Origin of the sequence: uncultured Sphingomonas sp. (genome assembly GCF_913777625.1) — a bacterium.
Taxonomy (GTDB): domain Bacteria; phylum Pseudomonadota; class Alphaproteobacteria; order Sphingomonadales; family Sphingomonadaceae; genus Sphingomonas.
In genome coordinates this window covers 53,283-109,827 of record NZ_CAJYTI010000005.1, presented here as the reverse complement: position 1 = coordinate 109,827, position 56,545 = coordinate 53,283, and the positions used below count along the sequence as shown (strand labels likewise).

The window sequence follows — 56,545 nt, the reverse complement described above, 5'->3', positions numbered from 1 at the left end:
TTCGGCATCGGTGGGCGCTATCTCTACGACCGGCTGGTCGCGCGCGAGACGTGGGAGCGCGGCATCGACGTCGCGCTCAACCAGGCTTTGGTCAATCTCGACTCGGTCGCAGCCCCTGCGGGCGAGATGACCGTGCTGCTGGGGCCGGGCTGGCCCGGCGTGTTGTTGCATGAGGCGATCGGCCACGGGCTGGAGGGTGACTTCAACCGCAAGGGCACCTCGGCCTTTTCGGGGCGAATCGGCGAGCGGGTCGCGGCACCCGGCGTCACGGTGGTCGATGACGGCAGCCTCGCCGACCGACGCGGTTCGCTGTCGATCGACGACGAAGGCACGCCGACGCGAGAGGTCGTGCTGATCGAGGACGGCATCCTCAAGGGCTATATGCAGGACCGCCTCAACGCCCGGCTGATGGGCGTCGAGCCCACCGGCAACGGCCGTCGCGAATCGTTCCAGCACGCGCCGATGCCGCGGATGACCAACACCTTCATGAAGGGCGGCAAGGACGATCCCGCCGAGCTGCTCTCGCGCGTGAAGAAGGGCATCTACGCCAAGAGCTTCGGCGGCGGCCAGGTCGACATCGTCTCGGGCAAGTTCGTCTTCTCCTGCACCGAGGCGTATCTGATCGAGAATGGCAAGCTCGGCGCCCCGATCAAGGGCGCGATGCTGATCGGCGACGGGCCGACCGTGCTCCACCGCGTGACCGGCATCGGCAACGACTTCGCGCTCGACGAAGGCGTGGGCATGTGCGGCAAGGGCGGCCAGTCGGTCCCCGCCGGCGTGGGGCAGCCGACGCTGCTGGTGGAAGGGCTGACGGTGGGCGGTACGGCGGCGTGAGCCGTCAGTTGCCGGTCAGCAGCATGTCGAACGCGGCGATGATGTCGAGCCGATAGGTTTCGAGCGAGGCGACTGCCGGACCGAGATCCTTGGCCCGGACGGTGGCGGCGTACTGGGTCACCATCGCGCAGCGCTCCCCGGCGATGTCGAACACCGGATTCAGGCGTGCGCGTAGTGCCGGCGCCCGATCGAGCGGCACCAGCGGGGCGACCATGCGGGTGGAGAGGTGCCCCAGCACCTCGGCCTGGCAATTGAGCAACAACGCACCGTCTGCGGCGCGGTGCACGTCGTACTGCGGCATCAGAACATGCGATAGCGTTCGAGCGGAAGGCCGTTCTCTTCCACCCATTTGTTGCAGGCTTCGGCCCAGGCGCGATTCTCTTCCTGCCAGCGCCGGTCCTGCTCGGCCTTGGTCGCGTGGCGAATCGCGGCTTCGCAGACCTGCGACAGGTTGAGCCCCACCTCGCGCGCCGCCGCGACGACGCCGGTATCGATCGAGACGTTCACCGCCTTGCGCTTGCCGGACGCGATGGGATCGTGCTTCATGCGGACAAATTATGCGCATGCCCCATGCGCGTCAATCATCGGAGGCCAGTATGGCGCTCGTCGAACTCGGCCGGTTCAACCGGCAGGAAGCCTTCATCGTCCAGGGCCGGCTGGAGGATGACGACATCCCCAGCTTCGTGTTCGACGCAGGCGCCAGCATCGCCGACGGCAGCTACCTGCTGATCCCGGTACGGGTGATGGTCGACGACGAGGACCTCGCCGCCGCCCGCACCATCCTCGACGCGGCGGGTGGCCCTACGCCGTAATCCCCTGGAGCAGCTTGGGCACGTCGCCGCTTTCGCCGCGCGCCTCGCCCATGAACCAGTTCTTGAGCGGCGGGAGCTTGTCCACGGCCGCGAGGCCGAAGCGCCGCGCCGCATGGGGCAGCGCGCCGGGGATGCCGAACAGCCGGGTGAGCCCGTCGGTCGCCAGCGCCACCATGAAGGTGTCGAGCCCGCGCCAGCGCTGGTAACGGGCGAGCAGTTCGGGATCGCCCATGTCGAGCCCCAGCCGCTTGCCGTCGACCAGCACCTCGACCAGCGTCGCCACGTCGCGGAAGCCGACATTGACGCCCTGCCCGGCGATCGGATGGATACCGTGCGCCGCGTCGCCGACCAGCGCCAGCCGCTCGGCGGTGATCCAGGCGGCATGGTGGAAGCCGAGCGGATAGGAGGAGCGCGACGACAGCGGCCCCAGCTTCCCCAGAAACCCGCACATCTTCTTCTCGGCCTCGGCCAGATAGGCGCGGTCGGAGATCTTGTGCATCGCCGCCGCGTCGCGGGCGTGGACCGTCCACACCACCGCCGAGCGATGGCCGTTTTCGTCGTCGAGCAGCGGCAGGATCGCGAACGGGCCCTGCGGGTAGAAGATCTCGTAGGCGATGTTCTCGTGGGACCGCTCGTGATTGAGCGTCGCAATCATCGCGGCATGGTCATAGGTCCAGCGCGCGACCTTGAAGCCGGCCGAATCGCGCGTGGGCGAATTGCGCCCCTCCGCCGCGATCAGCAGCTGCGCGCGCACCGTCGCGCCCGAATCGAGCGTCGCGACCACGCCGTGCGGCCCGCGCTCCACCGAGACGGCGCGGGTCTGCATCCGCACGTCGGCCAAGGGCGCGGCCTGCGCCGCCTCGAACAGCGCGGTCCGCAGCACGCGGTTCTCGAACATGTGCCCGAGCGCCCCGTCATCGTCCTGCGGCGCGAAATCGAGTTTGCCGAGTGCCAGCCCGTCGGAGACCCGGATACCCTCGATCGGGCACCCCTTCCCCGCCAGCCGCCCGGCGACGCCGATCGCCTCGAACATCCGCATCGGCGCGCTCGCGATCGCGGAGGCGCGGCCGTCGAAGCTCGCGCCGAGGATGGTTTCCGGGTCTGCCGGATCGATCACGATCGAGCTGATGCCATGCGCGTCGAGCGCAACCGCCAGCGCGCTGCCGACCAGCCCGCCGCCGAGGATGAGAATGTCCGCCTGGTCCATGGCCCTGCCCTAGCAGGTTCGCACGCGCCTGCCAGCCGTCAACAGGTGCAGGGCGGCGAAGCGAGTGGGCCTGCCTTGACGGCGGACTCCGCAGGCGCGATGATTCCGCTACCTTTTCCTTGCAGATCCGGAGGCTGGACGATGGCGTCCCGCGCAGAGGCGCCGCACTGGCGCGACACGATGAAGGCGGGTGTCCGTCGCGGCGGGTTCGTCCTGGCAGGCACGGCGCTGTTCGTGCTGACCGTCGCGCTGGTACTGGCACTGGTGAGCTACCATGCCTCGGATCCGGCGCTGAACACTGCCGCGGGCGGACCGGTGCGCAACTGGCTGGGCCCGGTCGGCGCCTGGATCGCCGACATCCTCTACACGCTGATCGGCCTACCGGTTCTGCTGCTCGCGCCCGTCGGACTGCTGAGCGCGCACCGGATGATGATCGACCGCCCGATCGAGCGTCCGCGCCGGATGATCGGCAGCGCGGCCGTCGCCGCCGCACTTGCCGCGGTCGGGCTCGGGCTGCTCCATTTCGACTGGTCGCTGCCGCTCGACTGGCGGTTGCCCGCCGGCATGGGGGGGCTGGTCGGTCTGTCGATCGCCGGCGGTGTCGACTGGCTGATCGGGCTGGCGGGGGATCCGGCGGTGTCCTTCTGGGTCGGCCGCGGCATCGGCCTGCTGCTGGTGCTGGGCGGGCTGTGGCTGTGGTGGATGCGGCTGGAGTTCACCTCCCCCACCCGCCTGTTCCAGATGCCGCGCTTCACCCGCACTTCCGGCGACGCGGAAATCGCGACGGCCGGCGAGGGTCCGCGCTTCCGTGCGAAATCACCGCCGGCGCCGGCATTCGACGATTCGGATGAGGACGACCTGCCCTTCGACCGAGACACGCCGCTCGTTTCGGAACCGCGTCGCGTCGTCGTGCCGGACAATCGCCCCGGCCCGGTGATCGCCGATCGCACCGTTTCGACCGCGCCGGCGCGCACCAAGCCGCCGGTGCAGGCCGCGCTCGACTTCAAGGACAGCTACCAGCTCCCCCCGCTCGACCTGCTGACCCCGCCCCCGGCCAACCGCACCTCCACGGTCGACAAGGCCGCGCTGGAGCGCAATGCCCGGCTGCTCGAGAGCGTGCTCGAGGACTTCCATGTGAAGGGCGAGATCGTCGAGGTCCGCCCCGGCCCAGTCGTCACCATGTACGAGCTGGAGCCGGCGAGCGGCATCAAGGCCAGCCGGGTGATTCAGCTGGCCGACGACATCGCCCGCAACATGAGCGCGATCTCGGCCCGCGTCGCCACCATCCCCGGCCGAACGGTGATGGGCATCGAGCTGCCCAACGCCACCCGGGAGAGCGTGAGCCTGCACGAGCTGATCGGCAGCCAGCAGTTCGAGGAACAGGGCGCGACGCTGCCGGTGGTGCTCGGCAAGAACATCGCCGGCGAGCCGGTGATCGCCGACCTCGCCCCGATGCCGCATTTGCTCGTCGCCGGTACCACCGGCTCAGGCAAGTCGGTGGGGCTGAACTGCATGATCCTGTCGCTGCTGTACCGGCTCACGCCCGAGCAGTGCCGGCTGATCATGATCGATCCGAAGATGCTGGAACTCAGCATGTACAAGGATATCCCCCACCTTCTCGCCGATGTGGTGACCGAACCGCCCAAGGCGGTGCGCGCGCTCAAATGGGCGGTCGAGCAGATGGAGGATCGCTACCGGATGATGGCCTCTGTCAACGTCCGCAGCCTGGCGAGCTACAACGACAAGGTCCGCACCGCGAAGGCCAAGGGCCAGACGCTCGGCCGCAAGGTGCAGGTCGGCTATGATCCGGAAACCGGCAAACCGATCTACGAGGAAGAGACGCTCGACCTGCAGGTGCTGCCGCTGATCGTCGTCATCGTCGACGAGCTGGCCGACCTGATGATGACCGCGGGCAAGGAAGTCGAATTCCTGATCCAGCGGCTCGCCCAGAAGGCGCGCGCGGCGGGCATCCACCTGATCATGGCGACGCAGCGCCCCTCGGTCGACGTCATCACCGGCGTGATCAAGGCGAACCTGCCGACCCGGATCAGCTTCCACGTCACCTCGAAGATCGATTCGCGCACCATCCTCGGCGAACAGGGCGCCGAGCAGCTGCTGGGCAAGGGCGACATGCTCTACATGTCCGGCGGCAAGGGCATTACGCGCGTCCACGGGCCCTTCGTCAGCGACGAGGAGGTCCAGGCGATCACCGATTTCTGGCGCGCGCAGGGCGCGCCGGACTATATCTCCGCGGTCACCGAGGAGCCCGAGGACGGCGGATTCACCCTGGAAGGGGCGCCCGATGGCGAGGACAGCCCCGAGGAGCAGACCTATCGCCGCGCGGTGCAGCTGGTCGCGGAAAGCCAGAAGGCCTCGACCTCGTGGCTGCAGCGCCAGCTGCGCGTCGGCTACAACTCCGCCGCCCGCCTGATCGAGCGGATGGAGCGCGAGAATCTCGTCTCCAAGCCCGACCATGTCGGCCGCCGCGAGGTGCTGATGGATACCGAAGGGCGGCCGTTGTAACGGGATCGAATCGGGCTGGGTACGGGTTCACAGCCCGTTCAAGCCCCGCCCGCTATCCGGGCGACCAGTAATTCGGAGACAATCCCCGTGTTTTCCCGTTCTCTCGCCCTGTCGGCGCTCGCCGCCCCGCTGCTCGTTGCTGCCGCCCCCGCACCGGCCCCGGAGCTCGCGCAGGTGGAGGCGCATCTGCGGGCGGTCAGCACCATGGTCGCGGATTTCAGCCAGGAGGACCGCAACGGCCGGGTCCTCACCGGCACGATGACCCTCAAGAAGCCCGGCAAGATCCGTTTCCAGTACGAAAAGGGCGTGCCGCAGCTGATCGTCGCGGACGGCAGCAGCCTGTATTTCATCGACTATCAGGTTCGGCAGGTGCAGCGCTGGCCGGTGGGCAACTCGCCGCTCCGCGTCCTGTTCGATCCGAGCAAGATGGAAAGCTATGCGAGCGTGAAGCCCACGGCCGACCCGCGGGTAATCTCGGTCGAGGTGCATGATCCCAAGAAGCCGGAGTACGGCCGTATCACCATGGTCTTCCAGAAGGATTCCGCAGCGCCTGGCGGCCTGAAGCTCCAGGGCTGGGTAGCGCTCGACGCGCAGAGCAACCGCACGACGATTCGCCTTACCAACCAGCGGTTTAACGGCGCGGTGGCCGATTCCGCCTTCCGCTGGACCGACCCACGCCCCCAAGGTCGCACACATTAATTGTTGTTGAGTGCAATCGTTCATCCAAGCGACAGGTTCGTTCAGCTATCACGCGATGGCGGATGGGGTTTTGCCCGGGATTTTTCCCCCTGTTGCCCGGGCCTGTATCCCCTTCCCGCCTGCGTGACGAACGCTAGGTCGGCCCTCGCTCCATTGCCCCCGGAGCGGGGGCCTTTCCTTTTCCGCCCGTCGTCGATGATACACTGGCACTTCGCCGCGGAGTTGCTACATCGGCGCGCGTGAAGATCGCCTCCTGGAACATAAACTCCGTCCGCTTCCGCCTGCCTATCGTCGAGCAGTTCCTGCGCGAGGAAGCCCCCGACATCCTGTGTCTTCAGGAGACCAAGGTGATCGACGGGGATTTCCCCGAGGCGCCGTTCCGCGCGATGGGCTACACCCACATCATCAAGCACGGCCAGCGGATGCACCACGGGGTCGCGATCCTGAGCCGTGTGCCGGTTACCGAGGACGATCGACTCGACTGGCAGGCCAACCAGGAAGCGCGACACGTCGGCGTGCGACTGCCGAACGGGGTGCGGCTCGAGAATGTCTATGTTCCCGCCGGCGGCGACGTGCCCGACCGGGAGGTGAACCCCAAGTTCGGACAGAAGCTCGATTTCGTGGCCCGGATGACCGAATGGTCGGAAGCGCTCGACGTGTCGACCATCCTCACCGGCGACTTCAACATCGCCCCGCTCGAATCGGACGTGTGGAGCCACAAGCAGCTGCTCGACGTGGTCAGCCATACGCCGATCGAGGTCGAGGCGCTGGGTCGGCTGCAGGCGGCACATGGCTGGGTCGATCTGGGCCGCACGTTCATCCCGGCGCCGGCGCGCTGCTTCACCTGGTGGAGCTACCGCGCGAAGGACTGGGCCGCCTCCGATCGCGGGCGGCGGCTCGACCATATGTGGGCAAGCCCCGAGGTTGCGGCAAAGGCGACAGCGCACAAGGTGTGCGAGCCGTGCCGTTCCTGGCTCAAGCCCTCGGACCATGTGCCGATCGTGACGGAGTTCGACTTTTGACGCGTGCCCGCGCCGCCGCCGAAGCCGTGGACGCGCTGCGTCGCGGCTGGCCGATCTCCATTCGCGGGGCGGAAGGCACGCTGAAGCTGCTCGCGGTCGAGACGGGCGACGGGGAGCGGCTCGCGGCGTTCGATCCTGCGGCTACGGCACCAGTCCTGCTTTCGGCCGGGCGGGCCGCGACGTTGAAGCTTGCCAACCAGCGCGATGCGGCGACGCCCGACTCGCCGGTACTGGTCGAGCGCGTCGACTGGCTCGACTTCGATGCGGCGACCGCGCTCGCCGATCCGCAGTTCGATCTCGCGACCCCGCTGAAAGGTCCCTTCCGCGCCATTCCCGTGGTTCAAGCGGATGCCGCCGCGGCAGCGCTGCGCCTGGCCCGGATTGCCGGGCTGCTGCCGGCCTTCTTCGTTCTGGAGGGCGATGCGGCGGATGCGATCACCCTTGCCGACATCGATGCGCATGAGGATGCCGATCGCCTGCGCATCGTCGGCCGCGCGCGGCTGCCGGTCGAGGCGGCCGAGGATGCCGAGATCGTCGCCTTCCGCACCGACGAGATGCCGGGCGAGCATATCGCGCTGCTGATCGGCCAGCCGAACGGCGAGGCGCCGCTGGTGCGGCTCCACAGCGAATGCCTGACCGGCGACATGCTGGGCAGCCTCAAATGCGATTGCGGGCCGCAGCTCAAGGCGGCGATCGCGGAGATTTCCAAGAGCGGCTGGGGCATCCTGCTCTATCTGCGCCAGGAAGGCCGCGGCATCGGCCTGATCAACAAACTGCGCGCCTATGCGCTGCAGGATCAGGGCTTCGACACCGTCGATGCCAACACCCGGCTCGGCTTCGCGATCGACGCGCGCAACTTCCGCGTGGCAGCGCGGATGCTGACCCTGCTCGGCCAGCCGCGCATCCGGCTGCTCACCAACAACCCGCAAAAGGTGGAGACGCTGCGCGCCGCCGGGGTGGACGTGCTGGAGCGCGTGCCGCACGTGCTGCCGGCGAACCCGCACAATGCACGGTACCTCGCGACCAAGCGCGACCGGACCGGGCACGAGTTCTGATCTCCCTCGTGCTCCTGCGAAAGCAGGAGCCTAGGATAGCGTAGTACCGAACAACCCTGGGCTCCTGCTTTCGCAGGAGCACGGCTACGCAATCAGCCGGGCGACCTCGTCGAAATCGTGCGCGATGTACTGTACGCCGAGTGCCTTGAGCCGCTCGCCATGATCTGCCGCGCAATGCGCGCCCGCGCATAGTCCGATCACCGTCGCGCCCGAAGCCACCGCGCCCTTCACACCCACCGGCGAATCCTCGAGGATCACGCACCGCTCGATCGGTACCCCGATCGCCGCAGCCGCGTGGAGATACAGGTCCGGCGCGGGCTTGCCGTTCGCCACATGCTCGCGGCCGCTGAACAGCTTGTCGCCGAACATCTCGCGCACCCCCAGATGGCGGAGATGGGTATCGAGCCAATGGGTGGGACTCGACGACGCGATCGCCTTGGGCAGATCGGCGGGCAGGCGTTCGAGGAAGCGGAGCGCCCCCGCCACCGCGGGCAGGCCTTCTTCCAGCACCCGCGCATCTTCCTCGGCACGGGCGGCGTGGAAATCCTCGGGCACCGGGCGGCCGATCCAGCGCTCGATCGCGGCGAGGAAGTCGTGCCCCGCCAGCCCCATGAAATGCGCCATCGAATGTTCGGGCGTGGTCGGGTGGCCGATGGCGGTCAGATAGTCGGCGACATGCTTGTTGCCGGCATATTCGCTTTCCAGCAGGACGCCGTCGAAATCGAAGATAATCGCGTCGAAGCGGACCGACAGCGTCTTCGGCATGCGCGCCATCTCGTTCATGCCCGCTCTCCGAACAGCGCCGTGCCGACGCGGACATGCGTGGCGCCGAGCGTCACCGCCGTCTCATAGTCGCTCGACATGCCCATGCTGAGCCCGGCGAGGTCGTGCTCGCGCGCCAGCTTGGCGAGCAGCGCGAAATAGGGCGCGGCTTCAAGCCCCGCCGGCGGTACGCACATCAGGCCCGCGACGGGCAGCGCGGCAGCCTTCGCCTCGGCCAGCAGCGCGGGCAGCTCGGCCACCGGGCAACCGCCCTTCTGCGCCTCGTCGCCGATATTGACCTGGAGGAAGCAGGCCGGGCGGCGGTCTGCCTTGTCCATCGCCTTGGCGAGCGCCGTCACCAGCGAGGGGCGGTCGACACCATGGATCGCATCGAACAGCGCGACGGCCTCGTCCGCCTTGTTCGATTGCAGCTGGCCGACCAGGTGAAGCGCGATGCCGGAAGTTGTCTCGCGCAACTGCGGCCATTTGCCCTGGGCTTCCTGCACGCGATTTTCGCCGAACACGCGCTGGCCGGCGTCGATCAGCGGCTGGATCGTTGCGGCGTCGTGCGTCTTGGAAACGGCGATCAGGGTGATGTCGGCGATCTTGGCGGCGCGGGCGATCGCGGTCTGCACCGCGGCGAGCCGCTGGCTGGCATCGTCTTGAAGCATGGGCCGGGCTATAGGCGTGGCGATGTCGACCCGCCACCCCCCAATCCCGCGCCTGTGGCTGATGACCGACCCGCGGCTGGGCGAGCGGCTGTGGGACGCACTGGAGCGGCTGCCGCGCGGCAGCGGCGTGATCTTCCGCCATTACCAGCTGCCGCTGCCCGAGCGCCGGGCGCTGTTCGCGCGAATCGCCAGAGTCGCCCGGCGGCGCGGCCTCCTCCTGCTCCGCGCAGGCGCCGAGCCGATGCGCGGCGAGATGGGGACGCACGGCCGGCGCGGCAGGGGACCTACCACATGGCCGGTGCACTCCCGCCGCGAGGCGATAGCGGCGATCCGCGCGGGCGCGGACGCGCTGCTGGTATCGCCCGTTTTCCCCACCCGCTCGCATCCGGGAGCGCCGGTGCTGGGCCCGGTGCGATTGGGACTGCTCGTTCGCGGCCTCGACCTACCGGTGATCGCGCTGGGCGGAATGACCCCGCACACCGCCCGACGCTTACGACCTATGGGAATTCATGGCTGGGCGGCGATCGACGCCTGGGCCCGCTGACTCAGAAGCGGAAGGCGGTGCCGATATAGATCGACTGGCTGTCGCGACGACCTTCGTCGTTGAACTGGATCAGTCGATCCCGCTCGCTCTTGTAGCGCACGCCCGCGGTCACATCGAGGCGGCGCGAGATCGCGTAGGAGCCGCCGATATCGAGCGAATAGCTCGGCTTGTCGCCGATCAGCACCGGCGTGCCGGCCAGCGGCTTGTCCTCGCTGGCGGCGATGCGGCCGCTCACGCGCTTGCCGGCATAGCTGACGGCGACCTCGGAGCGATCGCGGCTGCCCGGCTGGAGGCCCGCCATGTCGATATGGGTCACATCGCCCGAGACGGCGAAGCGACGCCAGCCCACTGCGACGCCCAGATTATAGGCGATCGGCGCGAGGCTGACCGAGGCCGGCTTGGCCGCAGGCAGACGCGACGCGGTTTCCACCGCACGGTTCGAGGCAGCGCGGACCGCAATGGTCACGCTGCGATTCGATCCGGTCCGCGATTCGGCGGGGGTGAAGCGGAAACCCGCCCCGTTCATCCCGCTGCGCGCCAGCACGGCGGCGAGCTTGGGATCGGCTGCGGCGGGGGTGAAGCCCCCGGCTGCGTGGAGCGTCATCGGTGCGGGGCGAACGGCCGCCTTGAGCGTGCGGTCTCGTTCCTGGGCCTGGAGCGTGGGCGCGACGAAGAGGCCGGCGACGCACAGCGCCCCCACCCCAAGTCCCGACATCCAACGTACCAAGCGCATTTGCATACCTCTCTAATGATGGCCCCTACCATGGAATCAAAGCGACGTTCCACCGGTGACAGCAATTTTCCCGGAGTGTTGCACGCAACCCACAGAATCGTACCAGCCGCAACCAATCAGGGACCAGCGCGTCGCGCCTTGCTCCCGCCACATCCCGCCCTATAGATGCGAGCACTCATCCCTTGCCCGCTAGGAAGTACGACGTCCATGAACCGCCTGTTGCGCTTTGCGATCCTGGGGTCGCTCGCTGTCTCCGCCGCCGCCTGCAGCCATCACAAGAAGGGTGTCGACGCGGACCTGGCGGCGTCGAAGGTGACGACGATCGGCGTCAACGCCTATCTGTGGCGCGCCACGCTGGACACGCTGAGCTTCATGCCGCTGCTCCAGACCGATTCGAACGGCGGCGTGATCGTCACCGACTGGTATGTGAACCCCAACGTCCCCACCGAGCGGATGAAGGTGACCGTCACCGTGCTCGACCAGGATCTGCGCGCCGATGCGCTGCGGGTCGCGGCGCTGCGCGAAGTGAACCGCAACGGCGCCTGGGTCTCGGCCCCCGTGCAGGCCGCCACCGTCCAGAAGCTCGAGGACATCATCCTGACCCGTGCACGCGACCTGCGCCGCGCGGCCGTCGCGACCAACTAATCGGAATCCCAATATGGCGTCTCGCTTCAATCCCTTGAAGGCGGACGCGGCGTGGCAGAAGGCGTGGGAGGAAAACCGCACCTTCGCCGCCCGCGACGATTCGCCCAAGCCCAAGTCCTATGTGCTCGAGATGTTCCCCTATCCCTCGGGGCGCATCCATATGGGCCATGTGCGCAACTACACGATGGGCGACGTGCTGGCGCGCTTCCGCCGGATGAAGGGCATGGAAGTGCTCCATCCGATGGGCTGGGACGCCTTCGGCATGCCCGCCGAAAATGCCGCGATGGAAAAGAAGGTCCATCCCGGCGCCTGGACCCGCCAGAACATCGCGACGATGAAGGCGCAGCTCAAGCGCCTCGGCTTCGCGCTCGACTGGACGCGCGAGATCGCCACCTGCGAGCCGGACTATTACGGCCAGGAACAGGCGCTGTTCCTCGACCTGTATGAAGCAGGTCTCGTCTACCGCAAGGAAAGCGCAGTCAACTGGGATCCCGTCGACATGACCGTGCTCGCCAACGAGCAGGTCATCGACGGGCGCGGCTGGCGCTCGGGCGCGCTGGTCGAGCGGCGCAAGCTCAACCAGTGGTTCCTCAAGATCACCGATTTCGCCGACGACCTGCTCGAAGGGCTGAAGGGCCTCGAGCACTGGCCGGACAAGGTGAAGCTGATGCAGGAAAACTGGATCGGCAAGTCACAGGGGCTGACGTTCCGCTTCGCACCGCTGGTGCCGCTCATGGAGTCGATCGAAGTATATTCGACGCGTCCAGACACCATTTTCGGCGCGAGCTTCCTTGCCATTTCCGCGGATCATCCGATTGCGCGTGAAGTCGCTTCGCGTGATGCTGAAGCCGCCGCATTCATCGAGCGCTGCAAGCAGGGCGGCACGACCGCCGCGGAATTGGATACGCAGGAAAAGCTCGGCTACGACACCGGCTACGAAGTCCTGCATCCCTTCGACAGCGGCTGGACCCTGCCCGTCTTCATCGCGAACTTCGTCCTGATGGATTACGGGACGGGCGCCGTCATGGGCGTGCCGGCGCATGACCAGCGCGACTTCGAGTTTGCGACCAAATACGGTCTCGAAATTCGTCGGGTTGTGTCGGATGGCGACAAGACCGACGCCAAGTTCCAAGAGAGTGAGGCCTATACCGGGCCCGGCACGCTGGTGAACTCGCACTTCCTCGACGGCCTCGACGTCGTCGACGCCAAGCGCGAAGTCATCCGCCGCGCCGAAGAGGGCGGCTGGGGTACCGGCAGCACCGTCTGGCGCCTGCGCGACTGGGGCGTGAGCCGCCAGCGCTATTGGGGCACCCCGATCCCGATCATCCATTGCGAGAATTGCGGCTCCGTCGGCGTGCCCAAGGAGCAGCTGCCGGTCTCGCTGCCCGAGGACGTCTCGTTCGACGTCCCCGGCAACCCGCTGGACCGCCACCCGACGTGGAAGCATGTCGACTGCCCGAAATGCGGCAAGCCCGCGCGGCGCGAGACCGACACGCTCGACACCTTCGTCGATTCGAGTTGGTATTTCCTCCGCTTCGCCAGCCAGCCCTCGGACAAGCCGTTCGACAAGGCGGTGGCCGAGCAGTGGCTGCCGGTCGGCCAGTATATCGGCGGCGTCGAGCATGCGATCCTGCACCTGCTCTATGCGCGCTTCTTCACCCGGGCACTCCGCCATATCGGCCGCATCGACGTGGCCGAGCCGTTCGCCGGGCTGTTCACGCAAGGGATGGTCACCCACGCCAGCTATTATCAGCTGGAGGAGCATGAGGGGCTGGAGCGGAAGGTGTATTTCGAGCCGACCCAGGTCTCGTTCCGCGCCGATGGCTCCGCCTATCTGACCGACACCGGCGCCGAGGTTACCGTCGGCCGCGTCGAGAAGATGTCGAAGTCGAAGAAGAACACCGTCGACCCGACCGAGATCGTCGACCAGTACGGCGCCGACGCGACCCGCTGGTTCGTGCTCTCCGACAGCCCGCCCGAGCGCGACCTGGAATGGAGCGAGAGCGGCATCGAAGGCGCCTGGCGCTTCGTCAACCGGCTGTGGCGCCTGTTCGACGGGCTCGAAGCAGCAGAGGGCGAGGACAAGGATCTCGACCGCAAGCTTCACCGCACCATCGCGGGCGTCGCCGAGGACATCGAGGCGCTGACCTTCAACAAGGCCGTTGCCAAGCTCTACGAGCTGACCGCGGCGATCGAGAAGGCCAGGCCCTCCGCCTCGCGCACCGCCGCGATCCGCGCGCTGGTCCGCGTCGTGGCGCCGATGGTGCCGCATATCGCCGAAGAGGCCTGGGCCGCGATGGGCGAGAGCGGCATGATCGCCGATGCCGAATGGCCCGCTGTCGATCCGGCGCTGCTGGTCGACGACGAAGTGACGATCGCGGTGCAGGTCAACGGCAAGCTGCGCGATACGCTGGTGATGCCGAAGGGCGCGGCCAAGGATATCGTCGAAGCCGCGGCACTTGCATCGGACAAGATCGTTCGGTCGCTCGAAGGCAAGGCGCCGCGCAAGATCATCGTGGTGCCCGATCGATTGGTGAACATCGTCGCATGAACAAGTCCGTCGCCCTGCTCGCCCCCCTTGCCCTCGCGCTGTCCGCGTGCGGGCTGCATCCGATGTACCAGGGGGGCAGCGGCGGTGCGGTCGCGACGACGCTCTCGGCGGTCGAGGTCGCGCCGATTCAGGGCCAGTCGGGCTGGCTCGTCTCGAACGCGCTCAAGGACCGGCTGGCGAACAATGGCGGCGCAGCGGCCTATCGGCTCGAAGTGAAGCTCGACGACCAGATCATCGGTCTGGGCGTGCGGCGCGACGACTCGGTCTCGCGCGAGCGGCGGACGCTGCGCGCGCGCTACCAGCTGATCGACCTGCGCAACGGCCAGGTGGTGCTCGATGCCACTGCCGGTTCGGATGCGGGCATCGACGTGGTCGGCTCCGAATATGCCACGATCGCGGCCGAGAAGTCGGCGCTGGAGCGGCTTTCGGGCATCGTCGCCGACCAGATCGTCGCGCGGCTGGCGCGGACGGTGCGCGAAGGCGGCGCGCGGCCCAAGTGAAGGCCAATGCGGGCCAGATCCGCGCGGCGGTAGACGCGCCCAGGCCCGATACCCGCCTCTATCTGCTCCACGGCCCCGATGAAGCGGGCGCCGCCGATCTCGCCCAGCGGCTCGGCAAGGCGCTGGGGCCGGACGTCGAGCGGATCGATATCGACATGAAGATGCTGCGCGACCAGCCCGGGCTGCTGGCCGACGAGGCGGCGTCGCTGTCGCTGTTCGGCGGCGCGCGGTACATTCGGGTTTCCAACATCGAGGAAGGCGCGGCAGAGGCGATCGCGCTGTTGCTCGGTGCCGAGCGCGCGGGCAACCCGGTGGTGGCGATCGGCCCCAACCTCAAGGCGAGCGGCAAGCTGGTAAAGGCGGCGATCGCCGCGCCGAGCGCGATGGCCTTCGCCTGCTACGTGCCCGAAGGCGCGGGCGCGGCGCAGCTGGCGGGCACGATCGCCCGCGAGCATGGCCTGCGCCTCACCGGCGACGTCCCGCACCGGCTGGCGCTCGCCTCGGCGGGGGACCGCGCGGTGCTGACCCGCGAGATCGAGAAGCTGGCGCTGTTCCTCGACGCCGATCCGGAGCATCCGCGCGATGCCGATGGCGCGGCGCTGGACGCGATCGGCGCGGACCTGGGCGAAGGCGAGTTGTTCGGGGCGATCGAGGCGGTGCTCGACGGGCGCGTGGCCGAAGTCGGCGAGGAGCTGGCCAAGCTCGGCGAAGGCGGCGGCTCGGCGATTCCTTTGATGCGCCAGCTGGTCCGCCGGCTGATGACGCTGGCCGAGCTGCGCGCCGAGATGGACCAGGGCGCCAGCGTCGACGACGCGATGGAGCGCCACCGTGTCTTCTTCAAGGAACGCCCGGCGACCGGCCGCACGCTCCGCCGCTGGGGAGCTCCGCAGATCGCCCGGGCGATCGAGCGGGTGCGGACGGCCGAACGGGCGATGATGTCCTCGGGCAGCGCGGGGGAATTGCTCGCCGAAGTGGAGTGCGTCGCAATCGCCCGGGCGGCGGCACGGGCCAAGGGCTGACAAGATCCTGCCTGGCACGGGGAAGGGGACCGCCGCCGCAGGCGGTGGTGGAGGGGGACCTCCACACAGGACGTCCCTCGCTGCAATCCCCCTCCACCAAGCCGCTACGCGCCTTGGTCCCCCTCCCCGTTCCGGGGAGGATCTGGGGATTCCCTTCCGCCGCTGCCCATGCTTCAAGCGCGGCATGCGCTATTTTGCCCTCCCCGTCCTGCTCGTCCTGCTCGCCCTCCCCCTCGCCGCACATGCCCAGCAGGCGGTGCTGTTCGACGGCCGCACCACCGCCGCGATTCTCCATGACGACGCCACCTCGGCAAGGCTGGCCGGCGAACTGCTCGCCCGCGACATCGGCAAGCGCGCCGGCAAGACCCCGCTGGTAGCGAGCGATCTCGCCGCCTGCGGCAAACTCTGCGTCGTCATCGGCCAGAAGGACTCCGCCCTCGTCCGCGCCGTGGCCGACGATGCGAAGGTCGATCTCGCCGCGCTGAACGGCGAGTGGGAACGCTATGTCCGCGTCCTCGCGCCGTCGAAGCAGCATCCCGGCCGGTCCTACCTGCTGATCGCCGGCTCGGACCCGCGCGGCGCGATCTGGGGCACGGTGGACCTCAGCCGCGCGATCGGCATCTCGGCCTGGGAATGGTGGGCGGACGTGCCCCCGCGCCATGCCGACCGGCTGGTGGTCGACGGCCGCCGGCTGCTTTCCGACGTACCTTCGGTCCAGTATCGCGGCATCTTCCTCAACGACGAGGATTGGGGCCTGCAGCCCTGGGCGGCCAAGACCTACGAGCCCGAAACCGGCGATATCGGGCCCAAGACCTATGCCCGCGTGTTCGAGCTGATGTGGCGCCTGAAGGCCAACCTGATTTGGCCGGCGATGCACGAGAGCACCAAGCCCTTCTACCAGATCCCCGGCAATGCCGAGATGGCCAAGGCCTATGGAATCGTCGTCGGCACCTCCCATGCCGAGCCGATGATGCGCAACAATGTGCGCGAGTGGAGCGAGAAGACCGAGGGGCCGTTCAACTTCTTCACCAATCGCGACCGCATGGTCGACTATTGGCGGCGCCGCGTGGACGAGGTGAAAGGCTTCGAGAACGTCTACACGATCGGCCTGCGCGGCAAGCACGACTCGGCGCTGGAAGGCGCGAAGAGCCCCGAACAGGCGCTCGCCGCCACCACCCAGGCGATCGACCTGCAGCGCGGCTTGCTCGCAACTGCGCAGGGCAAGCCAGCCGATCAAATCCCGCAGGTGCTCACCCTCTACAAGGAAGTGCTCGACGTCTATCGCAGCGGGCTCAAGGTGCCCGAGGACGTGACGCTCGTCTGGCCCGAGGACAATTACGGCTATCTCGGCCAGCTGCCCACCGCCGCCGAGCGGACGCGCAAGGGCGGCTCGGGCCTCTATTACCACATCAGCTATTGGGGCCGGCCGCACGACTATCTGTGGCTGGCGACCACCCACCCCGCGCTGATCCGCGAACAGCTCGACCGGGCGTGGCAGACCGGCACGCGGAAGCTGTGGGTGGTCAATGTCGGCGACATCAAGCCGGGCGAAGTGCTGGCCAGCTACTTCCTGGATGTCGCCTTCGACACGAAACTGCTGAACAAGCCGGTGCGCGCGCAGCTGTACGACTGGGCCACGACGCAATTCGGCGCGCAGGGCCCGGCCGTCGGCGACGTGCTGATGGACTATTACGACCTCGCCTGGGAACGGAAGCCCGAGTTCATGGGCTTCAGCACCGTCGAGCCAGAGACGCCGATCCGCATCGGCGACTATGTCCGCACCGGCGGCGACGAGGCGGAAGCGCGGATCGCACGCTATCAGGCACTGCTCGACAAGACCGAGGCGCTGGCCGCAGCCATGCCCGCCGATCGCCGCGACGCCTTCTTCCAGCTGGTGCTCTATCCCGTCCGCGGCGCGGCCAAGCTCAACGCGCGCAACCTCAAGCTCGATCTCGCCGCGCTCTATGCCCGTCAGGGTCGCGCGAGCGCCAATGCCCTCGCCGACCAAGCCCGCGCCGCGCACCAGACCATCGTCGCCGACACCGCCGCCTACAATGCTCAGAACGGCGGCAAATGGCGCGGCATCATGGACATGGCGCCGCGCCAGCTGGCCGTGTTCGCCGAGCCGACCTACCCCAGGATCGACCTCGCACCGGTCGCCCCCTGCGGCGCCGATGCCCGAGCGCTCGCCTTTGCGCCCGGCAAGCCGGAGACCCGGTTCATGACGGTGTACGGCAAGGGTGCGGTGAGCAACTGGAAGGTCGAGGGGCTGGAAGGCGTCGACCTCTCCGCCCGTTCCGGCCGGCTCGATGCGAGCAACGGCTACGAGATGCGCGTCGCCGTGAAATATGACGGCAAGGGCGCCATCGCTGCGGGCAAGATCCGCTGCAACGGCGCGATGGTCTATCTGGAGCCGGTGCTCCAGCCCTTCCCCGCCGGCGACGCCACGCCCGAGGTGAACCACATCCTTTCGCTCACCCCGGCGGACCTGGCGCTGGCGGACACGCCCTGGGAGCGGATCGACGAACTAGGCTCGCGCGGCGCGGTATTGCGCAGCAAGCTCGACCTGCCCTCCAGCGATCGTGCCGACGCTACCGCCCCGCTCGTCCTGCCCTTCGTGCTCGGCAACAAGGGCGATGCCGAGCTCAAGATCGTCGCCCTGCCGGTCCATGCCCTCACCTCGGCCAACAAGCTTCGGATCGGCGTGCGGGTGGACGGCGGCGCGATCACCGTGCTCGATTACGAAACCCATGGCCGTAGCGACGAGTGGAAGGCCAATGTGCTCTCCAACACTGCAGTGCGCAGCCTCAAGCTCGGCCTGCTGGCCGCAGGCGCACACAAGATCGAGGTCTTCGCGATGGACCCGGGTTTCCTGCTCGACCGGATCGACGTGCGCCTCGACGGCGCGCCCGACTATTACGGTGCGCCGCCGACCCGCTGAGCCGCCAGCTCGGCGGCGGCGACGTCGCGCAGCTTTCGGGCGACATCGGGGTTGATCCCCAGATCCTCGGCAGCGCGTTCGCGCGGGCCGAGGCTGCGCGGGTCGCGGCCGGTGATCGCCCCGAACTCGACCAGCGCTTCCAGATAATAGCCCTCGGCGCTGGCATGGTACTGGTCCCAGGTCCACAGGCTGAACTGGCCCCAGGCGAGGCCGTCATAGGGATTGGCATCGGCAAAGCCGTCGCGGATCGCGCGGTTCCAGGCGGTGCCGACCGGCAGCACGCCGTGGATGCCAGTGCCGGGGGCGAGGCCCAGGCGGTTCGCCGCCAGCAGATCCTCGGCCATGCGGTAGATCGACGATCCGTGCCAGTGACCGCCCGGCCGATAGGTTTGGTCGGCGCGCGACCAGGTCGCGACCAGTTCCACCTGCGCCGCCGGATTGCGCGCGTGCACTAGCGCGGCGATCGCGCGGGCAGCGGCGAGGTGGCGGGTGGGATCGCCGGGATGCTCTGCGTCCAGCGTGCTGAAGCCCTGCAGCACCACCACATCCCAGCGCCGGTCGATCAGCGCGCGGCGATTGGCGAGGTGCCAGGCCAGATCCTTGCCGGGCGAGGTCTCCAGGCTCACCTGCCAGTCGAGCCCGGACTGGATCGCGAAGGTCTTGAACAGCGCGGGTACGCCGCCGATGCGCTCGCGGTTCAGGTCGGCCACCCGATCCGGGCGATAGCGCATCACCGGCGAATTGGCGCCGAAGGTGAAGCTGTTGCCGATGAACAGGATGGTCTTCGCCGCCGCAGGCTGCGTCCAGACAAGGCAGGCGAGGAGCAGGGCGAGGCAGCGGGCAAGGATCGGCATGGTATCCCTTCTAGCCGTCGAACCGACCGCTTCACAACGACTTGGCGGCGGAATTACCGTTCCCTATTCGTTCATGTCCCGATATAGCCGGGCCATGGCCCCCCAGCCCGTCCGCAAGATCCTGCATATCGACATGGACGCGTTCTACGCCTCGGTCGAGCAGCGCGACGATCCGAGCCTGCGTGGCAAGCCGGTGGCGGTGGGATCGGCGGCGGCGCGCGGCGTGGTGGCGGCGGCGAGCTACGAAGCCCGCGCCTTCGGGGTGCGCTCCGCCCTCCCCTCGGTAACCGCACTCCGACGGTGCCCGGACCTGATCTTCGTGCGACCGCGCTTCGACGTGTACAAGGCGGTCTCGCAAGCGATCCACGCGATCTTTGCCGACTATACGGACCTGATCCAGCCGCTGTCGCTCGACGAGGCCTATCTCGACGTCACCGAGGATCGCCGCGGGCTCGGCACCGCCTGGGCGACGGCGAAGGAGATCCGCGCGCGGATCCTGGCCGAGACCGGCCTCACCGCGTCGGCCGGCATTTCGTACAACAAGTTCCTCGCCAAGCTCGCCTCGGACCATCGCAAGCCCAACGGCCAGTTCGCGGTGACGCCGGACATGGGCGCCGCCTGGGTCGAGACTCTGCCGGTCTCGCGCTTTCACGGCGTCGGGCCGGTGACAGCGACCAAGATGCAGCGGCTGGGGATCGAGACCGGTGCCGACCTGCGCGCCAAGTCGCTCGACTTCCTCGTCCAGCATTTCGGCAGCAGCGCCGACTGGTACTACCAGATCGTCCGCGGCGTGGACGAGCGGCCGGTGAATCCGAACCGCGAGCGCAAGTCCTCCGGCTCGGAGACCACCTTCAGTCGCGACCTGACCGAGGATGCCGAGATCGAGGCGGCCGTACTCGGTCAGGCCGACGACGTATGGGAATGGTGCGAACGCACCCAGGGCTTTGGCCGCACCGCGACTGTGAAGATCAAATATGCCGATTTCCAGATCATCACGCGCAGCCGCAGCCACCCCGCCCCCATCACCAGCCGCGAACAGCTTCACGCGGCGAGCATCGCCCTGCTGCGGTCGGTGCTGCCCACCCCCAAGGGCATACGGCTGGTGGGAGTGACGGTGTCGAACTTCGATCGCGGCGAGGCCGCACCGTTGCCGTTGTTCGGTGCGGCCGAGACCCCCTAGATTCCGTCGCGGAAATGGCCCACCGGCCGCGGCGGCCCGGGCATATTCTTGCTCGCGCAGTGGCGCTCGGCGCCACCAAGGCAGATCTGGCAGCCGCGGCTGGCCGCAACGCCATGGGACAGCTGCGCGAAGATCCGCAGCGCCTGCGGGCTGGTCAGCGCCGCATGGAGATTGTCGAAGTCCGAGAGCGCGCCGAACGTCGCGGTGCTGTTGAGATCCATACAGCAGAGCCCCAGCCGCCCCGTCGCGAAGATCGCCAGCGAGGGCGTGTCGGTGAAGCCGCAGACATAGTTGCTGAGCAGCTTGTGATCGACGGACCAGCGCGGATCATATTCGAGGAGCAGGTTGGCATAGGTGCTGACCGGCCGTGCCGACATGAACGCATATTGGACCACGCCATTGCCATCCACCCAGCTGAGGATCGGCAGGTGATTGCGGTCGCCCTGGCTGGCTTGCAGGAAGGCGGCATAGATCGCGTCCTGGCTGTTGGCATGGGCGCGAACCTGCGTCTCGTCGCCGACTTCCTCCGCAATGCGGGCGGCGACCGCTTCCCATTTGCGGACGTGGCGCAGCATCCGCTCCGGCGTCTCCGGAAAGGCGCTGCGGGTCAGCTCGTCGACGCGCAGGTCGACGGCACCGTTCGACACCATCTGGTAGAGCCGCAGATGCGCCGGCGCCCGTTCCCGGGCCATCTGGCGCATCAGCGCCGTGACGCGCGCGACCAGCGTTTCATAGTCGCCGATCTTGTGGCTGCGCGTCGCCTCGTAGGATTCCTGGCTGTCGTTGTGCAGCGAGATCGCGATGCCCGACGGATAGTTGCCCGAAAGCTGCTTCAGCTTCTTTTCGACCAGCGTCATGCCGTGCGAGGTGAAGAAGGTCGGGAACGGCAGCTCACGCTCGCGGATATAAGCTAGGATCTCGGCGATGTTCGGGTGCAGCAGCGGCTCGCCATAGGCGTTGAGCTGCATCGAGCCGACGCTGATCGTATCGGCCAACTGGTCGATCAGATCCTTCACCTGCTGGAGCGGCAGCCAGGTACGGGCATCCTCGCGGAACATGTCCGGGCAGAAGGTGCATTTCTGGTTGCAGTGGTTCGTGATCTCCAGCCAGACGATGTCGACATGCGGCCTGCCGCCGCGCATCGGATAGGCGGTGACGGCCGGCAGCCTGGCGGGCGTGATGATGCCCCGCAGCTGGGTAAGCGCAGCGTCCGCTTCGGCCGGATCGAGGAACGCGATTCGCTCCTCCGCAACCAGGCGCGCGAGCAGGTCGGCGGCGGCGGTGGTGACGCCGGGTGCGGCGGCAAGGGCCCAACGCAATCGATGGGCGTCCAGTGCCGACAGCTCCCCCGTGGCCGCCAGCAACGCCGCGAACAGCGCAATCTCCGGCACCAGGTCCATCTTCTCGCCGTCAGCGAGCGGCAGGGAGAGCGCCACCCCCATCGCCTTTGCGGCGGCGCCGATATCGGTTGCAAGGAGAGCAAACCGCACGCGCGCGCGGTGCGCGGCGATGTCCAGCGCGGCCGAATCGATGCGCGCCAGCACGTCTGCGAGGTCGGCGAAGCCCAGATTCGCGGGTGCCAGGTGGGCGCCAACCTCATAGGGGCAGCCGGCCCAGCGGCACCGCGCCACCCATGTGGCGCGCGCCAGACCCGGGCTCGAACCATGTTCGCGTGCCTGGACCAGCAGCGCCGCCGCCTGTTCATGCGCGCCGGCGGACGACAGCAACCCGACCAGGGTGAGCAGCCCCACCTCGTTGAGGGCGGTGATATCGCGCGGCCCTTCCCCGAAGATCCCTTCCAGCGTGAGGTCGAACATCAGCGCGGCCAGCGCCGGCGGCACCGAGGCGATGGCCGCATAGGTTTCGGGCGAGCGCGTGTCGCCGCGAAACCCCTCGGTCACCAATCCCACGACGCAGGCGAGCAGGCGTGTCAGGCCCGGCACCTCGGCGGCGGTCAGTCCTTCGAACGGCGCCAGCGCCGCTTCGATGCCGGCCAGCCCTTCGCGCTCCAGCCGGGCGTGGGCCTGATCCACCGCATCGGCAGCGGGAACGGACGTAAGGATCGACGTTTCGAACATGCTGGGTTTCTCCCCTGTCCGCGTGGCGCTTTCGCCGACCACGCCCCGCGCAGGCGGGCTTTTCCCCATTATAGACCTGTCCCAAGGGAGGACGGTTCGCTGCCGGCGATTCAAGCCCTTTCGGCGCCGGTTTTCCGCGGAACCGCCCTTCCCGCCGCGCGCTTGTCCGTCACAAGCACGGGGATGACGATGGATGCGAAGGGGCGCGATGCGCACAGCCCGTGGGCGATGCCCTGGGCCGGCTGGAAGGCGGTGCTGTGGCGCTGCTGGAATGAGGCCAGCGACGACAATATCGGGCTGATTGCGGCCGGCGTCGCGTTTTACGGCTTCCTCGCGCTGGTGCCGCTGCTCGGCGCGATTGTGCTCTGCTATGGGCTGATCGCCGATACCGCGACCGTGCTGCACGACGTCCGCGCGCTCTCCGCCATCCTGCCGCGCGACGTGGCGGGGGTGATCGGCACCCAACTGCTCGGCCTGGTCCACAGCCCGGATGGCGAAAAGGGCCTCGGCATCCTGATCGCGCTCGCCATCGCGCTGTTCGGCGCGCGCAACGGCGCCGGCGCGATCATCGCCGCGCTCAACATCGCCTATGAGGAAAAGGAGAAGCGCAGCTTCCTCTGGGTGAATCTGACCGCGCTGGCGATTACCCTCGGCGCGGTACTCGCGGCGATCCTTGCAGCCTTGGCGATGACGGCGCTGGGCGCGCTCGACCGGCTGCTGCCCTTTGCCCCCGACGCGCTGCTCGTGGTGGGTACGGTGGTCAGCCATGTGCTGCTGACGCTGGCCGGCGCGGCCGGTGCGGCGGCGCTCTATCGCTTCGGCCCGTCGCGGGCACGGCCGCGCTGGACATGGATCACGCCCGGATCGCTGTTCTCCGCGCTGCTCTGGCTGGCGCTGACGCTCGGCTTCGGCGCCTATGTCCGTTATGTCGGGCGCTTCGATGCGACCTATGGCGCGTTGGGCACCATCGTCGCGCTGCTCACCTGGCTGTATCTCTCCGCCTACATCCTGCTGTTCGGCGCCGAACTGAACTCCGAGCTGGAGCACCAGACCGAGCACGACACCACCACCGGCACGCCGCAGCCGCTCGGCAAGCGCCGCGCCTGGGTGGCCGACAACGTCGCCGATTGAGCACGTACACGGTTCGTCGCGCGAGCGGTGGCACTGCCGGGCTCGCTTCCCGTATAGCGGCGTCATGGTTCGCGTCCCCCTGATCCCGATGCTGCTGGCGTTGCTGTTCGCCGCCGCCCCCGCCCTGGCCCAGCAGAACGCCTTCGACCTGGTCGGCCCGGATCTGAAGCTGCGCGTCACCCGCGCCGGTACGACGCTGCCGATCGGCGCTGTCCCGTCGCTGCAGCCCGGCGACACGGTAACGGCGGAGGCGGCGCTGCCACCCGACCAGTCGGCGCATTATCTGCTGGTCGTCGCCTTTCTGCGCGGCGCCACCAACCCGCCGCCCAAGGACTGGTTCTTCGTCGCCGAAACCTGGCGCAAGAAGAAGAACCGGCTGGAGATCGAGGTCCCCAAGGGCGCCGAACAGGCGGTTCTGCTGCTCGCGCCCGACACCGGCGGCGGCTTCGATGCCGTGCGCGATGCCGTGCGGGGCCGCCCGGGCGTGTTCGTCCGCGCCGCGCAGGACATGTTCCAGGCCTCGCTCGATCGTGCACGACTCGATGCCTTCGTGGCCGCGATCGCACGGATCGGCGAGAGCGCGCCCGAGCGGCTGGCGACCGACGCGCCGGTGCTCGCCAACGCGCTGCGCATCAAGCTCAATGCCGAATGCCTGACCCGGCCGCGCGGCCTGCAGGCGGCGTGCCTCACCCAGAATCGCGACTCGCTGGTACTCCAGGCGCAGCGCGGCACGACGCTGGCCGAGACTCTGACGGGCGCACCGGTGGACCTCGCCTACAGCCTCGCCGCGACGCCCCAGGCGGGCGGCGGCTTCTACAGCCCCTATATCGGGCTGGCACGCGACGTGGCCAAGCTGTTCGGCGCCTTCCGCAGCCCGCAATATCAGTACCTCCCGGCGATCGCGATCGGCCGCGGGGACACGCTGAAGCTGCTGCTCAACAGCGCGCCGTCGTTCCAGAATCCGCGCTCGGTGCTGGTTGCCGCCCTGCCGCCGCTCGGGGCCGCCCTGCCCCCGGTCTGGCAGGCGGGCGGGCCGACGCCCGTGTGCCTGGCGAAGCCCGGGCTCACCCTGCCACTGGAAGACGCGCCCCTCCTCTACGCCACCGATTTCGGCCGTAGCCTGTCCGTGCGGATCACCGGCACCGACGGCAAGAGCCGCGACCTGCCCGTGACGCCGGACGTCGAGAAGGGCGGCGTGCGGCTGGACGGCGCGCTGCCGGCGGATCTCGGCACCGTCGCCAACACGACACTCCAGGGCCGCTGGGGGTTTGACGGCTTTTCGGGCCCGCGCTTGCCGGTGCAGCTCGATGCGATGGGCGCGTGGCACGCGACGCCCGACAGCAAGGTGGTGGTCGGCCGCGACCATCCGCTGGTGCTCCGCGGCGGCGCCGCCTTTTGCGTGAGCCAGATCGCGCTGAGCGACGCAAGCGGCACCCGCACGCCGGTGCCGTTCAAGGTCACCGGCCAGGACGAACTGACCATCACCCTGCCACTCAAGGACGTGAAGCCGGGATCCCTCACCCTCAACATCGCCCGCTTCGGCACCGCCCCGCCCGACACGATTCCGCTCACCGCCCGGCTGGAGGCGAGCCGGCTGGATCGCTTCCTCGCCTTTGAAGGCGATCGCGACGGCGTGCTGGAGGGCGCTCGGCTGGACCAGGTGACGGGACTCGACTGGAAGGGCCTGCACTTCACCGCGGGTACGCTCTCGCGCGGCAGCGAGGGCGACCGGCTGGCGATGACCGCAGAGTCCGCCGTCCCCGCCGGCGATGGCGAGGCGATGATTCGGCTCCGCGACGGGCGAAGCGCCAAGCTTGCGGTGCGCGCGGCGCCCCCCCGCCCCGTCGCCACGGTGTTGAGCCGGGCTGCCGTGTCCCAGCCGGCGAAGGACGGCCTCGCGATCTCGCTGCCGGAGGGCGTATTGCCCGCCGACGCTGCCATCGACTTCTCCTTCCGCGTGACGCGCGGGTCGCTGGGCGACCAGGGCCTGGTAGAGATCACCGGCAGCGACGGACCTGTCGCCAAGCTCCACTTCGCCGATGGCGGCCTGCAGCGCATCGGCAAGGACGTGGTGGTGGCCCATTTCGCGCCGCGTGCGCTGCTCGGGCCCGGGATTGCGGGGCCGCTGCGCTTCCGGCTGGTGCAGGATGGCGCGATCGGCGACTGGCAGCCGCTGGTCGCCGTGGCACGGCTGCCGGTGCTGAACGGGCTGACCTGCCCGGCCGAGGGCACTAGCTGCACGCTGGGCGGGCGCGATCTGTTCGTCGTCTCGGCGTTCAGCGGGAGCGCGGACTTCGCGCAGCCGACACCGGTGCCGCTCGGCTTCGTCGGCACCAGCCTCGCGCTGCCGAAACCGGCGAGCAAGACGCTCTACCTGCGTCTCCACGACGCGCCGGACAGCATCGCGAGCGTGTCGCTACCCGGCTGATCGCCCATCGGCCCGGAACCACCGCCGCGCGCGGATCGTTTTCGAACACAACAGGAACAAATGCGAGGCGATCATGGCAGACACGCTGCACAACCCGAAGCTCGACGCGCACCCCGGCTCGAACACCGAAAAGGATCCCGATGACTGGGTGTCCGGCGACGATCCGATGACCGGCGCTCAGGCCTCCTACTTGACCACCTTGCTCGAAGAAGCGGGCGAGCCGCCGATCGAGGGCACGCTGAACAAGGCGGAGGCCTCGAAGCGGATCGATGCGCTGAAGGAACAGCTCGGCCGCTGAACCCGCAGGCTCAGCCCGCCTTGGCGAGCGTGTCGAACGCCTTCAGCCGGGCGAGCAGCGCCGGCATCTGGTCGAGCGGCACCATGTTCGGGCCGTCGCTGGGCGCGGTGTCGGGATCCTGATGGGTCTCGATGAACACCGCCGCCACGCCTACCGCGATCGCGGCGCGGGCCAGCGCCGGCACGAATTCGCGCTGGCCGCCCGAGCTGGCGCCCTGCCCGCCCGGCTGCTGCACCGAGTGGGTGGCATCGAACATCACCGGGTATCCGGTCTCCGCCATGATCGGCAGCGCGCGCATGTCGCTCACCAGCGTGTTGTAGCCGAAGCTGGCGCCGCGCTCGCACAGGATCACATTCTCGTTGCCCGAAGAGGCAATCTTCCTGGCGACGTTCTTCATGTCCCAGGGGGCCAGGAACTGCCCCTTCTTCACGTTGATCGCGCGACCGGTATGCGCGGCGGCGACCAGCAGGTCGGTCTGGCGGCAGAGGAAGGCCGGAATCTGCAGCACGTCGACCACTTCGGCGACCGGCGCACACTGGCCGGCGTCGTGCACGTCGGTCAGCACCGGGCAGCCGAACGTCGCCTTGAGGTCGGCGAACACCTGCAGCGCCGCGTCCATGCCAATGCCGCGCGGTGCGTCGATCGAGGTGCGGTTGCCCTTGTCGAACGAGCTCTTGTAGATGAAGCCGATGCCTAGCGTGGCGCACAAGGTGGTCAGCGCCTCGGCCATTTCGAAGGCATGGTCGCGGCTCTCCATCGCACAGGGGCCGGCGACGAGCACGAACGGCTTGTCATTGGCGATCTCGACGCTACCAACCTTGACCGTCTTCATTGTCAAATCCTTCAAAACGCACCGCATTCGGCGAGGATCGCCTCGACGTCGCGGCCACGTGCCGCCGCCATGCGGATTCGCGCCTCGTTCGAGAGCACGTTCCACGCGGCGTCCTCGATCTCGGGCCACAGCGCCCGCGGCACCGCCACTATCCCATCCGCATCGGCAAATACCACATCGCCGTTCGCGATCGTGACGTCGCCCATCGTGATCGGGCGGTTCATCGCCTTGAGCGTGCCTTCGTACTTGATGTCGTCACAGGTCTGGCCGCGGGCATAGACCGGCAGGCCGAGCGCGCGGACATCGGCGGTATCCCGCGTAGCCCCGTCGATCACCGCCCCCACCGCGCCCGAACGGATCGCGAGATTGGCGTTGAGATCGCCGAAATAGGCATATTCGGGGACATCGGTGGCGACCATGATCACGTCGCCGGGCCGCACGAAGCGATAGGATTGCAGCGCACCGTAGATGCCGTGCCAGGGCCCGTCGGGCGAGCGGTCGGGCCGCTCGGCCAGCGCGGCGAGCTCGATCGTCTTGGCGCGGCCGAGGAACTTGCCCCCGCTGGTCGGGCGCAGCGCCTTGGGCAGCACCGCGCGGTGGCCGCGTTCCTTGAGGATATCGGACAGGACCGGCGAGGAGAGGTGCGGCAGCATCGCCCGGAAGCGGGTCACCTCGGCCTGGCGGAAGCCGGCGGCCACGGTTTCCGCGATGACGAGATCGTGGTGATGATTGATGTCGATCTGCTCGATCGGATCGAGGTCGAACAGGATCGGCCGGGTGCCGAAGCGGCGGGTGGCCGGCTCCTCGCCCGTGCGGCGGACCATGTAGAGACTCATCGCCTCGACGATCGTCTCGGGCAATTCCACGCTGTTGGGGATGCGGCCGCTGCCATAGGCCGGCACCTGCCCGTCCCAGCAATATTGCTTGGCGCGGGTGACGGCGACGAGGCTGTCCGCTTCCGGCTCCGCCAGCAGCCGCGCGATCGCACGGCCGATCGTCTCAGCAGTCACGAAGGGCGCGGTGCAGAGCAGCTGGATCCAGATGTCCGCGTCGGGGCGCTGCGCGCATTCCCAGGCGAACATGCCGTGGCCATCGGTGGCGTTGGTCGCCAGCGCGGCCGGGCGCTGCAGCCACGTCACCGGCAGGTCGCTGGCCATGTCGGCCATCGCCTTGCTCTCGGTGTCGAGGCACACCTCGGTGATCGCCGGGCAGTCCAGCGCCTGAAGCAGCTTGCGCTTGAACAGGTGTTCGCCGTCCAGGATGCGCGTGTTCTTGTCGGAAACGCGTTCACTATTGCCCTTGGCAGGCACGAAGGCGACGATCTTCAGAGGCTTAGCCATTCATCATGTCCTTGGCATGCAGCATGCCGTGCAAACGTCCCTCGCCGTCGACCACGGGCAGAACCAGCAACCCGCCGTCATGCTCGCGCACGCGGAGCAGGGCGTCGCCCAAGGTGGCGGCGACGTCGATCACTTGCGGATGCGGCTGCATCAGCAAGGCGGCGGGGGTGTCGTAGACCTCGCGGCGCGACTGGAAGTGTCGGCGGACATCGCCGTCGACCACCAGCCCGAGCAGGCGCTGATCGGCATCGACGACGCAGGCCGCGCCCATCCGCCCCGCCGACATCGTCGCGAGCAGGTCGACGACGGGAGTCTCGGGTCCGACCATCGGCAGTTCGTCGCCGGTGCGCATCAGCGTACGCAGCGGAATCGAATGGCGCCCCAACAGCCCGGCGGGGTGATGGCGCAGAAAGTCGGCCCGGCTGAAACCGCGGCTACGGCTGACCGCCACCGCCAGCGCATCGCCGATCGCGAGCTGGAGCGTCGTGCTGCAGGTCGGCGCCATGCCGATATGATCGGCCTCGCCCGCCGTGATCGCGGGGATGACGATATCGACCGCGCGCCCGAGCGGCGAATCGATCCGCCCGACCACGCCGATCAGCAGGCAGGCGCGCGCCTTGAGCAGCGGCAGGATGCGCAGGATCTCGTCGGTGGTGCCGCTGTTCGAGAAGAGCAGCACGATCTTGCCGTCCTGCACCGCGCCCAGATCGCCATGGGCGGCTTCACCCGCGTTTAGCGTGAAGGCGGGCATCCCCAGGCTCGAAAAGGTCGCCGCGACCTTGGCGGCGATCAGGCCGGACTTGCCCATGCCCAGGCAGACCAACGGCCCCGGCTGGCCCGCGATCGCGGCGATGGCGTCGGCGAGCGACGGCGGCAGCACCGCTTCGAACGCCTGCAGCGCACGACGCTCTGCGGCAATCACCTCACCGGCCCAGGCGAGCGCACTACCGGGCGCAGAATCGAGGACGCGGGCGATGGCTCCCATCTTCATGCTGCCAGCTCCTCGGGCGCAGCGTAGCGTTCCAGCAGTCGGAGGCTTTCCGGCCACCGCGCAGGGTCGAGCGGCGACGTTGCGCGCGCAATGATGCCGGCACCGTCCAGCGCCGGATCGGTGGGGTGCAGTGCCTGCTCGGCATAATGATAGCCGAACCAGCGGCGCGCAGCGCTGGTGTCGGGCCGCGCGGCGGTGCCGGCCGCGACCGCGGCGAAGAATCGGGGCAGGTCCTGTTCCATATGCAGCCAGGGTGCGCTTTCGAACCGCGACAGCCGCGCCATCGGGGTACCGAAGGCGGCGGCAATCCCGAACGTCTTCGAATCTCCCAGCAGCGCGCCGTCGGCGTGGCGCAGCAATGCCAGGGTGGGCGGAAGGGCGAGCGTCGTCGGATCGGCTAGGATCGGTGTGCCGAGCGCCGCGACCGCCGCGTGCAGTGCCACGCGGTCGGCATGCAGCGCGTTGAGCGGGTGATCGGTCACCACCAGCGTCACCCCCGCGGCGTCTGCAAGCGCGGCGGCGTGCGCGACCAGCGCCTCGTCGCTCAGACTGGCGGGGCGATGTTGGCGGTAGAAATTCTCCGCATGGGCATATTCGAGCGGCAGCAGCACCACCGGACGATCAAGCGGTACCCCATAGGCGCGATACACGGCGGCCCGGTCGGGCACCACCGTGGCCCAATGTGCCTGCATGTCCTCCCAGAAGGGTGCGATCATCGCCTCCAGCCGAACTGCATCGGCGGGGGACAGCGTCGGCATGCGGCCCTGGACGAACGGCGCATCGGTGAAATGGACCATGTTCGTCCGTGCGCCCAGATCAAAGGGGGCGATCACCGCCTCCATCACATGGCGGACGATTCCGGGAAACTGGCGCGGCGTATCAAGGTCGGCGCTGCGGCACAGCACCAGATCGGGCGCCAGCGTGCGGACGAACGCGATCACCGCGCCCGGCTCGGTCGGGGCACTGCGCAGGCTGGGGTGATCGGAATCGTCGACGATCGACCATTGCACGCGATCGAGATCGGCGCAGCGCTGCAGCTGGTCGGGGCCGATGCCGGTATTCTGCCAGGGTGCCGGCGCCAGTACATGCACGTCGGCCACGGGTGCGACACGGCGGATCAGCGGCTCGATAACCTGATCGAACCACCACGGCGTCACCGCCGGAAGATAGAAGAGGATCCTCACCGGAATCTGCCCAGGACCAGCATCGGCCCGGCGCCGCTCCGACGAATGATGCGTTCTGCCAAGGCCTGCTCCGCTGCGCGCAGGGGACTCCAAACACGTCCCCGTCCGTCTCTTATAGAAACAGCGGGGCCGCCATCGGCGCGGGCGCTAGGAAAAACTTGCCTAGTACCCCCTCGCTTCGGAACCCCGGCGCGGCCGACAGGTTTGGCGGGCATTCCCCCGATACCGGTTCCGGAGCACGCCATGGCCGACCCGCAACGATCCTCGCGCATGCTCACCATCCTGGCAGTGGTCCTCGCGCTGGTGGGGCTGGCGATCGGCGGCGGCGGCTTGTGGCTCGCCCTGCTGGGGGGCTCGCTCTATTATCTGCTCGCCGGCGTCGCGCTGATCGTGAGCGGCTGGCTACTCCATCGCCGCAACCCTGCCGCGCTGCTGCTCTACGCGGCGCTGCTGGTTGCGACGATGGTCTGGGCGGTCGCCGAAGCCGGATGGGATTTCTGGGCGCTGGCGCCGCGCGGCGACATCCTCGTGCCGCTCGGCATCGTGCTGGCGCTCCCCGCGGTGGTGCGCCGCCTCGGCTCGCCGCGCTGGCCGGGCCGCGCCTGGCCGCTGGTCGGCAGCCTCGGGATCGCGGCGCTGGTGCTGCTCGCCACTGCCTTCACCAACCCGCACGATCTCAGCGGCGAACTGCCGGGCGCCCGTGGCATCGCGCCCGCAAGCGTGCTGGGCGGCACCCCCAAGGAGGACTGGGACGCCTATGGCCGCTCGTGGCGCGGCGATCGCTGGTCGCCGATCGACCAGATCACGCCCGCCAACGTCGCCAAGCTCGAAAAGGCATGGGAATTCCACACCGGCGACCTCAAGACCGGCACCGATCCCGATGAGTTCACCTATGAGGTGACGCCGATCAAGGTGGGCGACCGCGTCTATCTCTGCTCGCCCCACAACATCGTCTTCGCGCTCGATGCCGAGACGGGCAAGCAGGTCTGGCGCTACGACCCGCAAATCCGCGCCTCGCAGGACATGCAGCACCTCACCTGCCGCGGTGTTTCCTACCACAGCAACGGCGCCGCCCCCGGCACGGGTGGCCTCTGCGCCAACCGGATCATCATGGGCACCAACGACGCCCGGCTGATCGCACTGGATGCGGCGAGCGGCCGCCCCTGCCCCGGCTTCGGGACCAACGGCCAGGTCGATGTCTGGCCCGGTCTCCCGGGCCAGCAGCGCGGCTGGTGGCAGATCACCTCGCCGCCCGTCATCCTCGGCAACCTCGCGATCTTCGGCGGCGCGGTCTATGACAACAAGACGACCTTCATGCCCTCGGGCGTGGTACGCGCCTATGACGTGAACACCGGCCGGGCCGTCTGGGCGTTCGATCCCGCCAATCCCAACGACACCACCCCCAAGGCCGCCGGCGCCGGGCGCTACACCCCCTCCAGCCCGAACAGCTGGACGATCGCCGCTGCCGATCCGGCGCTGGGCCTGGTCTATATCCCCACCGGCATGGCGGCGATCGACCAATGGGGCGGCCGCCGCACGCCGGAGACCGAACGCTTCGCCACCTCGGTGATCGCGCTGGAGGCGGCGACCGGCAAGGTCCGCTGGCGCTTCCAGACGGTCCATCACGACCTGTGGGACATGGACGTCCCCGCCCAGCCGGCTCTGGTGGACCTCGACCTGCCGGGCCGCGGGCGAGTCCCCGCGCTGGTCCAGTCGACCAAGACGGGCAATCTGTTCGTGCTCGATCGGCGCACCGGCCAGCCGGTGATCCCGGTGCGCGAAATCCCCGTGCCGCAGGGTGCCGCACCCGGCGATCGCACCTCCCCCACCCAGCCCGAATCCGCGCTGAGCCTGATGGCGAAGACCCGCGTGACCGATGCGGACATGTGGGGTGCCACGATGTTCGACCAGCTTGCCTGCCGCATCAAGTTCAAGCGGCTTCGCTATGAAGGGCCCTACACCCCGCCCTCGCAGCAGGGCACGCTGGTCTTCCCCGGCAATTTCGGGGTGATGGACTGGGGCGGGATGGCGATCGATCCGGTGCGGATGATCGCCTTCGCCCACCCCAATTACATGGCGTTCGTCGATCGGCTGGTGCCGCGCAAGGAATCGGACGCCGCCGATCCCAAGCTGCGCGGACCGGCCGGCGGCTCGGACTTCAGCGGATCGGACATCAAGGGTTTCAACCCGAACACCGGCGCCCCCTTCGCCGTCGCACTCAATCCGTTCCTCTCGGCGCTCGGCCTGCCCTGCCAGGCGCCGCCCTGGGGTTATGTCGCCGGCATCGACCTCGTCAGTGGCAAGAAGGTCTGGCAGCACCGCAACGGCACCTCACGCGACCAGACGCCGGTACCGCTGCCCTTCAAGCTGGGCGTCCCCTCGCTGGGCGGGCCGATGCTGACCGCAGGCGGCGTGGCGTTCATGGGATCGGCGCTCGATTACTATCTGCGCGCCTACGACGTCACCACGGGCAAGGTGCTGTGGCGCGGCCGGCTGCCCGCCGGCGGCCAGGCGACGCCGATGAGCTACTGGTCCGCCCGGAGCCAGCGCCAGTTCGTGGTGATCGCGGCCGGGGGCCACGGGTCGCTGGGGACGAAGCGCGGCGATTCGATCATCGCCTATGCATTGCCGCGTGCCGCACCGTGAACGTGAGGATCGTTACGGCCTAGGTATTGATCCAGGATATAGGTTTGACTTTCAAGGTGAAATACTTGCCTGCTTCGGTGCGGGCAGCAGCGGCCCGTGTAGCGGGGACCGTGCCACGTGCGACGTTCGCTGATCCTGATGGGTCTTACCGGCATGGTGCCGATCGTCGTGCTCGGGGCTGCCTATGGCGCGGTGACGCTTCGCGAACGGCACATTGCCCTTGATCGTCAGGCGACGCTCGCCAGTCGATCGACGGCGCGGATCGTCGGCCGGGAGGTCGCCGCCACCCTCGATGCGGTGAAGATGATCAGCCGCTCGCCATCGCTGGACGGCAGCATCGATCGCGCGCGTTTCACGCTGCTCGGCATGCGGTTGCTGGAAGACCATCCCGATTGGGCGGCGCTGAGCGTTGCGGATACCGACGGTAACCGGCTGCTCGACATTCCCCGGCCGATCGGTGGCCGGCTCGGCAGGGTGGTCGATCCCACCAGCCTCGCGGTCGCGGTGCGGACCCGCCGGCCGCAAGTGGGCCCGGTGCTCCGCGGGCCGGGTGGGTCGATGGCTTTCGCGGTCCGCGCCCCGGTGCTGTACCATGGCGCTGCCCGCTATCTGGTTTCCGCAATAGTCCCGGCCCGCGCGATGCAGCGCCTGCTCCTCGACGAGGAGGTGCCGGGCGACTGGCATCTACGCCTGGTCGACGCGCGCGGCACGGTGATCGCGGAATCGGGCACCGTGCCGCAGGATGCGGCGCAGACCGTGGTGACCCCCATCCCGGAAGCCGGCTGGCGCGCGGAAGTCGCCGTGCCGAAGGGCAGCTTCACCGCGCTTACCCGACAGACACGGCTCGTGCTGATCGGTGGCGGGCTCCTCGCCCTGGCGCTGTTCGCAGCCCTGGGCTTGGCCTTCTTCCTCGAGCTGCGCCGCTTCCGGCGGCGGCAGGCCGCGACACTCCAGGCGCAGCGGCTCGAAGCGCTGGGGCGGCTCACCGGCGGCGTGGCGCACGATCTCAACAACCTGCTGACGCCGATCCTCGGCGGGCTCGATCTGCTACGGGCGCGGATGGGAGAGGACGCCAAGGCACGCCGCTATATCGACAGCGCCACCCAGAGCGCCGAGCGCGCCCGCAGCCTGGTCGCGCGGCTGCTCGCCTATGCGAAGCGCCAGACGCTGATGCCGGAGGCAATCCGGGTGCCGGCCATGCTCGAAGATCTTCAGGAACTGCTGCAACGATCGGTAGGCCCGACGATCGCCTGCACGGTTCACTGCGTGCAGGATCTGCCCGCCGTGCGCGCCGATCGCAACCAGCTGGAGCTCGCGGTCCTGAACCTGGTGATCAACGCCCGCGACGCGATCAAGACCAAGGGACGGATCAGCGGCACCATCGTGATCTCCGCACGGCCACCGCGCCGCGAGGAGCTGCGCGGGCTGGCGCGCGGCGCGTATCTGGCGCTGGCGGTGCACGATGATGGCTCGGGCATGGACGCGGCCACGCTTCGCCGGGCGATGGAGCCGTTCTTCACCACCAAGACCGGGGACCGCGGGACCGGCCTCGGCCTGTCGATGGTCCATGGCTTTGCCGAGCAATCCGCAGGGCGGCTGTTACTGGAAAGTGCGCCGGGCCAAGGCACCAGCGCGACGTTGCTTCTGCCGGCGACCGACATGCCCGCTCCGCTGGCCGACACGGCGAGGGGCCGCCCTACCCGCACCGCCAGCATCCTCCTGGTCGACGACGATCCCGCCGTGCGCGAGGCCGCAGCAGAAGTATTGCGCGCGCACGGCCATGCGGTGACCGAGGCGGAATCGCTGAGCCAGGGCATGGCGGCGCTTGCCGACGCACCCGCGACCGCGCTGGTGATCACCGATTACATGATGCCGGGCGGCACCGGCGGCGAGTTCATCCAGCGTGCCCGGGGCGCGGGGCTGCCGCAGCCCTTCCTGCTACTCACCGGCTATACGGACACGGCAGAGGACCTGCCGGGCGACGTGCCGCAACTGCGCAAGCCGTTCCGGGAACGCGAGTTGCTGGACGCGGTCGACGCGCTGCTCAACTGAGGCCCGTTACATCTCGCCGGGCGCCGGCATCCACGCCGGGTCGAAGCGAACCTTGCGCGGTGGTACCGGCGAGATACGGCGCAGCCGCTCCACATCGGAAAGGACCACGCGCTGGCCCTGACGCGCGATCAGCCCTTCGCGTTCGAGCATCCGCATCGTGCGGTTAACGTGGACCGCGGTCAGACCGAGCACATCACCCAGCAGTTCCTGCGTCAAGGGCATGTCAAATCTGCCCTCCTCCACCGCACCGATCTTGGCGAGCCGGTCGTGCAGGTCGAGCAGCAGCTGTATCAGCCGCTCGCGCGCAGAGGATTTGCCAAGCGCGGCGACAATATCCATCAGCGCCAGCCGCTCGATCTGCACCGACATGAAGAACAACGGCCCCATCCGCGGATGGGAGATCAGCAGCTCGCGCAGGTGCGAGAATGACAACGTTGCCACACGACAATCGGTAACCGCGGTAAGCGTGTCGGCGGCGGTATCGAGCACCATGCTCGGTGTGCCCATCATGTCCCCGGTGATATGCACTTTCACGATCTGGCGTTGCCCGTTGGGCAGGCGGATGGCCGAAGTCGCCCAGCCTTCGAGCAGCAGATAGATGGCCTCCACGGGCTGGCGTTCACGACGAATGATGCTCCGCTGCCGATACAACACGGCGGATTCACCAAGCCCGCGCAGCAACGCCGCCTCGGCGTCGGTCATCGAGGCCTGCTCGTTGAATCGCGTCAACGGGTACGTCGGCACGCCGGATTCCTCCCCTTCTGTGATGGTGTCGCCAAGACGGATCGGCGCTTGGCAAGCGATGGCCCCGCCCGCCATCGCTGGGTAGCTGCGTCGCGCCCCACTGACAATTGCACCCGAGGGCGTAAATTCACTTAACCTATTATATGGGTTCGCTTTCTAGACCCTAGGGCGAAACGCAGCGCAGCCTTGCGCGCGTTGCACGGCACTCGGGTCAGTGGCCCTTGCGCGGCACCAAGTGGAGCAAACCGACGACGACGCCCCCGACCACCAGTCCGACGAGCGCCGAGCCGAGCGCGTAGACCAGCCAGGCGACGATGCCCCCCAGCATGCCTGTCGCCGCACCGGCCAGCGCGGCACCGTGGTGCAGCGCGTGCGGCAGCCCGCTTGCCCCGAATTCCTCCATCCCGTGCAGCAGGATGCCGCCCCCGACCCACACCATCGCCGCGACGCCGATGTGGCTCAGCGCGCTGAGCAGCAACGGCATCGCGCGCACCAGGCCGCGTCCGACCGCAGCCATCGGGCCGCGCGCTTCACCACGGCTGAGGTGGAGCCCGATATCGTCCATCTTCACGAGCAGCGCGACGACGCCGTACACGCCAATGGTGATCGCCAGCGCGACCAGAACCAACGCGCCAGCCCGCGTCACGAACGCCATATCGGCGGGGAGTTGTGCCAGCGCGATCACCATGATCTCGGCCGACAGGATCAGATCGGTGCGGATGGCGCCAACGACCTGGCGCTTCTCCAGTGCCTTGACATCGCTGATCGCGGCGACCGCTTCCTCGGCATGGCTGCCGGTCAGCGCCTCGAGGATCTTCTCCGCCGCCTCGAAGCACAGATAGGTGCCGCCGAGCATCAGGATCGGGGTCAGCGCCCAAGGCGCGAAGGCGCTGAGCAGCAGCGCCAGCGGCAGGATGAGCAGCAGCTTGTTGGCAATCGAACCGAGCGCGATCTTGCCGATGATCGGCAGTTCGCGATCGGGCGTGAGGCCCACCACGTAGCGCGGCGTGACTGCGGTATCGTCGATCACGACACCTGCCGCCTTGGCACCGGCCTTGCCCGCCGCCCCTGCAACGTCATCCAGCGACGCCGCTGCCAGCTTCGCCAGCGCGGCGATATCGTCCAGCAATGCAACCAGGCCACCCGCCATGCAAAATCCCCCATCCGGTTAGGCCGCGCTAGCCGAGATGAAGCGAAAATGCACGTGGGCGGCCGATGGCTCCGCTCAATCGGGCAGATCGATCGCCTTGGCGAGCTTGAATTGCACGGAGGCGCCCGGCGCGCCCGACCCCGGCTGCCCGCCGCCTACGGTGACGCGATAGGTGCCGGCGAGCAGGCGATGCCGCCCCTCCACCGTCACCATGCTGAGGTCGCGCTGCGAGAGCGTGAAGCGCAGCTTCTGCGCCTCGCCGGCCTTCAGCGACACCCGCTGGAAGCCGCGCAGGGCGATGCGCGGCGCACCGGGATCCTCGGGGAAGTTGAGATAAAGCTGGGCCACCTCGTCACTTGCGCGGGTACCGGTGTTGCGCACCTCGGCGGTGACGGTGAGCCCTGCGCCCGCCCCGCCCTCGGTGCGGTCCACGACCGGCGTGCCATAAGCGAAGCTTGTGTAGCTGAGGCCGTGGCCGAACGGATAGACCGGCGTGCCGGTGAAGTAGCGATAGGTCCGCCCCCGCATGCCGTAATCGCCGAACGGCGGGAGATCGTCGACGCTGCGGTAAAAGGTGAGCGGCAGGCGCCCCGAGGGGCTGGTCTTGCCCGACAGGATATTGGCGATGGCGGTGCCCCCCTGCTCGCCCGGGTACCAGGCCTCCAGGATCGCGGCGGCATGGTCCTTGGCCCAGCTGAGGTTGATCGGGCTGCCGTTCATCGCCACCACCACCAGCGGCTTGCCGGTGGCCTTTGCCGCTTCCAGCAGCGCCTGCTGATCGGGCAGCAGATCGAGGCTGGTCTTGTCGCCGCCCTTGAAGCCGGGGATCTGCAGCGGCGATTCCTCGGCCTCGAGGTCGGAGGTGATGCCCACGACCGCGACGAGGACATCCGCATTGGCGGCAGCGGCCTTCATCTCCGCGATAGGATCGGCGCTGATCCGCTTCCAGACTAGATTGATGCCGGAAAGGACGTGCTCGTCGGTGCGGATCTCGATCGGATAGCGCTTGCCGCGAACCAGCTGCACCTCGCGCATCGTCGGCAGCGTGCCCCAGCCGCCCTTGCTCAGATCGACGAACGGCTTGCCCTCGAAGGTCATCCCGCCGCCAAAACCGGTCAGGCCCAGCCGATAGGTGCCGGTTTCGGGCGGCACCAGAAAGCCGGTCCAGACGGTGCGATGATGGTCGGAAACCTGCGCCAGATCGAGGCTGCGGGCAGAGACGTCCGCCTCGACCCGGGTAACGACCGGCGTAGGGGCAAATTGCATTTTTGCCGTGGCATCACGGAAGGTGCCGGGCGCAAATTCGGCGGGCGGCGGCGATACCGGGTTGAAATAGCGCGCGAGCAGCCCGGGTTTGCCATCCGGCGTGCGCAGCGCCGAGCCCGGCACCGGATCGCCATCGGTGACCGAGGATCCGAACGGTGCATAGCGGACCTCCGCCTTGGGGAAGGCGCGGCGCAGGCCTTCGATAACCGAGATCGGCGTGCCCGATTGCGGCGAGGAATAATTGCCCCGCAACACCCGCGTCGCGTCTCCCAGCGGGCCGATCACCGCGATGCGGCTACCGGGCTTCAGCGGCAGCAGGCCGTCATTCTTGAGCAGCACCAGGCTCTTCTCGGCGGCGTCGAGCGCCAGCGCACGATGCGCGGGCGCGCCGACATCGCTGCGCTTGCCATTCGTGGCGCGTATCCCGGGCAGGTCGCCGTTGCGCAGCCGCGCGGAGAAGAGGCGCACCAGCGTCCGGTCGATCTCGCTTTGGGTGATCAGGCCCTTGGCCAGCGCCTCGCGGTAGCGCTCGCCCAGCCCCGCCGTGTCGGTCAGCGTCTGGGTGTGGCATTCATTGTCGACACCGGCCCGGATCGCCGCGGCGACCGCGGTCGCGCCGTCGGGTGCATAATGATGGTTGTCGCTGATGTCCTTCACCGCATCGCAGTCCGAGACGACATAGCCCTTGAAGCCCCAGGCGCCGCGGAGATGGTCCTTGAGCAGCTCGTCGCTCGCGCAGGCAGGCTGGCCGTCGATGCGGTTATAGGCGCACATCACCGATCCCGCCTTGCCCTCGACGATCGCCGCGCGGAATGCCGGGAGGTAGGTATCCTCCAGATCGTGTCGCGATACGAACACGTTGGCGGCGTGGCGGGTCGATTCCGGCCCGCTATGCACGGCGAAGTGCTTGGGCGTGGCGATCACGTTCGGCAGGTCCGGATTGGAGCCCTGCATGCCCTGAACGAAGGCCACCCCCATTCGTGCGGTGAGGAACGGGTCCTCGCCATAGGTCTCCTGCCCCCGCCCCCAGCGCGGATCACGGAAGATGTTGATGTTGGGCGACCAGGTATCGAGCCCGATGCCGATCCGCCCCAGCCGCCCGGTCTCGCGCGCCAGCGCGTGCAGGCCCTGCACCTCGCTGCTGATCGCCGCGGCGACGTCGTGTACGAGCGGCGCGTCGAAGCTCGCGGCAAGACCGATCGGCTCGGGGAAGTTGGTGGTCGGCACCGTGCCGAGCGCGCCGTGGAGCGATTCGGTCCACCAATTGTAGCGGGGGATGTTCAGCCGTGGGATCGCCGGCGCGACGTTGAGCAGCTGGCCGATCTTTTCCTCGCGGGTGAGCTGCGCAACGATGGCGGCAGCCTTGGCATCGGCATCGGCGCGCGGATCGGCCGCGCTCTGGGCCCAGGCGGGCAGCGGCAGAAGCGCGGCACTCAGCAGCGCGGCACGAAGGGTGCGGTGCATCTCTCTCTCCCTGGGATCCGCTCGGACCGCCGTCGCAGCGCCGCCACCCCTCTACACGGAGTAGCCACGCGCGTCGGTCGGTCAGGGTGGACCGATTATCGTGTTATCTCGTACGCAACGTGGGCGACGTTAGCGCTATCATCGCTGTTTTTGTAGGGCTAATTTACGTGGTGCCGGTGCCGAAAATGCGATCGCCGGCGTCGCCCAGGCCGGGCACGATATAGCCATGGTCATTGAGCGCAGCATCGGCTCCGGCTGCCCAGATCGGCACGTCGGGATGGGCGGTGCGTACCGCCCGTACACCCGGTGCCGCCGCGAGCAGGCAGACGAACCGCACGGCGCGCGCACCTTCCCGCTTCAGCCGGTCGAGCGCGGCGATCGCGCTGTGCCCCGTTGCCAGCATCGGATCGACCAGGACGACGAGGCGATCGGCCAGATCGGCCGGCGCGTTGAAATAATATTCAACCGCGTCGAGCGTCTGCGGATCGCGATACATCCCCAGATGCGCGACGGATGCTTCGGGCAGCAGATCGACCAGCCCTTCCGCCATTCCCAACCCGGCCCGCAGCACGGGGGCGATCACCGGCGGCGGCCCCTCCAGCAAGGGCGATTCCATTCCGGCCACCGGCGTCTCGATCCGGGCATTTCGCAGGGGAAGGTCGGCGAGTGCAGCGGCGCCCAGCAGCATAGTAATTGCCCGCAGTTCCGATCGGAACCGCTCGGGGGGCGTGGTGCGGTCGCGTAAACGGGTCAGGCGATGCTGCACCAGCGGATGGGCGACGATCGTCAGCCCTTCGAGTTCGTGGTCAGGAGCGGCCATCCCTCTCTCGTGCAGGATGGGAACAGCCTGTGCAAGCTACGCCGACCCGGCGCACGGTTACGCTTCCTTTACCAGGACGGGCGCAAGGAGCGACGCTCGCTAGACTATGCCTGCTTCCGCCAGCAGCGACGGGATCTGCTTCCCGAGCGCGAAATAGCCTTTGCCGCAGTGTGGCCAGGCGCGTGCGTCCCACAGTCGCTGGTGCTCGGCAAGAGTCAGCCCCTTTGGGAGCACCGCAGCAGCGAGCGCATCCGCCACGGTGCCCACGGTAGCGTAGCCGGTCAGGATCTGGCGAACCCCCTGTTCTCGTGCGAGATCGAACACGCCGTCGAGATCGTTGAACCAAGCGGCCGGAACACGCCAATGACTGGCTGCCCGCTGGAGGCCATCGGCGACGGCGGCAATATCGCCGGGACCTCGGCAATGGGATCGGCAGGCAACGACGTGGCGAACGTCGATCTGCGCAAGGGCGTGCTCCGTCTCCAGGGAGAGGTCTTCCGGCGTGAGCAGGATCAGGGTCGGCGCGCCGGAGGTCGGCATGGCCGCCGTCCGCAGCGGTTCGCGCGAAGCCGATGATGTTTCACGTGGAACAGCCGCGTTCCGCGCCAATCCGTCCGGACGATACCGACCGCCGGTGCGCTCGCGAATGCGATCTGGATCCGCGAGATAGGGCTTGCGGTTGGTGTGCAAGCCCGCAACCCATCGCCAGGACAGCGTGTTTGACGCCGCATCGGCATCGACGAAATGGTCGAAGGTAAAGGCAGCCCCGAGCTCCCAGGGAAGCCCAAGCGTAAAGATCCAGATCGAGGCGAACTGCATCCGCGCCCAGTTGTGGAGATAGCCCGTTTCCAGAAGCTCACGGACCCAGCCGTCAAAGGCATCAATCCCGGTGCGACCGTCGATCGCCGCCTCATAGCCCTCCGGCATGCCGCGGGCATCCCACGCGGCGCAGGCCCCACGCCACTGGCGCCAGATCGCCGGATGCTGCTCGAGCCACCCCTTCCAATAGGTGCGCCAAAAGAGCTCGGCCAGGAACTTGGCAGCCGCGTGCACGCCGTGACGAGCAACGACTGCGCGAGCGACTTCCTCCTCGCTGACCAACCGGCGCCGCAAGGCAGCGGAAAGCCGAGACACGGCATGGTGGCGTCCCGGCCCCTGATCCTCGTTGCGATGCTCAGTATAGGCCGCCCCGGCATGCGGCAGGAAGGCCGAAAGCCGGGCCTCGGCGGTGGAACGCGACAGGGGAAAGTCGAAGGACAGGATCGGCCCACGGCCCGGCGCAGAGAGCAGCATGCCGTCATGCTGCCATGCCCAGCGAAAAGGTCAAACCTGCCACTAAGGGCAGCGCAGTCGGATCAGATCCGCTCCCCGCTCAGCCGCTGGCAGAGCATGTCGAGCTGGTCGAGCGTCGAGTAGCTCACCTGCAGCGTGCCCCCCTTCTCGGCATGGGCGATGCGGACGTTGAGACCCAGAACGTCTCCCAGATGGCGCTCCAGCGCGGCAATATCGGGATCGCGCTCGCTGCTCGCCACGCTCGCCTTGCGCTTCGGTGCAGGCTTGGCAGTGCGGGCAAGCTTCTCCGCGTCGCGTACCGAGAGGCCCTTGGCGACGACTTCACGCGCCAGCTTCTCCGGATCGGGCGCACCGATCAGCGCGCGGGCGTGGCCCATTTCCAGCGAGCGATCGACCACCATCTCACGCACTGCTTGGGGCAGGTCGAGCAGGCGCAGCAAGTTGGCGATGTGACTGCGCGACTTGTGGACGATCTTGCCCAGCGCTTCCTGGGTATGGCCGAACTCGCGGATTAGGCGCGCATAGCCCTCAGCTTCTTCGATCGCGTTGAGGTCCTGGCGCTGGATGTTCTCGATCAGCGCGATCTCGAGCGTCTCGGCGTCGTTCAGCTCGCGAACGATCACCGGCACCTCGTGCAGCCGTGCCCGCTGTGCCGCGCGCCAGCGACGTTCGCCGGCGACGATCTGGAAGCTCTGGCCATGCGGACGCACGAAGATCGGCTGGATCAGCCCACGGGTACGGATCGACTCCGCCAGCGTATCCAGCGCCTCCTCGTCAAAGTGGCGACGCGGCTGGTTGGGATCGGCGACCAGCGAACTGATCGGCAGCATCCGCACGCCGGAAGCGCTGGTCGGATTGCCCTTGATCGGCTCTTCGGGGAGGCTGTCGCCCAGCAACGCGGATAGCCCGCGGCCGAGACCGGGGCGGGGTTTGCGGGCGGCGGCGGGGGAATCGGTCATGCGGCTTTCTGCAATTTGGGAAGACGGTCGATCACTTCGCGGGCGAGCGCGATATAGGCTTCGGAACCGGCGCAGCGATGGTCATAGATCAGCGCGGGCACGCCATGGCTCGGCGCTTCGGAAAGGCGAACGTTGCGAGGGATGACGGTGTCGAACACTACCCGCCCCAGCACCGCACGCACATCCTCGGAGACCTGATCGGTCAGCCGATTGCGACGATCGTACATGGTCAGCGCCACGCCGAGGATCGACAGGCCCGGATTGAATCGGCTTCGAATCCGCTCGACGGTGTTGAGCAGCTGGCTGAGGCCTTCGAGCGCGAAGAACTCGCATTGAAGCGGCACCAGCAGCGCATGGGCAGCGACCATGGCGTTGACGGTCAGCAGACCCAGGGATGGCGGACAATCGACCAGGATCACGTCCCAGCGCGCCGCGCGGTGGCGTTTGATCGCCGCATCGAGGCGGTGGGTGCGTGCATCGAACTCGATCAGCTCGATCTCGGCACCGGAGAGATCCTGCGTCGCCGGCACGACGTCGAGCCCGGGTACGTTGGTCGGCACCGCCACGTCCTCGAGGTTCGCGTCGGTAACGAGCAGGTCATAGCTCGAATGCTCACGATCCCCGCGACCGATGCCGAGGCCGGTCGACGCATTCCCCTGGGGATCGAAATCGATCAGCAAAACGCGCTTGCCCGTAGCGGCCAGCGCGGTGCCGACATTGATGGCAGTGGTGGTCTTGCCCACCCCGCCCTTCTGATTGGCGATCGTGATGGTGATCATCTGGCGCCTATCTGTGTTGCGACCACGATGCCCGAGTCCGGCTGCGTGATGCTGGGTTCCACGTGAAACCGACCTTGCCATTTCGCACGCGCGGCATCCACCTCCGATTGCGCGCTGCGGCCTTTGGGCAGCAACCAGACTGTGGACGAATCGGTGCAGTGAACTGTGGATAACATCAGCGCGCTCAGCTCGGCGACGGCACGCGCCGACACGACCGCAGCGGGTCGCGCCGGACGATAGGCCTCGACCTTGCTGCCGATGACCGTCACGCGCGCGGCGACGCCAAGCGCCTCAGCCGCTTCGCGCAGAAAAACGACGCGCTTGGCACGGGGCTCTACCAGAACAACCGGTCGCGCGGTGAGCAGCGCGACAACGAGACCGGGCAACCCTGCCCCGCTGCCGACGTCGAGCCAGCTGCCCTCCCCAGCCCCGTCGGACAAAGGCACCAGTTGCGCGGAGTCCGCCAGGTGCCTGCTCCACAGGGTATCGAGCGTTGATCGTGCGATCAGATTCTGGTGCTCTGCGCCGGCGACGAGGATTTCGCCAAATCGCCCGAGCATTGTTTCACGTGAAACACCATAGCGATCGCGCACCCAGGCACGTGCTTCTTCTTCGGTCATGCGACTACCTTTCGCGCGTGGAGCAGGATTGCCGAGAGCGCAGCCGGCGTGATCCCCCGAATCCGCGCAGCGGCACCCAGTGTTTCGGGCGCGGCTGCCGTCAATCGCTCTACCATCTCGTTCGACAACCCTGGAATGGACGCATAGTCCATGTCTCGCCGCAACCGTACCGCGTCGTTGGCACGGAGCTGCGCAACCTCGGCATCCTGCCGCTCGAGATAGGGCGCATATCGCGCATCCTCGACATATTCTGCGAGCAGCGCCGGATCGACCTCGGGCCCGGCATCGAGCACCTGCGCCAGCGTGACGCCCGGAAAGCGCAGCCATTCGCGTGCCGGTCGCCGGGCGCCATCCTGCGCCACGGGTGCCCCGCGCGCAGCTAGCTGGTGCGCGGTCCGTTCTATCGCAAAGGTGGCGTCAAGCTGCGCCCGCCCCTCGCGACGGGCTGCGAGGCGCTCGGTGCGCGCTGCCCCGAGCAATCCCAACGCTTCTCCGATCGGCCCCAGCCGCGTTTCCGCGTTGTCGGCCCGCAGGCGCAGACGGAATTCCGCACGCGCAGTGAGCATGCGATAGGGTTCGGTAACGCCTTGCAGCACGAGATCGTCGATCATCACGCCCAGATAGGACGTCGCCCGATCGAGCAGCAATGGCGCCGTGCCCAGCGCCACCGCGGCGGCGTTGGCGCCCGCAGCGAGCCCCTGCCCGCCCGCTTCTTCATAGCCCGTTGTACCGTTGATCTGCCCTGCGAAAAACAGCCCCGGAATCTGCGGCAGCGCCAGCGTGGAGTCGAGCGCCCGCGGATCGATATAGTCATACTCGACCGCATAGCCGGGGACGGTGATCTTCGCCGTCTCCAGTCCTGGAATGGAAGCGATCATCGCCATCTGCACATCGATGGGCAGCGAGGTGGAGAGGCCGTTCGGATAAATCCAGGGATCGTCCAGTGCTTCCGGTTCAAGGAAGATCTGGTGACCGTCGCGGTCGCCGAACCGGTGCACCTTGTCCTCGATCGAGGGACAATAGCGCGGACCCTGGGCCTCGATCGCGCCAGTGAACAGCGGCGAGCGATCTAGGCCGCTGCGGATCGCGTCATGCGTCGCTTGGGTTGTACGGGTGACGGCACAGTGTAGCTGCGGCAATGGGCGCGCCACCGTCATGGCAGACATCGTCCATGGTTCGACGTCGGAAGGTTGCTCCTCGGTACGCGCCCAGTCGATCGTCCGCCCGTCGAGACGCGGCGGCGTCCCCGTCTTGAGCCGCCCCATCGGCAGCGCCAATTCGCGCAGCTGCGCCGCCAGGCGAAGCGCAGACGCCTCCCCTACCCGTCCGCCCTCGAACCGCTCTTCGCCACGGAACAACCGGCCGCCCAAAAAGGTACCGGTTGCAAGAACCACCGCCGATGCTGCCAGAATGCTGCCGTCACGGAGCTGGACGCCGGCAATCCGGCCACCGTCCAGCACCAGCGCCTCGGCCTCGCCTTCGACCAGCGCCAACCCGTCCTGCGTCCGAAGCATTGCCTGGATCGCGGCAGCATAACGGATCCGGTCCGCCTGCACGCGCGGTCCCTGCACTGCTGTCCCCTTGGAGCGGTTGAGCATGCGGTAATGGATGCCGGCAGCATCAGCCGCGCGCGCCATCAGACCGTCGAGCGCGTCAATCTCGCGGACGAGGTGGCCTTTGCCCAGCCCGCCAATCGCCGGATTGCACGACATCGCACCAAGCTTGGCGAGATCGAAGCTGAGCAGCGCCGTGCGCGCGCCCCGGCGCGCAGCCGCGGCGGCCGCCTCGGTGCCGGCATGGCCGCCGCCGATCACGATCACATCGAATTGCATGGATCCGCTAAACGCCTTCGCGACGGGCTTGTCCAGTGGCGGTGCGGCAGAACGGGCCTGGCGCATGTTCCACGTGAAACACTTTATTTACCGATGCAGAATTTCCCGAACAACGCGTCGAGGACGTCCTCGACGCCAGCCCTCCCGGTAACTGCATCGAGCGACCGCCGAGCTGTCCGAAGTTCCTCGGCAAACAACAGCGCATCGTCGAGCGCCGATGCTCGCGCCAGTGCCTCCGCTGCCGCGACAAACAAGCCTCGTTGGCGTTCATTGAGCACCACCAGATCGGGTGGCGGCAACAGCGTCGCGGCGCGTTGCGCCAGTCGCTGCCAAAGCGCATCGACGCCCCTCCCCTCAGCTACGGACAGCGACAGCTGCTCCGCTCGCGCGGGACCGCGGCCCGGCGCATCCGCCCGCGCGTGGATCCAAATCGCACAGCCATGTTCGGGCGGGGGGTCATCACCCAACCAAAGCAGCAGGTCGGCCTCCGCCAGCGCATCGCGCGCCCGGGCAACACCGATCGCCTCGATCGGATCGTCGGTGTCGTCGGCCAGACCCGCGGTGTCGACCAAAAGCCAGGCGATACCCTCGCGCACCACCGGCACCTCGATCCGGTCGCGGGTGGTACCTGCAATCGGGGAGACGATCGCCGCCTCGCGCTCGGCAAGCGCATTGAACAGCGTCGACTTGCCTGCATTGGGGGGACCGCCGAGGACGATGCGCAGACCGTCGCGCAGCCGCTCCACCGGCGGTCGTGCTGCAACGGCCGAGATTTCCTGCGCGAGCGCTGCGGCGACAAGACGAAGCTCCGGCAACGGATCGGCACCCGCGACGTCCTCCTCGTCACCATGATCGAGCTCGGCCTCGATCCGCGCAGCGATACCGAGCACGCGGACGGTCCAGTCCTCCGCGTAGCGGCGTACCGCGCCGCCGGCGGTGCGGATGGCCGCGCGGCGCTGGGCCTCGGTCTCGGCCATCAGCAGGTCGCCGAGCCCTTCGGCCTCACTCAGATCCAGCCTACCGTTGAGCAAAGCCCGCCGGGTGAATTCACCGGCCTCCGCGGCCCGCAACCCTGCCATCCTGCCAAGCACAGCCTCAACCGCCCGAACGACGGCACGACCGCCATGCAGATGGAGTTCAGCAAGATCCTCGCCCGTCGCGGAGCGCGGGCCCGGGAAACACAGCACCAGTGCCTGATCCAGTGCTTCGCCGTCCGCGTCGCGCAGCGTTCGTACCGCTGCATGACGTGGCGCGGGCACATGCCCTGCCAGCTGCTGCACCGTGGCAAAAGCCCGGGTGCCGCTGATACGCACCACGGCGATGGCAGCGGGCGGCGCACCGCTGGAAACCGCGAAGATCGTGTCCATGCGCGTCGTCAGCTACCCGGCTTCTTGGTCGCCGCGTCGAACAGGCCGCGCCAGAAGTTCATGCCCGCCTCGCCCATCGGCGCCCAGCTGCGCATCATCTGCTCGAACCCTTCCGGCGTGCCGTGATTCTCGATCGCCTGTACCATCAGCTTCACGTAGCGATCGTGCACCGGCGTAAGGTCCGGCAGCCCCATGGCGCGGCGGGCTTCTTCCGGCGTACACTCGACTTCGACGTTGATCTTCATATGATCCCTTCCGCGCTTGAGCGCATCGCCGACCCCCTGCTAGGCCGTATTTCATGTATGCGCGCGACCATGCCCTGATCGCAACGCCCATCGGCCGGATCCGGATCGAAGGCGACGACCAACAATTGTACCGCATTCAGATCGGGGCGGAGGGGGACATCGCACCGGGCACCGCCGACGCCGTCCGTAGGGCCAGCGAACAGATCGAACAATGGTTCGCCGGCGCGCGGCGCGGCTTCGATCTTCCCCTGGCACGTCCTGCCACTGCGCGGGGTGCTATTCTTCGGGATGGCTTGATCGCCGTGCCGTTCGGCCAGACGATGAGCTATGGTGAATTGTCGCATGTACTTGGTTCCAGCGCACGGGCGATCGGACAGCTATGTGCCCGCAATCCCTTCCCGCTAGTCGTGCCCTGCCACCGCGTGCTGAACCAGAACGGCAGGCTGGGCGCCTATTCGGCCGGTGAAGGGCCGACCACCAAATCCTGGCTGCTCGATCACGAGCGGCGGTTAACCGGAGAGTATCTGCTATGAGCACCCTGACGATCGACGCGCTGGACGAGAGCGGCAGCTTCTCCGCCTATGTCGCGCGCCCCGAGGGCACACCCCGCGCTGCGGTTATCGTGATCCAGGAAATCTTCGGCGTGAACGAAGGCATCCGCAAGAAGTGCGATGGCTGGGCTACCAAGGGCTATCTCGCGATCGCGCCCGACCTGTTCTGGCGCCTGCAGCCGGGCATCGAACTCGATGCGGACGTGCCGGAGGAGATGCAGCAGGCACTCGACTGGATGGGCAAGTTCGACCAGGACAAGGGCGTGGCCGACATCGAATCGACTATCCAGGTCGCGCGTGCCGAACTGGGCGGCGGCAAGGTGGGTGCGGTGGGCTTCTGCCTCGGCGGCCGCCTCGCCTATATGACCGCGGCGCGCACCGACATCGACGCCAGCGTCGGCTATTATGCGGTCGGCATCGACGGGCTGCTCGGCGAGAAGCACGCGATTGCCAAGCCGCTGCTGCTGCATATTCCGGAGGCCGACCATTTCGTCTCGCCGGAAGTGCAGGCCAAGATGCACGAGGGGCTCGACGATCACCCCAAGGTCACGCTGTACGACTATCCGGGCGAGGACCATGGCTTTGCCGCCGAGATGGGCAAGCGCCGCTCGGAATCCTCCGCGCAGATGGCGGACAAACGCACGGAAGAATTCTTCGCCGCGCATCTCGGCTGAGGCACCCCCTCCCCTCCCTGCCGCGCAGGGAGGGGACCAGGGGCTCAGAACAGGCTGGTGATCCCCGGGGTGCCGGCAGTACCCACCCAGCCTTCGTAGATCATCTTGAACGCGACGAAGACGATCACCGCCAGGCCAAAATAGGCGATCCAGCGGTAGCGATCGATGAGCTTGGCGATCAGGTTCGCCGCGAGCCCCATCAGCGCGACCGACAGCAACAGACCCACGACGAGGATGCCGGGATGCTCGCGCGCGGCGCCGGCGACTGCCAGCACATTGTCGAGACTCATCGAGACGTCGGCAACGGCGACCGCCCAGGCGGCACCCGCGAAGCTGCGCGCGGCACGGACTCCCGAATGCTCGTCGCCCTCGATTTCCTCGGAGCCCGCGCTTTCGCCGCCATGGCGGATCTCGCGCCAGAACTTCCAGCTGACCCAGAGCAGCAGCAGCCCGCCCGCAAAGATCAGCCCGACGATCCCCATCAGCCAGCTGACGATCAACGCGAACGCGATGCGCAGCACCAGCGCCGCGCCGATGCCGATCAGGATCACCTTCTTGCGCTGCTCGGCCGGCAGCCCTGCCGCCAGCGCGCCGACGACGATCGCATTGTCGCCGGCCAGCACCAGGTCGATCATCAGCACCGAACCGAACGCTGCCAGCGCGGACGGATCGCCGAGATTGGAGAAATCGGCGACGATGTGCTGCCAGATGTCGAGCGGGGAGCCGACGCCCGCCGCGGCTGCGCTGAGAAGAAGATCGATCATGCCGAAACCCTAGCGCCCCCATTGGCGTACGCAACGCCTACGCGCGCGAGACGCCAGACGTTCCCTGCATTCAAACGCAAAAAGGCCGGGCACCACGGCCCGGCCTTTCCGAAATCACGAGCGAAAGCCGCTACGTTACTGGTTCATGCTGTCGAAGAAGTCTTCGTTGGTCTTCGAATCCTTCATCTTGTCGAGCAGGAATTCCATCGCGTCGACGGTGCCCATCTGCATCAGGATGCGGCGCAGCACCCACATCTTGGTGAGCTTGGCCTTCTCGACCAGCAGCTCTTCCTTGCGGGTACCCGACTTGCCGACGTCGAGCGCCGGGAAAATGCGCTTGTCCGCCACCTTGCGGTCGAGGACGATTTCCGAGTTGCCGGTGCCCTTGAACTCTTCGAAGATCACTTCGTCCATGCGGCTGCCGGTGTCGATCAGCGCGGTGGCGATGATCGAGAGCGAACCGCCTTCCTCGATGTTGCGCGCGGCACCGAAGAAGCGCTTCGGGCGCTGCAGGGCGTTGGCGTCGACACCGCCGGTCAGCACCTTGCCCGAGCTCGGCACCACGGTGTTGTAGGCGCGGCCGAGGCGGGTGATCGAGTCGAGCAGGATCACCACGTCCTTCTTGTGCTCGACCAGGCGCTTGGCCTTTTCGATCACCATCTCGGCGACCTGCACGTGGCGCGTCGCCGGTTCGTCGAAGGTCGAGCTGATCACTTCGCCCTTCACCGAACGCTGCATGTCGGTGACTTCTTCCGGGCGCTCGTCGATGAGAAGCACGATCAGGAAGACTTCGGGGTGGTTGTCGGTGATCGCCTTGGCGATGTTCTGGAGGAGAACCGTCTTACCGACGCGCGGCGGTGCCACGATCAGCGCGCGCTGGCCCTTGCCCTGCGGCGCGACGATGTCGATCACGCGGGCCGACTTGTCCTTGACCGTCGGGTCGAGCGTGTCGAGGCGCAGCTTCTGCTCGGGATAGAGCGGGGTGAGGTTGTCGAAGTTGACGCGGTGGCGCACCGCATCCGGATCGTCGAAATTGACCTTCACCAGCTTGGTGAGCGCGAAATAGCGTTCGCCGTCCTTCGGCCCGCGGATCTCGCCCTCGACAGTGTCGCCGGTGCGCAGGCCGAACTTCCGGACCTGATTGGGGCTGACATAGATGTCGTCGGGGCCGGCGAGATAGTTCGCCTCGGGCGAGCGCAGGAAGCCGAAGCCGTCGGGCAGCACTTCGATCGTGCCTTCGCCCATGATCTGGTCACCCTGTTCGGCCTGGGCCTTGAGGATGGCGAAAAGCAGGTCCTGCTTGCGCAGCGTCGACGCGCTCTCGACGCCCAATGCCTCGGCCATGGTGACCAGTTCGGCGGGGGCGGTTTTCTTGAGGTCCTTGAGATGCATGGAAGGTCCGGAAATTCTAAGGGGGAGAGCGTCGATCGGCGATAGGTACGCGCAGGAGTCGATGCTTGGAGGAAGGATGCACCGGGGTTCGGTACACGACTGCAAAATTAGGTAGCGGCTCCCCCCAAGTCAACTGCGATTCGGCGCAGATTTGCGGGTGCTGATCTCGGAAACGCCGCCTTCAATCGTCATCCCGGCGAAAGCCGGGATGACGGCCGATTGTTGAGTGAGCGTCAGAACGGCTTCACCTCGGCGAGGATGACGATGAAGACCAGTGCCAACGCCGGGACTTCGTTGAGGAAGCGCAGCGTGCGCGTGGCGATCGGCGCCTCGCCGCGTGCGAGTTTCTTGCCATAGCCTATCGCCCAGCCGTGATAGCCGCTGAGCAGCACCACGAGCAGCAGCTTGGCGTGGAGCCAGCCGATGCCCGCCTGCCCGTCGAAAAGCCCGATATTGGCCGACAGCGCCAGCCCCAGCACCCACACGATGACCATCGAGGGCGTGAGGATCATCCGCTTGAGCAGCGCCTCGCGCTTCGCCCAGGCGGCCGCCTCGGGCGTGCCGAGCGCCTCCTGGTGGTGGATGAGATAGCGCGGGAACAGGAACAGCCCCGCCATCCAGAAAATCACGAAGATGACGTGGAACGCCTTCACCCAGAGATAGGCACTGCCCAGCCAGCCGATCATGCTGCGGTTCCTCGGATACGGGCCAGCAGCTGCTCAACATGCGCGATCGGCGTGTCGGGCAGGATGCCGTGCCCCAGGTTGAACACGTGCGGCCGCGCCGGAAAGGCCGTGAGGATCCGGTCGATCGCGCTGTCCAGCGCCGCGCCGCCGGTGATCAGCGCCAGCGGATCGAGATTGCCCTGCACCGGTAGCCCTTCCGGCAGCACCGCGTTAGCCCATGCGGGGTCGACCGTCTCGTCGAGTCCGATCGCATCGACGCCGGTTTCGCGAGCATAGGCGGCGAGCTTGCCCCCTGCCCCCTTCGGGAATCCAATCACGGGCACCAGATCCCGAACGGCGGCCGCGATCCGCGCGTTGGGGGCGATCACCCAGCGTTCGAACTGGGCGGGGCTGAGGCTGCCTGCCCAGCTGTCGAACAATTGCACCGCCTCGACGCCCGCCTCCGCCTGGGCGCGCAGATAGGCGATGGTCTGGTCGGCGATGCGATCGACCAGCGCCTGCATCAGGCCCTCGTCGCGATAGGCGAGGCGGCGCGCTTCGGCCTGCTCGCGGCTGCCCTGCCCGGCGATCATGTACGTCGCCACGGTCCAGGGAGAGCCCGCAAAGCCCAGGAAGGTGGTCGAGGGGTCCAGGGACGCCTTCACCCGCCGAATCGTGCCGTAGATGGGCTCCAGGACGCTGGAATCGGCATCGAAGCCGTCGAGCACGTCCCGCGCGGTCACCGTCGGGGCGAGTCTGGGGCCCTCGCCGGTCTCGAACCAGAGCTTCTGGCCTAGCGCCATCGGCACCACGAGAATGTCGGAAAAGAGGATCGCGCCGTCCATGCCGAAGCGACGGATCGGCTGCAGCGTGATCTCGGCGGCGGAGTCGGAATCCATTGCGAGCGCGAGGAATCCGCCCTTCTTAGCACGGAGCGCACGGTATTCGGGCAGGTATCGGCCGGCCTGGCGCATGAGCCAGACGGGTGGAACGGGCTGGCGAGTTCCACGGAGGGTCGCGAGCAGCGGCTTGGAAGCGCGAAGAGTCAGAGCCGGGATCCCACTACTAGAAGATTCGATTCTCAGGATGTTGGAGTCTGTTGGCCGGTGAAAGCCGGGGCTTATGGCGATGTGAGTCAGTTGCCAACAATTTGACTCCTGCGGCCATACGGATTCGCCCGGATTCGGGAAATCTGTCCACAAGACTCACACCCTGTGAATGAAAAGCACAAGCTGGGGATGCGGCTGTGGACGAATCACGCGGCGAATCCCGAATCTCGGCGGGTTGGCCGGGTGCCGCGGTTACGCTACCGCTTGTTCGCCATGTTATGCACAGATCCGTCCCCAGCCTGATGCGGCTGCACCTGCACCTGCTCTCGGACTCCACCGGGGAGACGCTGGAAAACATCGCCAAGGCGGCGCTGGCGCAGTTCGACGATGTCGAGCCGCTGCGCCATTTCTGGCCGATGGTGCGCAGCGAGGCGCATCTCGAGCGCATTCTGCAGGAGATCGCCCAGAACCCGGGGCTGGTGATCTACACGCTGGTCAATCGCGACATCCGGCGGATGCTCGAGACGCGCTGCCGCGCGCTGGGGCTGCCCGCGATCGCGCCGCTCGATCCGGTGAGCCATGCGCTCTCCAACCTGCTCGGCCAGGAAGCAAAGGCGCGCCCCGGACGCCAGCACATGCTCGACGCCGCCTATTTCGCGCGCGTCGACGCGATCCAGTTCACCATCGCGCATGACGACGGGATCGGCTGGGAGGATTGGGAGGAAAGCGACATCGTCCTCGCCGGCGTGTCGCGTTCGTCGAAGACGCCGACCTCGATCTACCTCGCCAATCGCGGCTACAAGGTCTCGAACATTCCCGTAGTGGTGGAATCGCCGCCGCCGCCCAAGCTGTTCCAGCTGAAGCGGCCGCTGATCGTGGGCCTTACTACCAGCGCCGACCGGCTGGTGCAGATCCGCCGCAACCGGCTGCTCTCGCTGAACCAGGCGCCCGAGACCGATTATGTCGACCAGGAAGCCGTGCAGCGCGAAATCGCCTTTGCCCGGCGGATGTTCGCCGACAATGGCTGGCCGGTGATCGACGTCACCCGCCGCTCGATCGAGGAAACCGCCGCCGCGATCATCCAGCTGTGCAACGACCGTGAAATGGACCGCCGATAATGCCGACTCTCGTCCTTGCCTCCCAGAGCGCGTCGCGCCGGGCGATGCTCGATGCCGCGGGTGTGGCGCACGAGGCGCTGCCGGCCTTGGTCGATGAGGCCAGCGCCAAGGAATCGCTGCTCGCCGAGGGAACGTCTCCCCGCGACCTCGCCGATGCGCTCGCCGAGCTGAAGGCGCTCAAGGTCTCGCGCATGGCGCCGCAGGCGCTGGTGCTGGGCGGCGATTCGCTGGTCGCGCTCGACGACGGCAGCCTGCTCGACAAGCCCGAGAGCCGCGAACAGGCGCGCGATCACCTCCGGCGCATGTCGGGCAAGACCCACGACATCTACAGCGCGGCGGTGATCGCGGAGGGCGGCCGCCCGGTGTGGCGCCATGTCGATCGCGCGAAGCTGCATGTCCGTCCGCTGAGCGGCGCCTTCATCGAATCCTATCTCGACCTGGAATGGCCGGCGATCGCCGGCTGCGTCGGCTGCTTCCGGATCGAGGGGCCCGGCGTGCAGCTGTTCCACCGCACCGAAGGCAGCCACTTCACCATCCTCGGCATGCCGCTGCTGCCGATTCTCGACTATCTGCGCACCCGCGGAGTGATGCCCAAGTGACTCGTTATGCCGAGGTGATCGGCGATCCGATCGCCCATTCCAAATCGCCGATCATCCACAAATTCTGGCTCGATGCCCTGGGAATCGAGGGCGATTATCGCCGCGCCCATGTGCTCGGCGACGACCTCGCGGCCTACTTCGCCCGTGCCAAGGATGATTCCGACTGGCGCGGTTGCAACGTCACCATCCCGCACAAGCTGGCGGTGATGGATCTCGTCGGCGATCCCGGCGGGGTGCGGGGTACGATCGGTGCGATGAACACCGTGATCCGCGGCGAGGATGGCGCGCTGATCGGCACCAACACCGATGCCGGCGGCTTCTTCTCGCCGATCGCAGGGCTGGAGCTGGAAGGCCGCCACGCGGTGGTCGCTGGCGCGGGCGGCGGTGCGCGGGCCGTGCTGTTCGCGTTGTCCCGCGTCGGCATCGGCAAGGTGACGATCCTCAACCGCAATGTGCTCAAGGCAGCCGCGCTGCTCTCCAGCTTCGGGGTGAAGGGCGACGCGCTGCCGATCGGCGCCCCCTTGCCCGCTGCCGACCTGCTGGTGAACGCCAGCCCGCTCGGGATGGCAGGCCAGCCGCCGCTCGACCTGGATCTCGCGCCGCTGCCGGAGCACGCGGTGGTGTACGACATCGTCTATGCCCCGCTGGAGACGCCGCTGCTCGCCCAGGCACGCGACCGGGAACTGGATACGGTGGACGGACTGGAAATGCTGGTCGGCCAGGCCGCGCTCGCCTTCGAGCTCTTCTTCGGCGCCGAGCCTCCGCGCGACCGCGACGACGAACTGCGCGCGCTGCTCACCGCATGAGCCGGCGGCCGATCGTGCTGGGCCTCACCGGCTCGATCGGCATGGGCAAGTCGACCGTCGCGGCGATGTTCGCGGCGGACGGCGTGCCGGTGTTCGATGCCGACGTGACCGTCCACCAGCTCCAGGGCCCGAACGGCGCGGCGGTGGCGGCCATCGAGGCCGAATTTCCGGACACCACCACCGATCTCGGCGTGAATCGCACGCTGCTGCGCGAGGCGGTGATGGCGGACCCCACCGCCTTTGCGCGACTCGAGGCGATTCTGCACCCCGCAGTCGCGGAGGCGCGCGAGTCGTTCCTCGCTCTGCATGCCGCCTCGCCCTTGGTGGTTCTTGACGTACCATTGCTATTCGAGGCCGGCGGCTGGCGGCATGTCGACAAGATCGCCGTCGTCTCCGCGCCCCCCGACGTCCAGCGTGATCGCGTCCTCGCCCGCCCCGGCATGACCGCGGAACGCTTCGACGCCATTCTCGCGCGCCAGATGCCCGACGCGGAAAAGCGCGCCCGCGCCGATTTCGTGATTCCCACCGGCGAAGGCCTGCAGGTTACGGAAGATTGCGTACGCGCGGTGATCGCTTGCCTCGCGCCGCCTGCGGGTGGATAAGCGCTCCATGCGGGAAATCGTGTTTGACACCGAAACGACGGGACTCAGCTTCTCAGGCGGAGATCGCCTAGTCGAAATCGGCTGTGTCGAGCTGGTCAACCGGGTTGCCACCGGCAGCCATTTCCACGCCTATATCAATCCGCAGCGGCCGATGCCGGTGGAGGCGTTCAACGTCCACGGCCTGTCCGAGCGGTTCCTCTCGGACAAGCCGCTGTTCGAGGACGTGGTCGAGGACCTGCTCGACTTCATCGGCG

Annotated in this window: 52 protein-coding genes (2 of these 52 only partly in view); 25 read left to right on the top strand and 27 right to left on the bottom strand. The window is 67.8% G+C overall.

Annotation, left to right across the window (positions count from 1 at the left end):
• Positions 1-834 carry the 3' portion of a metalloprotease TldD gene (tldD, locus tag QZ814_RS02840; protein WP_294329567.1) on the top strand. The gene continues 594 nt to the left of window position 1, outside the view, so the window shows 834 of its 1,428 coding nt (coding positions 595-1,428); the start codon falls outside the window, past its left edge; it ends in the stop codon at positions 832-834.
• A 4-nt stretch (positions 835-838) separates the two neighbouring features.
• Here the strand turns inward: tldD and QZ814_RS02835 are convergent, their stop codons facing one another.
• Both QZ814_RS02835 and QZ814_RS02830 read right to left on the bottom strand, forming a co-directional pair.
• On the bottom strand, positions 839-1,135 hold the full coding sequence (locus QZ814_RS02835) for a CcdB family protein (RefSeq protein WP_294329566.1): 297 nt from the start codon (positions 1,133-1,135) through the stop codon (positions 839-841).
• Complete coding sequence (locus QZ814_RS02830; protein ID WP_294329565.1) at positions 1,135-1,380, bottom strand: type II toxin-antitoxin system CcdA family antitoxin; 246 nt, start codon at positions 1,378-1,380, stop codon at positions 1,135-1,137. Before QZ814_RS02830 ends, QZ814_RS02835 begins: the two co-directional genes overlap by 1 nt.
• A gap of 50 nt (positions 1,381-1,430) precedes the next feature.
• On the opposite strand from QZ814_RS02830, the gene QZ814_RS02825 reads away from it, so the two are divergent.
• Positions 1,431-1,646 carry a DUF2007 domain-containing protein gene (locus QZ814_RS02825; protein ID WP_294329564.1) on the top strand — a complete coding sequence of 72 codons (216 nt, stop codon included), beginning with the start codon at positions 1,431-1,433 and terminating at the stop codon, positions 1,644-1,646.
• Here QZ814_RS02825 and QZ814_RS02820 read toward each other — a convergent pair.
• A complete protein-coding gene (locus QZ814_RS02820; protein WP_294329563.1) occupies positions 1,636-2,853 on the bottom strand; it encodes a UbiH/UbiF/VisC/COQ6 family ubiquinone biosynthesis hydroxylase in 1,218 nt (405 codons plus the stop codon). The two genes, QZ814_RS02825 and QZ814_RS02820, sit on opposite strands and share 11 nt — an antisense overlap.
• Positions 2,854-2,994: 141 nt before the next feature.
• On the opposite strand from QZ814_RS02820, the gene QZ814_RS02815 reads away from it, so the two are divergent.
• From QZ814_RS02815 to ribA, 4 genes are all read left to right on the top strand, one after another.
• Complete coding sequence (locus tag QZ814_RS02815; RefSeq protein ID WP_294329562.1) at positions 2,995-5,376, top strand: DNA translocase FtsK; 2,382 nt, start codon at positions 2,995-2,997, stop codon at positions 5,374-5,376.
• Positions 5,377-5,463: 87 nt separating this feature from the next.
• Positions 5,464-6,075 carry an outer-membrane lipoprotein carrier protein LolA gene (locus QZ814_RS02810; protein ID WP_294329561.1) on the top strand — a complete coding sequence of 204 codons (612 nt, stop codon included), beginning with the start codon at positions 5,464-5,466 and terminating at the stop codon, positions 6,073-6,075.
• A 239-nt stretch (positions 6,076-6,314) separates the two neighbouring features.
• Positions 6,315-7,097, top strand: a complete 783-nt coding sequence (locus QZ814_RS02805; RefSeq protein WP_294329559.1) for an exodeoxyribonuclease III — start codon at positions 6,315-6,317, stop codon at positions 7,095-7,097.
• A complete protein-coding gene (gene ribA, locus QZ814_RS02800) occupies positions 7,094-8,152 on the top strand; it encodes a GTP cyclohydrolase II (protein WP_294329557.1) in 1,059 nt (352 codons plus the stop codon). Before QZ814_RS02805 ends, ribA begins: the two co-directional genes overlap by 4 nt.
• Before the next feature lie 84 nt (positions 8,153-8,236).
• On the opposite strand, the gene QZ814_RS02795 is transcribed toward ribA, so the two are convergent.
• Together QZ814_RS02795 and QZ814_RS02790 are read right to left on the bottom strand one after the other, a co-directional pair.
• Positions 8,237-8,935 (bottom strand): HAD family phosphatase, encoded by a 699-nt coding sequence (locus QZ814_RS02795; protein ID WP_294329556.1) that lies wholly within the window; start codon positions 8,933-8,935, stop codon positions 8,237-8,239.
• Positions 8,932-9,585 carry a YggS family pyridoxal phosphate-dependent enzyme gene (locus tag QZ814_RS02790; protein WP_294329555.1) on the bottom strand — a complete coding sequence of 218 codons (654 nt, stop codon included), beginning with the start codon at positions 9,583-9,585 and terminating at the stop codon, positions 8,932-8,934. The genes QZ814_RS02795 and QZ814_RS02790 overlap by 4 nt, the downstream gene beginning before the upstream one ends.
• Before the next feature lie 22 nt (positions 9,586-9,607).
• Here QZ814_RS02790 and QZ814_RS02785 point away from each other — a divergent pair, with 22 nt between their 5' ends.
• Positions 9,608-10,129, top strand: coding sequence for a thiamine phosphate synthase (locus QZ814_RS02785; RefSeq protein ID WP_294329575.1), 522 nt, complete (start codon positions 9,608-9,610; stop codon positions 10,127-10,129).
• A gap of 1 nt (position 10,130) precedes the next feature.
• Here the strand turns inward: QZ814_RS02785 and QZ814_RS02780 are convergent, their stop codons facing one another.
• Entirely contained in the window at positions 10,131-10,862 is a 732-nt protein-coding gene (locus QZ814_RS02780; protein WP_294329554.1) for a hypothetical protein, read from the bottom strand.
• Between the two features lie 207 nt (positions 10,863-11,069).
• On the opposite strand from QZ814_RS02780, the gene QZ814_RS02775 reads away from it, so the two are divergent.
• From QZ814_RS02775 to QZ814_RS02755, 5 genes are all read left to right on the top strand, one after another.
• Entirely contained in the window at positions 11,070-11,507 is a 438-nt protein-coding gene (locus QZ814_RS02775; RefSeq protein ID WP_294329553.1) for a DUF3576 domain-containing protein, read from the top strand.
• Between the two features lie 13 nt (positions 11,508-11,520).
• Complete coding sequence (gene leuS / locus QZ814_RS02770; protein ID WP_294329552.1) at positions 11,521-14,058, top strand: leucine--tRNA ligase; 2,538 nt, start codon at positions 11,521-11,523, stop codon at positions 14,056-14,058.
• Complete coding sequence (lptE, locus tag QZ814_RS02765) at positions 14,055-14,558, top strand: LPS assembly lipoprotein LptE (protein ID WP_010542679.1); 504 nt, start codon at positions 14,055-14,057, stop codon at positions 14,556-14,558. Before leuS ends, lptE begins: the two co-directional genes overlap by 4 nt.
• Entirely contained in the window at positions 14,555-15,577 is a 1,023-nt protein-coding gene (gene holA / locus QZ814_RS02760; protein WP_294329551.1) for a DNA polymerase III subunit delta, read from the top strand. The genes lptE and holA overlap by 4 nt, the downstream gene beginning before the upstream one ends.
• A 184-nt stretch (positions 15,578-15,761) precedes the next feature.
• Entirely contained in the window at positions 15,762-18,518 is a 2,757-nt protein-coding gene (locus QZ814_RS02755; RefSeq protein WP_294329550.1) for a glycosyl hydrolase 115 family protein, read from the top strand.
• Here the strand turns inward: QZ814_RS02755 and QZ814_RS02750 are convergent.
• The gene (locus QZ814_RS02750) at positions 18,494-19,372 is read right to left on the bottom strand and encodes a PEP-CTERM sorting domain-containing protein (protein ID WP_294329549.1); all 879 of its coding nucleotides are present in this window, start codon (positions 19,370-19,372) and stop codon (positions 18,494-18,496) included. The two genes, QZ814_RS02755 and QZ814_RS02750, sit on opposite strands and share 25 nt — an antisense overlap.
• A 94-nt stretch (positions 19,373-19,466) precedes the next feature.
• On the opposite strand from QZ814_RS02750, the gene dinB reads away from it, so the two are divergent.
• On the top strand, positions 19,467-20,552 hold the full coding sequence (gene dinB, locus QZ814_RS02745; protein ID WP_294329548.1) for a DNA polymerase IV: 1,086 nt from the start codon (positions 19,467-19,469) through the stop codon (positions 20,550-20,552).
• Here dinB and QZ814_RS02740 read toward each other — a convergent pair.
• Positions 20,549-22,630 (bottom strand): radical SAM protein, encoded by a 2,082-nt coding sequence (locus tag QZ814_RS02740; RefSeq protein ID WP_294329547.1) that lies wholly within the window; start codon positions 22,628-22,630, stop codon positions 20,549-20,551. The two genes, dinB and QZ814_RS02740, sit on opposite strands and share 4 nt — an antisense overlap.
• 183 nt (positions 22,631-22,813) lie before the next feature.
• Between QZ814_RS02740 and QZ814_RS02735 the strand changes: the two genes are divergently transcribed.
• The 3 genes from QZ814_RS02735 (at position 22,814) to QZ814_RS02725 (ending at position 26,487) form a co-directional block, all read left to right on the top strand.
• Positions 22,814-23,761: a YihY/virulence factor BrkB family protein gene (locus QZ814_RS02735; RefSeq protein ID WP_294329545.1), complete on the top strand. Its 948-nt coding sequence runs from the start codon at positions 22,814-22,816 to the stop codon at positions 23,759-23,761.
• 64 nt (positions 23,762-23,825) lie between these two features.
• Positions 23,826-26,189, top strand: a complete 2,364-nt coding sequence (locus QZ814_RS02730) for a hypothetical protein (RefSeq protein ID WP_294329544.1) — start codon at positions 23,826-23,828, stop codon at positions 26,187-26,189.
• Positions 26,190-26,262: 73 nt separating this feature from the next.
• Positions 26,263-26,487, top strand: coding sequence for a DUF3072 domain-containing protein (locus tag QZ814_RS02725; RefSeq protein ID WP_294329543.1), 225 nt, complete (start codon positions 26,263-26,265; stop codon positions 26,485-26,487).
• Between the two features lie 10 nt (positions 26,488-26,497).
• Here QZ814_RS02725 and kdsA read toward each other — a convergent pair whose 3' ends face one another.
• From kdsA to QZ814_RS02705, 4 genes are read right to left on the bottom strand one after another with little or no spacing between them, the layout of a single operon-like run.
• Complete coding sequence (gene kdsA / locus QZ814_RS02720) at positions 26,498-27,319, bottom strand: 3-deoxy-8-phosphooctulonate synthase (protein WP_294329542.1); 822 nt, start codon at positions 27,317-27,319, stop codon at positions 26,498-26,500.
• 11 nt (positions 27,320-27,330) lie between these two features.
• Positions 27,331-28,659, bottom strand: a complete 1,329-nt coding sequence (locus tag QZ814_RS02715) for a hypothetical protein (protein ID WP_294329541.1) — start codon at positions 28,657-28,659, stop codon at positions 27,331-27,333.
• Positions 28,652-29,650, bottom strand: a complete 999-nt coding sequence (locus tag QZ814_RS02710; protein WP_294329540.1) for a KpsF/GutQ family sugar-phosphate isomerase — start codon at positions 29,648-29,650, stop codon at positions 28,652-28,654. The genes QZ814_RS02715 and QZ814_RS02710 overlap by 8 nt, the downstream gene beginning before the upstream one ends.
• Positions 29,647-30,834, bottom strand: a complete 1,188-nt coding sequence (locus QZ814_RS02705; RefSeq protein ID WP_294329539.1) for a hypothetical protein — start codon at positions 30,832-30,834, stop codon at positions 29,647-29,649. The genes QZ814_RS02710 and QZ814_RS02705 overlap by 4 nt, the downstream gene beginning before the upstream one ends.
• Positions 30,835-31,077: 243 nt before the next feature.
• Between QZ814_RS02705 and QZ814_RS02700 the strand changes: the two genes are divergently transcribed.
• Positions 31,078-33,480 (top strand): membrane-bound PQQ-dependent dehydrogenase, glucose/quinate/shikimate family, encoded by a 2,403-nt coding sequence (locus QZ814_RS02700; RefSeq protein WP_294329538.1) that lies wholly within the window; start codon positions 31,078-31,080, stop codon positions 33,478-33,480.
• 117 nt (positions 33,481-33,597) lie between these two features.
• Complete coding sequence (locus QZ814_RS02695; protein ID WP_294329537.1) at positions 33,598-35,532, top strand: ATP-binding protein; 1,935 nt, start codon at positions 33,598-33,600, stop codon at positions 35,530-35,532.
• Positions 35,533-35,538: 6 nt separating this feature from the next.
• Here QZ814_RS02695 and QZ814_RS02690 read toward each other — a convergent pair whose 3' ends face one another.
• The 11 genes from QZ814_RS02690 to QZ814_RS02640 all read right to left on the bottom strand — a co-directional run bounded on the left by QZ814_RS02690 (position 35,539) and on the right by QZ814_RS02640 (position 48,071).
• Positions 35,539-36,351, bottom strand: coding sequence for a Crp/Fnr family transcriptional regulator (locus QZ814_RS02690; RefSeq protein WP_294329536.1), 813 nt, complete (start codon positions 36,349-36,351; stop codon positions 35,539-35,541).
• A gap of 136 nt (positions 36,352-36,487) precedes the next feature.
• Positions 36,488-37,426, bottom strand: a complete 939-nt coding sequence (locus tag QZ814_RS02685) for a DUF808 domain-containing protein (protein WP_294329535.1) — start codon at positions 37,424-37,426, stop codon at positions 36,488-36,490.
• Between the two features lie 75 nt (positions 37,427-37,501).
• Positions 37,502-40,156, bottom strand: a complete 2,655-nt coding sequence (locus QZ814_RS02680) for a glycoside hydrolase family 3 C-terminal domain-containing protein (RefSeq protein WP_294329534.1) — start codon at positions 40,154-40,156, stop codon at positions 37,502-37,504.
• A gap of 163 nt (positions 40,157-40,319) precedes the next feature.
• Complete coding sequence (upp, locus tag QZ814_RS02675; RefSeq protein ID WP_294329533.1) at positions 40,320-40,976, bottom strand: uracil phosphoribosyltransferase; 657 nt, start codon at positions 40,974-40,976, stop codon at positions 40,320-40,322.
• A gap of 99 nt (positions 40,977-41,075) precedes the next feature.
• Positions 41,076-42,269, bottom strand: a complete 1,194-nt coding sequence (locus tag QZ814_RS02670; protein WP_294329532.1) for an FAD-binding domain-containing protein — start codon at positions 42,267-42,269, stop codon at positions 41,076-41,078.
• 62 nt (positions 42,270-42,331) lie between these two features.
• Positions 42,332-43,228: a ParB/RepB/Spo0J family partition protein gene (locus QZ814_RS02665; protein ID WP_294329531.1), complete on the bottom strand. Its 897-nt coding sequence runs from the start codon at positions 43,226-43,228 to the stop codon at positions 42,332-42,334.
• Positions 43,225-44,007: a ParA family protein gene (locus tag QZ814_RS02660; protein WP_294329530.1), complete on the bottom strand. Its 783-nt coding sequence runs from the start codon at positions 44,005-44,007 to the stop codon at positions 43,225-43,227. Before QZ814_RS02660 ends, QZ814_RS02665 begins: the two co-directional genes overlap by 4 nt.
• A complete protein-coding gene (gene rsmG, locus QZ814_RS02655; RefSeq protein ID WP_294329529.1) occupies positions 44,004-44,627 on the bottom strand; it encodes a 16S rRNA (guanine(527)-N(7))-methyltransferase RsmG in 624 nt (207 codons plus the stop codon). Before rsmG ends, QZ814_RS02660 begins: the two co-directional genes overlap by 4 nt.
• Entirely contained in the window at positions 44,624-46,459 is a 1,836-nt protein-coding gene (gene mnmG, locus QZ814_RS02650) for a tRNA uridine-5-carboxymethylaminomethyl(34) synthesis enzyme MnmG (RefSeq protein WP_294329528.1), read from the bottom strand. Before mnmG ends, rsmG begins: the two co-directional genes overlap by 4 nt.
• Before the next feature lie 83 nt (positions 46,460-46,542).
• Positions 46,543-47,826, bottom strand: a complete 1,284-nt coding sequence (gene mnmE, locus QZ814_RS02645) for a tRNA uridine-5-carboxymethylaminomethyl(34) synthesis GTPase MnmE (RefSeq protein WP_294329527.1) — start codon at positions 47,824-47,826, stop codon at positions 46,543-46,545.
• A gap of 8 nt (positions 47,827-47,834) precedes the next feature.
• On the bottom strand, positions 47,835-48,071 hold the full coding sequence (locus tag QZ814_RS02640; RefSeq protein WP_093296285.1) for a DUF6489 family protein: 237 nt from the start codon (positions 48,069-48,071) through the stop codon (positions 47,835-47,837).
• A 53-nt stretch (positions 48,072-48,124) separates the two neighbouring features.
• Here QZ814_RS02640 and QZ814_RS02635 point away from each other — a divergent pair, with 53 nt between their 5' ends.
• Positions 48,125-48,604: a methylated-DNA--[protein]-cysteine S-methyltransferase gene (locus QZ814_RS02635; protein ID WP_294329526.1), complete on the top strand. Its 480-nt coding sequence runs from the start codon at positions 48,125-48,127 to the stop codon at positions 48,602-48,604.
• Positions 48,601-49,296: a dienelactone hydrolase family protein gene (locus tag QZ814_RS02630; protein ID WP_294329525.1), complete on the top strand. Its 696-nt coding sequence runs from the start codon at positions 48,601-48,603 to the stop codon at positions 49,294-49,296. Before QZ814_RS02635 ends, QZ814_RS02630 begins: the two co-directional genes overlap by 4 nt.
• 44 nt (positions 49,297-49,340) lie before the next feature.
• On the opposite strand, the gene QZ814_RS02625 is transcribed toward QZ814_RS02630, so the two are convergent.
• The 4 genes from QZ814_RS02625 to hemE all read right to left on the bottom strand — a co-directional run bounded on the left by QZ814_RS02625 (position 49,341) and on the right by hemE (position 53,166).
• Complete coding sequence (locus QZ814_RS02625) at positions 49,341-50,060, bottom strand: TerC family protein (protein ID WP_294329524.1); 720 nt, start codon at positions 50,058-50,060, stop codon at positions 49,341-49,343.
• Between the two features lie 135 nt (positions 50,061-50,195).
• Positions 50,196-51,452 (bottom strand): transcription termination factor Rho, encoded by a 1,257-nt coding sequence (rho, locus tag QZ814_RS02620; protein ID WP_010542711.1) that lies wholly within the window; start codon positions 51,450-51,452, stop codon positions 50,196-50,198.
• A gap of 233 nt (positions 51,453-51,685) precedes the next feature.
• Positions 51,686-52,138: a CopD family protein gene (locus QZ814_RS02615; protein WP_294329523.1), complete on the bottom strand. Its 453-nt coding sequence runs from the start codon at positions 52,136-52,138 to the stop codon at positions 51,686-51,688.
• Positions 52,135-53,166 carry a uroporphyrinogen decarboxylase gene (gene hemE / locus QZ814_RS02610; protein ID WP_294329574.1) on the bottom strand — a complete coding sequence of 344 codons (1,032 nt, stop codon included), beginning with the start codon at positions 53,164-53,166 and terminating at the stop codon, positions 52,135-52,137. The genes QZ814_RS02615 and hemE overlap by 4 nt, the downstream gene beginning before the upstream one ends.
• A 302-nt stretch (positions 53,167-53,468) precedes the next feature.
• Here hemE and QZ814_RS02605 point away from each other — a divergent pair, with 302 nt between their 5' ends.
• The 5 genes in view from QZ814_RS02605 to dnaQ are tightly spaced (at most 7 nt apart) and all read left to right on the top strand, a layout consistent with a single transcriptional unit that may run on beyond the window.
• Positions 53,469-54,284, top strand: coding sequence for a pyruvate, water dikinase regulatory protein (locus QZ814_RS02605; RefSeq protein ID WP_294329573.1), 816 nt, complete (start codon positions 53,469-53,471; stop codon positions 54,282-54,284).
• A complete protein-coding gene (locus tag QZ814_RS02600) occupies positions 54,284-54,883 on the top strand; it encodes a nucleoside triphosphate pyrophosphatase (protein WP_294329522.1) in 600 nt (199 codons plus the stop codon). The genes QZ814_RS02605 and QZ814_RS02600 overlap by 1 nt, the downstream gene beginning before the upstream one ends.
• Positions 54,880-55,689 carry a shikimate dehydrogenase gene (gene aroE, locus QZ814_RS02595; RefSeq protein WP_294329521.1) on the top strand — a complete coding sequence of 270 codons (810 nt, stop codon included), beginning with the start codon at positions 54,880-54,882 and terminating at the stop codon, positions 55,687-55,689. The genes QZ814_RS02600 and aroE overlap by 4 nt, the downstream gene beginning before the upstream one ends.
• A complete protein-coding gene (gene coaE / locus QZ814_RS02590) occupies positions 55,686-56,291 on the top strand; it encodes a dephospho-CoA kinase (RefSeq protein ID WP_294329520.1) in 606 nt (201 codons plus the stop codon). Before aroE ends, coaE begins: the two co-directional genes overlap by 4 nt.
• 7 nt (positions 56,292-56,298) lie before the next feature.
• Positions 56,299-56,545, top strand: the 5' end (the start) of a protein-coding gene (gene dnaQ, locus QZ814_RS02585; protein WP_294329519.1) for a DNA polymerase III subunit epsilon. Its footprint extends 464 nt past the window's final position; only the first 247 of its 711 coding nucleotides appear in the window; its start codon is at positions 56,299-56,301; its stop codon lies beyond the right edge, outside the window.

Excerpts from the sequence above, each read along its gene's own strand:
- QZ814_RS02795 (WP_294329556.1), bottom strand. The coding sequence starts at position 8,935 with ATGAACGAGATGGCGCGCATGCCGAAGACGCTGTCGGTCCGCTTCGAC.
- QZ814_RS02750 (WP_294329549.1), bottom strand. The coding sequence starts at position 19,372 with ATGCCGATCCTTGCCCGCTGCCTCGCCCTGCTCCTCGCCTGCCTTGTC.
- QZ814_RS02780 (WP_294329554.1), bottom strand. The coding sequence starts at position 10,862 with ATGCGCTTGGTACGTTGGATGTCGGGACTTGGGGTGGGGGCGCTGTGC.
- QZ814_RS02685 (WP_294329535.1), bottom strand. The coding sequence starts at position 37,426 with ATGGCGGGTGGCCTGGTTGCATTGCTGGACGATATCGCCGCGCTGGCG.
- rsmG (WP_294329529.1), bottom strand. The coding sequence starts at position 44,627 with ATGACCGAAGAAGAAGCACGTGCCTGGGTGCGCGATCGCTATGGTGTT.
- QZ814_RS02730 (WP_294329544.1), top strand. The coding sequence starts at position 23,826 with ATGGTTCGCGTCCCCCTGATCCCGATGCTGCTGGCGTTGCTGTTCGCC.
- QZ814_RS02815 (WP_294329562.1), top strand. The coding sequence starts at position 2,995 with ATGGCGTCCCGCGCAGAGGCGCCGCACTGGCGCGACACGATGAAGGCG.
- upp (WP_294329533.1), bottom strand. The coding sequence starts at position 40,976 with ATGGCCGCTCCTGACCACGAACTCGAAGGGCTGACGATCGTCGCCCAT.
- leuS (WP_294329552.1), top strand. The coding sequence starts at position 11,521 with ATGGCGTCTCGCTTCAATCCCTTGAAGGCGGACGCGGCGTGGCAGAAG.
- QZ814_RS02820 (WP_294329563.1), bottom strand. The coding sequence starts at position 2,853 with ATGGACCAGGCGGACATTCTCATCCTCGGCGGCGGGCTGGTCGGCAGC.
- mnmG (WP_294329528.1), bottom strand. The coding sequence starts at position 46,459 with ATGCAATTCGATGTGATCGTGATCGGCGGCGGCCATGCCGGCACCGAG.
- QZ814_RS02710 (WP_294329540.1), bottom strand. The coding sequence starts at position 29,650 with ATGAAGATGGGAGCCATCGCCCGCGTCCTCGATTCTGCGCCCGGTAGT.
- dinB (WP_294329548.1), top strand. The coding sequence starts at position 19,467 with ATGGCCCCCCAGCCCGTCCGCAAGATCCTGCATATCGACATGGACGCG.
- QZ814_RS02740 (WP_294329547.1), bottom strand. The coding sequence starts at position 22,630 with ATGTTCGAAACGTCGATCCTTACGTCCGTTCCCGCTGCCGATGCGGTG.
- coaE (WP_294329520.1), top strand. The coding sequence starts at position 55,686 with ATGAGCCGGCGGCCGATCGTGCTGGGCCTCACCGGCTCGATCGGCATG.
- QZ814_RS02600 (WP_294329522.1), top strand. The coding sequence starts at position 54,284 with ATGCCGACTCTCGTCCTTGCCTCCCAGAGCGCGTCGCGCCGGGCGATG.
- QZ814_RS02825 (WP_294329564.1), top strand. The coding sequence starts at position 1,431 with ATGGCGCTCGTCGAACTCGGCCGGTTCAACCGGCAGGAAGCCTTCATC.
- QZ814_RS02660 (WP_294329530.1), bottom strand. The coding sequence starts at position 44,007 with ATGATCACCATCACGATCGCCAATCAGAAGGGCGGGGTGGGCAAGACC.
- QZ814_RS02790 (WP_294329555.1), bottom strand. The coding sequence starts at position 9,585 with ATGCTTCAAGACGATGCCAGCCAGCGGCTCGCCGCGGTGCAGACCGCG.
- mnmE (WP_294329527.1), bottom strand. The coding sequence starts at position 47,826 with ATGGACACGATCTTCGCGGTTTCCAGCGGTGCGCCGCCCGCTGCCATC.
- QZ814_RS02665 (WP_294329531.1), bottom strand. The coding sequence starts at position 43,228 with ATGACCGATTCCCCCGCCGCCGCCCGCAAACCCCGCCCCGGTCTCGGC.
- QZ814_RS02835 (WP_294329566.1), bottom strand. The coding sequence starts at position 1,135 with ATGCCGCAGTACGACGTGCACCGCGCCGCAGACGGTGCGTTGTTGCTC.
- lptE (WP_010542679.1), top strand. The coding sequence starts at position 14,055 with ATGAACAAGTCCGTCGCCCTGCTCGCCCCCCTTGCCCTCGCGCTGTCC.
- QZ814_RS02680 (WP_294329534.1), bottom strand. The coding sequence starts at position 40,156 with ATGCACCGCACCCTTCGTGCCGCGCTGCTGAGTGCCGCGCTTCTGCCG.
- QZ814_RS02755 (WP_294329550.1), top strand. The coding sequence starts at position 15,762 with ATGCGCTATTTTGCCCTCCCCGTCCTGCTCGTCCTGCTCGCCCTCCCC.
- QZ814_RS02830 (WP_294329565.1), bottom strand. The coding sequence starts at position 1,380 with ATGAAGCACGATCCCATCGCGTCCGGCAAGCGCAAGGCGGTGAACGTC.
- QZ814_RS02775 (WP_294329553.1), top strand. The coding sequence starts at position 11,070 with ATGAACCGCCTGTTGCGCTTTGCGATCCTGGGGTCGCTCGCTGTCTCC.
- QZ814_RS02785 (WP_294329575.1), top strand. The coding sequence starts at position 9,608 with ATGTCGACCCGCCACCCCCCAATCCCGCGCCTGTGGCTGATGACCGAC.
- QZ814_RS02640 (WP_093296285.1), bottom strand. The coding sequence starts at position 48,071 with ATGAAGATCAACGTCGAAGTCGAGTGTACGCCGGAAGAAGCCCGCCGC.
- QZ814_RS02700 (WP_294329538.1), top strand. The coding sequence starts at position 31,078 with ATGGCCGACCCGCAACGATCCTCGCGCATGCTCACCATCCTGGCAGTG.
- QZ814_RS02715 (WP_294329541.1), bottom strand. The coding sequence starts at position 28,659 with ATGGCTAAGCCTCTGAAGATCGTCGCCTTCGTGCCTGCCAAGGGCAAT.
- QZ814_RS02635 (WP_294329526.1), top strand. The coding sequence starts at position 48,125 with ATGTATGCGCGCGACCATGCCCTGATCGCAACGCCCATCGGCCGGATC.
- QZ814_RS02670 (WP_294329532.1), bottom strand. The coding sequence starts at position 42,269 with ATGCTGCTCTCTGCGCCGGGCCGTGGGCCGATCCTGTCCTTCGACTTT.
- rho (WP_010542711.1), bottom strand. The coding sequence starts at position 51,452 with ATGCATCTCAAGGACCTCAAGAAAACCGCCCCCGCCGAACTGGTCACC.
- QZ814_RS02630 (WP_294329525.1), top strand. The coding sequence starts at position 48,601 with ATGAGCACCCTGACGATCGACGCGCTGGACGAGAGCGGCAGCTTCTCC.
- kdsA (WP_294329542.1), bottom strand. The coding sequence starts at position 27,319 with ATGAAGACGGTCAAGGTTGGTAGCGTCGAGATCGCCAATGACAAGCCG.
- QZ814_RS02605 (WP_294329573.1), top strand. The coding sequence starts at position 53,469 with ATGCGGCTGCACCTGCACCTGCTCTCGGACTCCACCGGGGAGACGCTG.
- QZ814_RS02690 (WP_294329536.1), bottom strand. The coding sequence starts at position 36,351 with ATGGCGGGCGGGGCCATCGCTTGCCAAGCGCCGATCCGTCTTGGCGAC.
- QZ814_RS02625 (WP_294329524.1), bottom strand. The coding sequence starts at position 50,060 with ATGATCGATCTTCTTCTCAGCGCAGCCGCGGCGGGCGTCGGCTCCCCG.
- QZ814_RS02735 (WP_294329545.1), top strand. The coding sequence starts at position 22,814 with ATGACGATGGATGCGAAGGGGCGCGATGCGCACAGCCCGTGGGCGATG.
- QZ814_RS02615 (WP_294329523.1), bottom strand. The coding sequence starts at position 52,138 with ATGATCGGCTGGCTGGGCAGTGCCTATCTCTGGGTGAAGGCGTTCCAC.
- QZ814_RS02725 (WP_294329543.1), top strand. The coding sequence starts at position 26,263 with ATGGCAGACACGCTGCACAACCCGAAGCTCGACGCGCACCCCGGCTCG.